A 57,671-nucleotide genomic window follows, 5' to 3' on the forward strand; every position below is an offset into this window, starting at 1 on the left:
CCTCTTGTGCCCACTGCTCCAGCCAGCACCGTTCTGGCTGTTCCTCCGCATTGACACGCGAGACATGACAGAGCAACCACAACAGGGTAAACTCGGCATAGTTCTCGCTCTCCATCATCGCTTCAAAGTCAAACTCGATATAGGCCTGACGAGTTAAGCTCACATTTTTGCGTAAGAGGCGCAGGCGCAGCCCATTGGAGACAAAGCCCCACAGCCCCTCTGGCGAGCGCCCCAGGTATTCCTGAACCAGACTGAAGGCGCTCTGTCGTGCTCCACCGGAGCTTCTCACCACCTGATCCAGACCGATATGACACCCGATCAGATGGATCGGTACCCCAAACCAGAAATGTGAGATTGGATAGCTTTTCCCCTCGATCTCAATGGGTTTCGCCCCCTTCAGATGGCCATAGCCAAGTCTCTCAAAAAGAGGTAACAGCCAAAAACGTCGTGTAATCGATCCCTCGGAACCAGAGACAGTTATTCGCTGTCTCGCAGCTCGAAAGGCCTTCCAGGCCCGTAACAGATGCTGCCAGGAATCACTGATCGCCTCATTGAGCCTCATATCAAACAGGTTATAGTCTTCCGCGCTCAATCCGCCCAGACCAGAATCAAGATAAGCGATCCGCTGCAACATCTCCACAGGAAGCAGCGCTCCTTCACTGGTCACACAGGTAAACACGGGAGCTTTTGCGTACACTCCGATCTTCCTCACAGAATCCCTCCCCCAAAGCAGAGAAGCGAGCACTACAGCTCAATGTTGATTATGGAAAGAAAAGGTAGGCTGGCAACATTCCCGAAATCCGCCACTACTACCATTAGAAATCACCGAAATACTATCATTCCTCTTCCCAACAAATTAGCATCGTAACTTATCCCTTACCAGAATTACCCCTCGTATAATACACAATATTGCCCTTACCATCTTACACTTATACATTCCAACATGTGAATAACAACAATAGGAGCTTTTTTTATTATATTATTACCTGTCATGAATATATTCTTAATATTGCAATTTAGCATGAAAAAGAGATATTGTGACCGAATAGCCTGAATGTTTACTTATGCCCCTTTATATCTTTCGATTAACGTCACAATCAGGACAGATGAAAAAATTCATATTTTTCCGCATCCAAATGAATAAAGTGTAATTAAATGAATAAAATGTAATTATAGGAAGAGGGAACGAAGGTATAGTTCTTCACCAATGACACATAGACTCCGCACAATAAAAAACGGGCAAAGGGGCTATAAATCCTATGCCCCTTCCCCGCTTCCGCTTAACGAACGATGCGCAGGTTCACTGCCACCAGTGAATTCTGCTGTTTCTTACGATCAAAACTCACTTCTCTGGTAAACTCAAGCTTCATTCCGACTTCCAATGAAGGCACCTGCCTGGGAATGCGGAAATAGATTGATTCATCCTCCACGGCAAGAAAACCAAATCCCTTTTCTTGATTCAGTGTGCGTATCACCCCGATCTCACGGGGTGCAGCAGACTCCCAAAGCCTTCTCAGCTTCCCACGTAGCCGCCCAAAACTCTCAAGCGGATAGTCTTCAGGTGTGATCTGCTCAGCATAAAGCTCACAGAGTTGCACTATTCGTTCCCTGAGTTGCTCAGCAGATTTCGACTGGCTCCAATTCTCTTTCTCTGCGATCAGGCGTGCAAATTGCATATGCTCATATGCTTCCTGAAAGCGCTCAAGGCGCTGCAAGAGAGACGCCATTTCCTGCCCGATGAGCCTGTAACAGAGCTTAATTTCATTTGCCTGCAAGGCAGCGCGGCAATACCAGAGCCAGGCATCATCATCCCGGCCCAGTTGTTCATAGATACGTGCAATATCCGCCCGGATATACCATTCTTTATACCGACCATCAAGGGTCAGGAGATCCTGCAACGCCTCTTCCTGAATGCCGCTTCTGGCTTTTGCCAATGCATGCCACCAGGGGAAGAAGCGATTATGGGTATAGAGCTTCATGCCTTCTCCCGCCAGTCGCTGACATTCCTCATACTGCTCCATCAAAAACGCGGCTTTGATGGCATAGAAATACCAGCGTTCACACTCCGACATTCTCCCTGCTTGCCTCGCATCCTTTTCCAATGTGGATGGATCGATCATCCCGGCAAACTTATAGATAATATCCCATTTTCCTCGTTGTTTGGCCTCACGACAAATCCCGAGCACAAGCAACTTTCGAATCAGCGCATCCTCCGTTCGTTCCAGCACATACATAGCCGCACTGCGCATTTTTCTAAAACGCTCATCGGTCATCGAGGTCTCTTCTTCCCATCCCTCTAACTCCTCTTCTCTCTCTTCTGTCTTTTTGAAATAGACATCATAGATACACCATGCCCACATGCTAAACACGTACTTGTCCTCTCTCACCTCTGGCCGCAACATCCACCCCCATTCAATACCTTCCTTTGACCTTTTTAAAGACCGCAGACATTTCAAATAACGAGAATGAGAAAAAGCATCATCAGGTCTGGCTGCCAATGCCTTTCGATAAAGTTCAGCAGCCGTCTCAAACTGTCCCTGTTTTTCAAGCTCCCATGCTTGCTGCTTTACATCATTCCCGGAATTTTGCATATCTTCATACATGTGGTGAGATACTCCTTTACCTCAACAAACTCCACTTTGGGATCTACATCCAACAATTCTTGTAAAGCAACGCGGTCGGATTCTTCTATAGTGGAGAAAAGAAGCACTTGCTTGATTGCCCTTCTGGTATATTCAAAAAGAAGGGAGAAATCGATATACTCGTCTGCAAACGGCTCCAGAAGTCGCATATAATGGCAGACTTCACGGAAATACGGTTCCAGATAGATCGGGCTTTGCTCAGTTACAGGTGGCTTTTTCGCCTCAAGCAAACTCTGGACCTTCGGAAAAATTTCGGCTTTTACCCATTCATTGGAACTCTGTATATTCCAGCTTCTCTTCTTTGAGTTATAGAAGAGCGAAAGCGTTACGCTCTTTCCCCGATGCGTCAGCCTGATATTGACTCCATATTGGATCAGTGTCGCGGTACACTGATACCCGGTCTCGCTCAAATATCTCCTCACCTCCTCTGCCTTCGCCTTCAGTAATTGCTGCACTTCCTCTGGCATCTTCTCACCTATCGATGTTACGAATGATCGTGAGCAAATCTTGAATAAATGGGTGATTATAATCGGTATAATAGAGCTTCACTTCCTTGATTGCCCGGGTCAGTGCAATGAAGAGTTTCTTTCGATCTTTGCTCACACGCTGCCATATCGCATCCATATCCTCAAACGGGGACTGCGACTGAGCCAGGCGTTCTGTATCGACAATAAACACATACTCTCGCTCTAATCCCTTCGCCTCCATATAATCAGCAAGAATGACATAATCGCCCAGCCCCCTGGCATCCTCAGTTGCCCAACGCACCGGGATTCCCTGCTGTCGTAGCAAATCATACACCTTCGGTAGGAGCCCCTCCCGAAGCCCAATACAGAGCATTCTCCGAGACAAGTACAGGGTGTGATACTGCTGGATATCCTCAATGAGCCGATCAAGCAATGCTTCCTCATTCGCGAAAGGCGTCAACTCTGGTTCATTCTGAAATGGGCTCTTTGGCTTGATTGCCATGTCATATTGTTCCTGCTGAAGCTCTTGTACGATTAGCGGATCTTTTGTCAAAAAACGCCAGGCAGTTTTGGCAACTAGCTTCGGACTACGATACATCATGAAGCGCTTATGCAATGCGGCCCTGGTCTTCTCAACCTCCACATAGCCCCACTCGATGTTTCTTGCAAACAGCTTCTGCCCCACATCCCCCACCAGAAAGAGGTTCTTTTCGTTTCTGAGGAACTTCTTGGCAACCAGAAGCATCTGCGTGTTAAAATCCTGAATCTCATCAACCATCAGGAAATCAAACCGCCTGTACGCTTCCGCTTGCCCTTTCAAAATCTGAAGACATTCGGCAGGCAACACCCGTTCGATATATTCCGCTTCTGTCCGCCCTTTCAAAGCATCAGCACGCCAGGCCTGAAAATCTTCCCTCATTACATCCCGAACGACGTGCTCCATCAGCTCAACAATATCATAGATAAACAGCGATCTGTTTTCTCCACGATAGCACTGCATCGCAAGGTTATCATATATAATTTTCTCGTTCAGGATTCGCTCCAACTCTACCTTCAGCGCCCGGTTATAGGTCGTGATCAAAATTCTGTAGCCAGTTTCCCCAAAATGTGATTTTGCCAGATGGAGCGCACGCGAGAGCAAAACGTTTGTCTTTCCACTCCCAGCCACATCCGCCATGTAGACCTTGTCCGCGAACAGTACACTCAGTGCCCATTCTTGCTGCTTTATATCCAGGTGCGCAAAGTGTTTTTCTGCTTCACTTTCTTCTCGTGCACCTACCTTCATTTCTCCCGGCATGATCCGCTCCACGGCAGTCACAACCTGTTGCGCAGTATAGACAGATCGTTCCGCTCCAGCATTCCGTAACCCGGCAATTCGCTTGAGACTTGCCAGAGTCATCTGTGCACCAACCATATCATCCTGAAAAAGCGTTCGTTCCAGATCAATCACCATCCGGCTCTGGGGATTATCTGCCTGCGGATTCACAAACGCATTCTGGAACTCAGCCCGTACCATACGAGGATAAAAAACTGCATAGCTGACCCACACTTTCGGAGAGAGACCTTTAACAATCTCCATAAAATCAAGGTAGTATCTACGTGCCTGATCCCAGGGATTACGGATGATGGTTTCACAATTCCTCTTGTCGACTTTGCGCACATTCCACTGATCGAGAAACTGGAAGTTATTCCTTTTTATATCCCAATCCTTCACCTCAATCACCACCACTCCGAGTTCTGGCCCCACCACAACAAAATCAGGCTGATGCTCATAGCCGCTTAATCCATTTCTGGGATCCCAGGCCACACAGCGAGGCTCACACAAAACAAAGTACTCGTCAGAGAGCGTCTGCAAGCACCTCAGTGCCTCTTGCTCCGCTTTCTTGCCAGCTCGGTTCTCTTCCCGCATATTTTTCCATACATTCTCCCCGGGCAGCACCCTTGCCATCTCTACACCTCCTCCACTTTCCAGATCGGCCATAGCGCCTTCTCAAGCTCAAAATATGTGAAAGCACGCTTTCCAGTGTTCACCTTATTTTCACCTTTCAATTGTTTTACAATATAGCTGATCTTTGTACGAATCTGCGCCGATGTTGCTCCCTCGGCTCTCTTCTCTGCAAGAAGAGCGGTCAGGCCCGCATAAAATGCCGTGTTCTGGTCGCTGGTCTTCTCGACAAAGCGAGAAGAAGAGGTATTATCACGCTTATCATATATCTCAAACTGCCAGCCCCCATTCTGCATGTTGGCAGTAATGACGAGCTCCACCGGTTGAAGTGCGTCCTGCAAAGGAGGTAGATAGGGCTTCAACCGTTCCTGACCCAGATAGGCTTTCAGGAATTCAATAGCGACCTCAGGAGAAACCTGCGTGTTCAACAATGTCGATCGGGGGCTGAGCAGACAGAGATAACACCCCTTTTGCTGGCACTTGCAATCGTGGAGTACCTGAAGATGACGGGATAAAAAGGCCTCCCAGTTCTCGAAGATCCTTTCAAAAGGAACAAGCCCGCTCTTATCGTTGCCATACAGGAAAGCACTCTCATACATTTCTTCCTCGTCGGCAGGATCGACAGATTGGACAAGCCGCAAATCTGCATCATCGAGGTTAAAATAATCGGGGATTCCTCGCAGCAGTACCGCAAGAAAATTCTCTTTCATTGCAGGGGAGAGCAGCGAAGCTGCAAAGCGGATCAACAAGCCCTCCCGCTCTATCGTTGTGCCAAAGCGAAACTGCTGATTATTCTCATCTGTATGCAGGACAAACTCGTCTCTCTTTCGCTGCATCTCATTGATAAAATAGAGCGTCCCTTTGGGTACATAATAGACTTTGCAGTATTTTGGTCCCCGCTGCGGCAAATGCTCCAGGGGCAGCCCGAGGCGTATCAAACGCGACACCTTATACATCTGCTCAGGATCGCGCCTTCTCTCAAGCTCCACAGGCAGACTGCTATCCGCACTTAAAGCGAAATACTTCCGAAACGGTTCCCCCTTTACGTCTTGCTCAGTCGTATATTTTTGCTGCTTATCAATCCGTACTACGATGCCCTTGCAAAATAGAATGCTTCCGGGTACCAATTGCGTTACTGCCTGCTCAGGTTCACGAGAAGTGAGCTTTCTTTCTTCCTCACTTTGCGTTTCTTTTCGATCATAGAGCACAATATCATCATTTCGGAAACCATAATCTGGAAATATGCCTTCCCGGTAGAGCTTCTCTAAGGTAATGGTGCCTCTCCCATTTCCTACTTTTCGCACTATGTTTCTGCAATCTCGCTCCAGGTCCTCTATAAACTCCTGGTACGCGTCTTTATCCAGAACCTCTTGCAATTTAAGCTCATCGTTTACGGCAAACACCTGAACATAGTCAGAAAGCTGATAAAGCTTCTCATACAACTCTTTTGTTTCGGTTCCGGCCAGAATATGCGCATAGCTATGAGCCCGTAAGAGCGCGACATTCCTCAGGGAGAAGCTCGGCGGTGTAATCTCTCCTTCAATCATTTGAGCAGGAGCCAGATAATAATAGCGGTCATGCGTATCATTCAACGATGCCAGCACGATCACAAGCGCCTGACGCTTTTGTCCTCGTCCGGCACGACCGGCCCGTTGCGCATAATTGGCGGGACTTGGCGGAAAACCAAGCATCATCACACAGAACAAATCATTGATGTCGACTCCCATTTCCATCGTCGGCGTACAGATCAGTGCCTGTTTCCTCTGCCCTTGCTTGAACGTGCGCTCGATTCGTTCTCGCTCTTGCGTACTCAACTCACCGGTATGGCATTGTACCTGCACAAACCACTCTTCCCAGTTCCTGACATGTCTCCCCCCATCACTACCTGAATGCGGTTCAATGCACACAGCCTCAGGAGAGAGTTGATAATAGGTCGTTCCCTTTGGCGTTTGCTTCAACACCAGCAACCCTCTCGCCACCAGCTCAGAGAGCATCGCCTGAAGCTTTTTCTCTCCATAGCGGGCAATCAATTCCTGATACCTTTGTCCACGCTCTCCCAGTGAGATAATGTCATAGCCCCGCTCATCCGAGCCAGACATTCCCACGCCATATCGCATCTCACATCTATACCTTTCAACATAGAAATACTTAATATTGCCTGCCTCGAAGGTATGGAAACTATCTCGATCAATGGCCCGCTCCGATAGAAAGACCTGTTCCAACAAAACCTGCTCATCATCATCAAGCTCATACTCTTCATTGAGCACGAGACGCCACCCCGCCGCTCCGTTCTCCCCATAGGTGAGCATCCTGCAAAACCAGAACGGCATCTCCTGAACAAATGCCAGTTCGTCTGGCTCTTCACCCTCTTGCCAGGAGTTGATTTCATTCTGTAGCTCTTCAAACGCCTCCGGCAAGGGCTTACACTCTGTCCAGACAGAGCGTGCGAGCAATGATAGCACATAACTGGCAAGCTCATCATGCAGCCGAACCCTGTACTTCGAGGCTTTTTCCCGAGCATCAACAAACCCCAATATCCTATTCGTGACGCTGGTCTCCTGATCTGAGACTACTGCCTCGATCACCTTCAGCGCTGCATACCAGTACATCGAGGTGTCACCGATTCGCAACGGTAAGGCTAGCTCCTGACGCTCAGGTTCCGGCAAGATAAAAAGAGTATGTGTCTTCTCTGTTTTCGCGCACAATCGATAGATCAACTTTCCCTCGGAGTCCTGCGTTATCTCAACAGCACACTCTCGCTCTCCATCCACTTCCATGCCCTCGAATGGCCTCACAAACACGCGGACTGCAACCGCATTGCCGGCCGGATCCTGAGCATAGAGTGCTCCATTTGCGAGATAGGCTATGCAATAGTCTGGCTGGTTTTTCCTCACTGGAAAGAGCATCCCATGACAATGCAGACAATAGATACAGCGGGAATCATGATAGTGTCCACAGAGCACACAGCGACTCACGTTACCATCCATATCACTCAATATGAGATGGACACGATAGTCCAGTAGAAGGGGAACAGATGGCTTAACGTCACGTAGATCTTCATTGATGTAATCGATCAGATTCCAATACGCCTCAACCACACTGCGAGGATCAGCAGGTTTACGCTCATACAGCCTCTCAAATACCTGCACCCACTCTCTGAAAACACAGGCTCTCTCTTCAAGCACATTCCGTATCTCTCGCACAAACGGGCTTTTCTTCAGCAGATGATAGATCGGGTTCTCTAATGCAGTGTTCCCCGAATAGGACCGCTCATATGCCTTTAGTTGCTCCTCACCAAAGAGCAGCCGCGCCAGCTCATGCCCTTGTGTAGATGATTTGTCCGCAGAGAACAGGGTATTTGGTACATGCTCCACTGATGGTAGAGCATCACAGGGCTGCTCATCCTGACCCGGTTGGAATGATGGCTCGATGAGCTTGACGCCCTTCTTCACAGCTTCAGGGCCAAAAAGCAGACTTACAAATTCCTCGATTTGCTCCATTGCCTGTTCAGCATAGAAGCCACCGCTCTGCCGCAAGGTACCACTCGCCCCAATATGGATAGGAGGCCTTTTGCAGAGGGTATGCAACCGCCGAAGTAAGAGGCTGAGATTTGCCCCACGAATACCCGAAAAATAATGGACTTCGTCAACGACAACGTAGCGTAGACTGTCTCGGGACTGCAACAAGAGCGGGCGATACTTTGGCATAGTGATCAACCGATCCAGCATGATATAATTTGTAATCAGGATATCCGGAGGATTCTCCAACATCCCCTCACGACCTAACCCATACCTTTTCTCTTCTTCTTCTCCTTCTATTCTTTCAGGAGTCGACCCGACAAAGCACCCGACACGTATTCCAGTCCCATACACCATCCGTATGACGCGTTCAAGCTGATCATTTGCCAGCGCGTTCATTGGATAGAGAATAAGAGCCTTCACCCCTTGCACCCTTTGATCTCGCTGCATCAGACAATGATGTACGAGAGGAATGAGAAAGGCTTCTGTTTTACCGCTCCCGGTACCGGTTGCGATAATCGTCGTATGCTCGTTTAAAATACAGCGAATGGCTTCTGCCTGATGGCGATACAATCGCAACGAAGCAAAACGTTGTGCTATTTCGCTATGCAAGCGATGTTTTCGGCAGAATTCGCTGAATTTCTCCTCGATCCACTCATATTCTTTATTCAGGGAAAAATAAATATCATCCTTTGAGAAGAGGTCTGTGCTCATCCTCCTGACCAGATCTTCCTTGATCCCGGAGGAGAGCAGTCGCGCTTCTATATCCTTATGATAGCGCTCCATAATTCCAAGCGCAGCAGCGACTGGGGAAGTCAGACGAGTGCCCATGCGCATTCCTTCCAGGCCTTCATACAAATGGCAGAGTTAAACATAGCCATATTATAGAGCAGAAAATGCGTTTTGACCAGTATTTTATAGTACTAAAGAGAAAGGATGGAATGTTACTTCATCTGTTATTCAAGAAATGTTTTAATTCTCAATCAAAGTTAGAAAAAAATAGATGACAGATACTTTACTTTGCTCTAAGTTCCGGAGAAATTTTTACTACAAAACAATCCCTTTTTGCGTTTTAGAACAAAAGCCATAGAAGATAGGGGAGGGCTGGAAAACCTGCTCCTGAAACAACTGTTATCGATACCTCCTATTCATGTCTATCTGTATCAGGACAAATAGAAAGGGCTCTTCATGCGAAGAGCCCTACGAATTCAATGGTAGCATGTAACAAATGCACAGAAGAAGCAATACACATTCATCATATTCCTACAAAAACAATGGATGTGGTCAATAATACTCTTCAAGGAACATAGCATATCCTGGTTATGAGATCACTGCTTGCTCTCTCACACCATATGTTTTTCATCCTGAGATCAGCTCTTTTGTTTTCTATCTAGAAGCACGCAATACTCTCCTCAGCAGCCTTCCTCATCGGTTCAGAAGAACTTCTTTGTCTCTCTCTTGCATAGATGCATCTCTCCAATAGGGGAGCTTCAACCTTTCAACGGGCGTTGAGAGCGTAGAAAATTGGACATGCTCCGTGAACAGGAACGTGACTACCCAACCAGCAAGAAAACCAATACAGAGGCCACAACTCCGAAGCAGTGTATTTCTTGTCACCGTCATACTCGCTTTCATGAAACAGCTCCATTATGGCTTCCTGAGGCCACTTCTACCGAAGCAGAAACAGGGTCCTCGTCACCTGAAGCAGAACGGCGGTTCAACAACAGGTTCAAGAGAGGAGAAGCCATCATCGTCGTCACTAATGCAACTACAACCAGAATTGAAAAGAGAGTTGGCGAGAGAATCCCCAGATCAAGCCCGATATTGAGCACAACAAGTTCTACCAATCCTCTCGTATTCATCAACACGCCCAGGGTCAACGATTCCCGCCAGGAATTTCGGCCCACGACCTTCGCTCCCAACACGCCACCAACAATCTTCCCCAGGCAAGCGATAAATAACAGAAGCAAAAGCAGGAGAAGCGAGACCGGTGTAAATACTAATCCGAGCTGTGTTTGTAAGCCACTAAAGATGAAAAAGAGCGGAAGGAACAGGATCGTATTGATCTGATCAATATGTTCTTCCTGCTCACGAAGCCACGGCCGACGAGGTAACACAAGTCCCGCAATGAAAGCGCCAAAGAGCGGATGCAACCCGATAGCATTGGTTATCGTCGCTGCTATGACCATGAGCAGCACGCTACCTATCTTCATTGCTGATACTGAGAGCCGGTGGGATAGAAACGTAAACAATGGACGGACCAGGAATAGCATAACCAGAAAGAAGATGATGGCTAACGCGGCAAGGGAGAGCGAGGAGACAACACCGTGTGCCCGGGCAACCGAAACCACCAGCGCCAGCAAGCACCAGGCAATAACATCATCAACCGCCGCACAGGTTAGAGCCAGTGTCCCGATTCGCGTTGCTACCAGTTTCTTATCAGTCAACAGGCGGGCCAGCACTGGAAAAGCAGTAATCGCCAGGGCAGTACCAATGAGCAAGAGAAAAGATGGCAAGGTTGCTTTAGAGCCAGCATAGGCAGGATAGAGAAAGAAGCCTGCCAGAATTCCCGTTCCAAATGGAAGCACGATCCCAAAAAATGACGCCGCCAATGCAGCTCGCCTCTGATTCAGCATCACATGAACTTCCAGCCGCGTTCCCAGGGTAAACATATACAACATCAGCCCCAGCTCACCCAGTGTCTGAAGCGTTGGAAGAGCTTCACGGGGAAAGAGGCTCATTTTCATCTCGGGAAACAATACTCCCAAAAGAGAGGGACCAAGCGCCAGCCCGGCCAGGATCTCGCCGACCACAGCCTGCTGACCAAGACGAAGACATACTACCCGAAAAAGCTGTACGACGATCAGAATAACAATAAGTTGCAGGAGGATCTGGCCCGTCAGCATAAAAGCAATCCTTTCCGTGCTCTGAAACCCAATGATAGAGCGAGGCGTAAAGCCCCGCTACCAGACCAAACATATCGCGCTACAGGCTATTTCCCCTGACTCACATGAACACTACTTGTAATCACATCGGCGACGGAATAGGTGTGGTAATCAATCTTTTCCGCGATCTGTTCAGCGATCTTGAAGTGCTCTGTTGCCTTGCTGTTCCGAAGAAACGCTTCAAAAGCGGCCTTATCCTTCCATTGTGCATAGTTGATGACGCGCACCCCATCAAAACTCTTATGGATATTTGCAGAAATGAAGCCTGGCAGCTTGCAAATAACCTCCTCCGTTGCCTGTATTAACAGATCAATCAACTCCTGTTGTCGCTCCGGGGTCACGGTAAAGACATTAATTAAGGTGAATACAGACGAACCTTTTGTAATTGTACTCATCTTTCTCCTCATCTATTCGCGTACAATGAGATCATATCCACTCGCCTCGGCCTCTCCTGCAAAGAAAACACCGGTACGTTCCCAAAGGTGACAGCGGCCCAACCACTGCAATGAGACAGTGACAACGGAAACATGCTTCCATCCTGAGCTCTATAAAGGAAAGGGCGGCCATTCTGCATCTTCCATATTGCGAGTCGTCCACCGTGCTCACGAGAGAAGAGCCGGGTAACAGCACTACAGACAGCCTGCCGTACGAGCAAACGTTCAGCATCTCGTTTTCTCCGCCGTGTGGCACAAAGGGAAGCAGGAGCACGTCGAAGCTCAAGCACAATACGAGTTGTTTGCACTCCCTCGCCGTCAATTGGTTCTCTCCAGAGACAAACCAGGGCCCCGGAAAGCCCCTCTTCTCCAAACAGGAATATCTGCCCCTGGTAAAGTGCCTGCTCCTCAGTCATAGCGTGCAAGGGGCACCGCACCAGCACTCCAGACGCATTAAACGTCACCTCGATATCTCGATAAGCCAAGCCGGCAAAGCCAGTGCCAAGCGCCTTTGTAAATGCTTCCTTGATTGTCCAGAGCCGGGCCAGAGATTGAGCCTCCTGCCCGGCCCACGCGATCTCGCTTGTGGTAAAGACACGCGCTATCACCTCAGGAGTTCGCCGCTGCATGCGTTCCCAGCGGTCGAGAGCACAGACGTCAAGCCCAAGACTCACCAGGCGTTGCATGCTCGTTCGATGCAGAAGCACACTCCGCGTTCCCTGTCCTCTGAACAACACATCGTTATCAGCGTGCAGGACAATCTCTGCGTACCGCATAAGTTAATCCTGTTCAACAACTGCGACAACTCTGGTCCAGGCCGCACCAACACCCGCTATCGAGACAGGGAAACAGAGCACCTGGAACCCGAAAGATGCAGGCAGAAGATGCAGGTTTGCCAGCTTCTCCAATTGACAGTACTCTTGTTCTCTCCCATAGAGATGGGCGGGCCAGAGATAAGAATGATCTCCCGTTGCCCGATAATCGCGCAGCATCGCCTCCACAGGTCGATCAAGCCCCCAGGTATCAACCCCGATAATCCGAACCCCCTGCTCGACAAGGTAAGCGACGGCATCTCGCCCCAACCCGGGATAATCAGTTAGATACCGCTCGCTTCCCCAGAGACGATCACAGCCGGTCCAGATTAACACGATATCCAGCGGAGCGAGCTCTGTCCCGGCACTCGCAACCGCTTCTTTGAGATCGGCAGCACTGATTTCCTCGCCGGGCCCACGATGGCGCACATCAAGGCGAACGCCACGGTTATAGCACCAGGAGAGGGGAATATCAGTAATCTTTCGCGCCGGTCGTCCCTCCGAGAATGGCCCATAGTGAAGCGGCGCATCCATGTGTGTTCCCGTATGGGTGGTCAGGGAGATCTGTTCATTGGAGATCCCCATACCATCGGGGAAATCATGAGGCGAGAGGCCAAAAACCCCTGGCGCCTCATGATGTTCCAGTGTCGCCACTGTTACCGGTGTCGCTTCACTGGGAGTTGACTGAATCGGGAGACTCAGGTCAATCAGTGTTCTCATGCCTAATCACCCGAAACCGCCGTCACCCGCTGAAAACGTCGCTCTGCCTCCTGCTTCACCGCCGCCAGATCCGCGACACTGTTGTGCTCGACAGCGCCCCGCACCATCGCTTCTGCCTGCTCGGGTGTATACTTTCCGAGCACCAGACCATCAACAGCCGCACGAGGCGCAAAATCATGGGTCAGAACAAGCTGTGTCTGTTTCTCTCTCAAAGGGAAGCAGCGCCATTCGCCGCCCATCTGTTCCATCAGAGGCGCGGTCTGAATCTGTTGATAGCGAATGATGCGATTGCTGGCATCAAGGTCTCGCCGAGTTGTCCAGGATTGGATCTGACCACTGACATCAACCACCAGCTTTGCGATCTGATAATCGGCTCCCTCCTCAAGCATAATCACCTCCTGCGTTGGAGGGAAAAGCTTCGCGTAGCCCTCAACATCTGCCAGCACGTTATAAACAACCTCTACAGGCGCATCGATAGTCACACAATGTTCCGTATGAAACATGGATTCTCTCCTTCCGCTTGCTAGCCAACCTTCGAGCTCTCAACAAACGAGACAAGTTCAGCAACGGTATGTACATTCTTCAACTGCTTTTCATCAAGCTGAATGTCCATCTGCTTCTCGAGAATAGTGATCAGCTCGATCAACTCGGTTGAATCAACTGACAGATCATCAAGCAGGGTCGCCTCTGGTGTAATCTCCTGTCTCTCGACGCCAAGCTGTACCAGTGCATCTTGTACAAAGGTGGAAGTATCAGCCATACAAGGATGTTCCTTTCATTTCGGTAGCAATCTATTCCGCCATTCTCCGCAAAACCATAGCAGACTGTACGCCATCCGCTCCACGCGCATGAATCAGGGCATTACGCACCTGAGCAGGTCGCGCCTCTTCACTGACAAGCCGCATATGCGCCGCAGAAACAGGATGTGCTGATATGGGAGGAATCAAGTCATGTTGCATACTCAAGAGCGCTGTGGCAATTTCCGCCGCCGCTCCTGCTCCCAGGAGATGGGTGAGCGTTGGCTTACACGAGGTCGCCAATGGCTGTTCTCCGGGAAACACACGCTCCACAGCCTGAGCCTCGGCGAGATCAGCCGCCTGCACCCCCTGCGCATCAAGACCGAGATAGCCTATCTCATCTGGCTCAAGCTCAGCCTGCCTGAGTGCCTGCGTCATCAGCGAGGCAAGCTTCTTTCCCTCATCGGACCAGAGGTTCTCTGCCCGGGGAAGATAGCCTGTAGCCCATCCTGCGATTTCAGCGTAGACATGCGCCTGCCGTCGTCGTGCCGCTTCCAGCTCTTCCAGGACCAGGAGCACGGCCCCCTCACCGACCAGAAAGCCTCTTCCTTCCGGATCAAAGACACGGTATCCGGCAGGGTTCAGCCGCCCGCTATTGGAACAGAACGTATAGGTGTAGGGCGTAATCGGAGCCTCCGCGCCGCCCGCGAGCATAACATCAGCGCGCCCTTCCTCAATAGCGCGAGCTGCATACCCGATAGCCAGCGCACTACTGGCAGTATCCGCGATGATCGTTTTACTCTGTCCCTTTAACCCCCAATGAATAGAGATCTGCCCTTGTGGGGCGGTCGGGAACCAGGCTGAGGCCACATAAGGGCTGACCTCCCGATATCCCTGAGTGAGCAAATTTCGCAGGCTTGGATCCGTCACCCCCCAGCCGCCATACATATTCCCGATATAGACACCCGCCGCCTCGCGATGCTGAAACTCAATCCCACTATCCTCAATAGCGCGATGCGCAGCCGCCATCGCCAGACAACAGAACCGATCCATGCGCTTGAGCAGCCGCCTGGAAAATGGCTGGAATGGCTCGCTCTCCTCTATAATCCCCGCCTGCGAGGTCGAATAAGGTGTCGCATCAAACGAGGTGATCGACTGTGCGACCGATTGGCCGTGTAGCAGCGTCTGCCAAACGTCCTCCGGCGAGGAACCGCCAGGAGTAATCAAGCCAATGCCAGTGATGACAACCCGGCGTTTCATACAGCATTCTCCTCCTCACCGACTCGCTGTAGTACAATGGTTGAATGAATGCCACCAAAGCCGCTAGAAAGGCTGGCAATCGTATTGCCGTGCCATTCTCGTGCAACATGCGGAATGTAGTCCAGATCACAGGCAGGGTCCGGCTCATCCAGATTAATAGTAGGGGGCAACATGTGATGCTCAAAGGCCAGGGCACAAGCGACCGCCTCAATCGCATTCGCCGCAGCCAGAGCGTGCCCGATCATCGATTTGATAGAGCTAACAGGTGTTTGATACGCTTTTTGACCCAGAGCTTTCTTAATGGCATAGGTTTCACAGATTGAATTTTGCCGGGTAGAGCTGCCGTGCGCATTCACATAATCCACTTGCTCTGGCGTACAAGCAGCATCAGCCAGCGCAAGCGTTAACGAACGGCTTAACGCATCACCTTCGGCAGGCAAATCAGTCATATGATAGGCATTACAGGTACTACCAAATCCGCTCAATTCACAATAGATGTGCGCTCCTCGCCTTCTGGCATGTTCCAGTTCTTCTAAGATCACAAGCCCGGCTCCTTCAGCCAGCACAAAGCCAGTCCGATCTTTATCAAAGGGACGAGAGGCACGCTGTGGCTCGTCATTGTGCTGCGAGAGTGCTCCAATCACATCGAAGCAGGCGACCACCAGCGGCGTGATGGGCGCTTCCGCCGCACCAGCAATCATCACATCAGCCTCTCCGCGACGAATCACATCTAGCGCAAAGCCCAGGGCATCGTTTCCGCCGGTGCATCCTGTCGCCAATGTAGAACACACACTTTCCGCTCCAAATTCGGTCGCTACGACTGCTGACGTTGTATTAAAGGTTGCCGCTCTATAAAGGAACGGGTGAGCCGCAGCAGGAGGCACCGGAACCGTCCCGCCCTCGGTTAAGACCGCGAAGTGCTCCGCCATCCGCTTTGTTCCTGCAACAGCCGTCGCGATGCTTACTCCCAGGCGAGAGGGATCAAGCGTCGTAAAGTTAGCATCCTGCATCGCCTCACGCGCCGCTACAAGTGCCAGATGGACAACGCGGTCATCCTGATCGAGCATCTGCGGCGTAATGCCGAAGCGTTCAGGAACAAAATCCCGGCACTCGGCGGCAATCTGGGAGGCATGCCCGGAAGGATCAAAGCAAGAAATGCGACTGACAGCGGAACGCCCCTGCCAGAGAGCCTCTGCGAATTCCTTTTTCCCGATACCGCTTGGTGCGACAACACCGAGACCGGTAATAACGACTCTTCTCTGCATAGGAAAGGCTCCTTCTTTCCGCATGGTGTAATGCGGGATACCCTACACCAAAGCGATGCCGCCATCAACAAACAGCGTACTCCCGGTAATATAGGAGGCAGCTTCACTGGCAAGGAACACAGCTGCACGTGCGACTTCGTCCGCTTGCCCCAATCGCCGAAGCGGTATCCTTCCTTCCTCAGCACGCGCCTGCTCCTCATGCCCCTGTACCAGGCGACGCGACATCGGTGTATCAATAAAGCCGGGAACCAGCGTATTGGCACGAATTCCCCGCGGTCCATAGGTTGCCGCGAGATCACGAGTAAAGGCGACAATCCCTGCCTTTGCGATGTTATAAGGCGCACGATTGGTGCAGGCACGCGTCACGCCACAGACACTCGCCATGTTGATAATTGCGCTTCCGGCTCTCATCAACGGGAGAGCGTGACGGCAGGTGTAGACAACACCTTTCAAGTTAATCGAGAAAACCTCATTCCACAATTCCTCTGGAATCTCGTGCGGAGCCCCCCAGTTGGCCAGGATCGCCGCACTATTGATCACAACATCAATCCGTTCCCCGGCCTCCTGTACAGCCGCACGCACCGCTTGCTCATCCGCGACATCAACGGTCAGAAGGAGCGTTTCCGCGGGCAATGTTTTCCCCGTTGCATGCAATCCTGCTTCATCTCGATCAAGCAGAATGAGGTGTGCACCTTCTTCAGCAAAGAGCCGCGCACTGGCTTGTCCGATACCGGAAGCCGCACCTGTAATCAATACTCGTTTCCCCTCAAAAGACATGCCCATGCTCCTTCTTCCTTGCTTTGTGATAGACCTTCTTTGAAATTGGCAATTGCGAGCTTCTCTACAAACGGACGAACAAATGTGGCCACCCATTGCTTCATGGCGGGATGGATAGAAAACGCTTCCAGCGCCTGCTGATCGGTAAAGCCCCAGAGGGCCGCATAATCATATATGAACTGCTGAACCGGCTCATCAGCAGGCAGGGCCAGATGACGCCCACCGGTGAACCAGGCCACCAGCCCGGTTCGCTCCGTACTGGCTTCCAGTTCCCGAATACAGGCCGTTCGCTGCTCCTCTGACACTTCAGGAAAAAAGCGATACAAAGCGAGATGTATAATCACCGGGAGACCCCTTCTTCCAGCCGACTCAGGGAAAGCAGGGACAGGGCATTCCCTCCCAGAATGGCCGCCTTCACCTCCTCACTTACGGGGAGCGCCTGAATCATCTCCAGCGCCTCATGACGCCCCAGGTGAGCAGGTGTCACCGGAAAATCCGAACCATAGAGCAGACGATCCGCTCCAAGAGCTTCCAACGCGCAGAGGAGCGCTGCCCGATCCATTGAATGCGTATCCACGTAGATGTTTCCGGCATAGTCGCGCAACCGACGGCAGATGGTCGCAACATCCTGCCGGTTGAGCTTCCCTTCCGCTCCGCTTTGCGCCGCAGCAACCAGTACCAGTTCATAGATGAGATCAAAGCGTCCAAGCACGAACGGGAACAGCCCACCAAGCTGACCAAACACCAGCCGGAGCTCTGGCAAGCGATCGAGCACATCACTCAGCGTCAACCGGAGCAAACAGAGCGTACTTTCAACCAGCATCGAAAGGCCGCCTGTCAGATACATTGCAGCTTGCCCCTGAAGCGCTGGTTCACCCATATCCGCCAGTACATTGAAGCGCCCGCTGGTATGGACAAACACCGGGATGTTGAGCTTGGCGGCATGTTCCAACACCGGGAAAAACAGCGGGTGATCCAGAAAGCGTAAAGGCTGTCCCGGTCCCCGGTAGGCAGTCAACATCGAGAATGCTTGAACGCCCTGCTCATTGAGCACCCGATCCATCTCGACGACCGCTTCGGCTCCAAAGCGAGGCTCAACCCAGGCTGTTGCGATCAAGCGACCATTACTGCCCTTTGCCCAGGCAATAATCTGATCATTGACCATCCGCACCATTTCAGGTCCTGTGAGCTTCTCTGCCACCGCGGTCGTATGCATGGCCCCGGGTGCGTTGCTGCTAAAAGTGATCAACCCCGCATTGATCCCCGCCGCATCAAGTGCTTTGATCTGCTCCTCGGGATGCTCGAATGCCGGCGAAGCCCACATCCCGGGTAGCCCTTCATAGGGGGGCCGCTCTTCAGCGACCCAGGTGCGATACCGCTTCATCACCAGCGGAGGTAGCATATGAAGGTGGCTATCTATAACAGGTGGAATGCTCATAAATTCACCTTCTCGGTTGTATCAAGCCGCATCACATCAACAATACCTGCCTGTCCTGAAATCAGGCGAATAAAATCCTGACGTGAAGTCATCTGCTCAATAGGATCTATCAGTTCCTGTGCCCGATGCCAATAGGCCTCTTTTTCCTTGCTGGCATCATAAAAGTAGTGCACAAAAGAGATAACCACATCAAAGAAATCGCGGTAGCTCTCCTCGTAGCGTTTCAGCACCTCAGCTTCTCTCTCCGGTGTCTTGAGCAATCGATCAATTGCGGCGCTGGCAAGACTGCCGCCCCGTAAGGCCAGAAACACGCCAGTCGAGAATAGCGGATCTACAAAACCAGCGGCATCACCGGTCAGCAGGAAGCCAGGACCATAAAAGCGCTGACTTTTGTACGACCAGTCACGCGCGGTGCGATAGTTGCTTACGCGTTGAGCCGCTACAAGCAGCTTTTTCGTTTCAACCGAATTCTCCAGGGTCTCCTCAAACTGCTGCTCAAGCGCCTGTTTCCCTCCGGCATTCTCAGCAGGCATTACCAGACCAACGCTATGCGTCCCATCATGCAGAGGAATCACCCAGAGCCAACTATCATACATATTCTCAACCAGGATGTTGCCCGCGTTCCTGCCCGGCAACGTCTTTCCCCCCTGATAGTAGGCCCAGATGGCGACATTCTTTAAGCCCTCATCCCACTCTAGCAGGTTATATCGACGCGCAAGCAATGTATTCTGTCCGCTGGCATCCACAACAAAGCGAGCCCGCACCGTCGACGCCTTCCCGCTCCGGGTGTATTTCAAGCCACAGCAACGCTCATCTTCAAACAGAAAGTCAACCACGGTCGTATCTTCCAGCACCGTCACTCCACAATGGCGTGCGTTTGCCAGCAGAATACTATCAAATTCAGAACGGACTACCTGATAAGCATGATCATAGGGCCCAGTCAGCGGACCGGCATCCGCAAAATCAACATCCCAGGGTTCACGCCCTTGCCCCCAGACCAGGGTGATTCCCCTTTTTTTGACAAACGCGTGCTTTTTCATCTCGTCCGCTATGCCCAGTTCTTCAAAGACGGGAAGCACACCCGGTACCGTTGACTCACCGATATGGTAGCGGGGAAACTTTTCTTTTTCGACGAGCAAGACATGGTGCCCCTTCTTCGCCAGAAGCGTCGCACAGGTTGCACCTGCGGGACCTCCGCCTACCACAGCAACATCAAAAAATTGCTCCGCCATAATTGTTTGACCACTCTTTCTGCAAGTCCAAACGACGACAATAGTACGTCCTGACATACGTAGTAGATTTCGTCTATATCTGAGAAATCACCAGTTCTATCAGATCTCATTGGAGATGTTTTAAGTATAAAATACGGAATAGGAGAAGGACAGATCAACAAATTATCAACAAGCAATCAAATGCTCATCGCTTCCTGTGCATCGCACGTTCGGTGCAACTGAGCAAAAAAAATATGATGACAATCCGCGAGAGATTGCCACCATAGAAGATGATCCAGCCTATCTGCACCCCGTTGTGTCAGGCTCAGAGCCAGCCTGTGCTTTCTGGAAGGATATCATACGCTCTACAACATCTGTACTACTATCCATGTCAGCATCTTCCGCTGATATAAATCCTAATTCATAGGGATTCTTTTTAAAAAGTGCACAGAGCGCTCTTCTGAAGTTGGGACCAGGGAGCACAAGTCCTCGCTCCCAACGGCTCACGCTGAGCGCTGTTGTACCTATAAATTCTGCTACCTCTTGCTGGGATAAAGAATGCCACTCACGCACCCGCCGTAGAAGGAAATTAGGTTTTCTCCTGACTCTTTTCGTCATAAGTTGACTATCTCCCTTCCGATCAAGCTCAATACAAATGTCAAAACCGCTGCGGATCTTTCTAGTAGCAGAAAGAAAATGAGGGCATAGGCCATCAGCCATCACTATCTCATGCTGCTTTTGGCTCATCCCCCTCCCAGAATACCGCAATACTCCTCAGGAGTAAAAAATCTTGACCCGCTGCATCCTTGCCCAGAGGTGGACGGCTCCTATTCCTCCCCTTGATCGAGTAAGCACAAAAACCATCCAGCTCAAGCAACTCCCGAAAATCGATACAAACCGTTCCCACATACTTTCTGCCGCCACAGTAACACAGACGCAGCCAAAACAGGGCAAAAACATATCAAGATGCAGGTACGAAATGTTTCATCATGCGCACCATCGCGCTACTTCCCATGCACTCAATACACTCGATAAGCAGTGCGACCCGGAAGCATGAGCATACAATGCTCGTTTGCAGTCGTTGCAGGAAGCAGCACCTGCCAGAGAGATCGACCTGTAGCTGTGGGCATCTCTCTCTGACTCTGTTGCCAGAAATGAGGCAATAGCGGAGCGATGACGGGCTGCCCCCACGCCCGAATCAAACGCACCACAGAGCGGAGCTGATCCATCAGCTAACGAGAACCTCCTTGCAAACAACCGGGGAAATGTGAGAATACGCCCCACTTTCACCCGCCGCGCTCGCAACGGGTTCCCCGAATCGGTTCGTAACCACGAGTAGGCTCTAAGATGCCGCGCTTCGGTATCCACGCTCTCACAATGAAGCACATATGGCAGCAGTTGCCCATGAAGTCGACCCGTCCGCCTGCCAATTCGCCTCACCTGAAATATCCCTGGAAGCAGCTGCACCATCAGGCCTCCCATAATCACCCCTTTCCCTCGTTTGCGCATTTACCTGATACCATCGTTGTATTTCCATATACCGTCTGAGCAGTATTTGCTTCAGTGATCATCTCTATTCATTCCTTTCGTTATAAAAATCGGAGAGCACTCATCGCCTGGTAGCGATAGAGAGAAGAAAAACACTATTCTGTCAATTCAGACTAAACACCGAATAATAATAGATGAACTACACAATACAGGTAATAAACATAGTACTCTATATCATGTATTTCTCTCCTCTAGTATAAGAATATAAACCAAAGAGAACAATGACCTATTTCACATTTTTATTATTTCTTTTCTGGAAAAGGATAATATATAAATAGACATGTTTATATATATTCTATAGGCAACAGAGAGCTATCCAGGAGAAGAGGGAACACAGACACATGTAACTTTTGGATTGATATATTGCTGTACTGGCACATCGCGCATACATTGCACATTTTTGGTTACACTGCCAGAATGCAAGATCCTTGCATGAGATCACTTCTTTTCCCCGGGAAACCAGCATATGGGAGCTATGACAGGCTAATCCCGAGAACAAGGCGCTGAAGATCATCAGAGGCGAAAAGGGTTGCTCCATCTCCTGATTTTTTCAATCCCTGCAGATACTCATTTTTGCATGGTATAATATCAGCATACAGATAACATATCAGTATACTGACATTATACCAGCCCAAAAACCAAAATACAAGGGAGAGAATGGATATGGTAGCAGAAAGGATTGGTTACCATCTGAAACGGACCTGTTACGCACTACGCTCGCAAATGGATCATACCTTACGCACATTACAGCTCACAACACCGAAATATGCAGCGCTTTGCGCTATCGAAGAATATCCCGGCAGTTCAGGCAACAGGATCGCCCGCCGTTGCTTTGTGACCGCTCAGACAATGAACCTGATCCTGGTCAGTTTGGAGAAGGCGGGCTTAATTGAACGGCACCCTCACCCCGAATATCGACGTGTGCTACAGACCTATCTCACCCCTGAAGGGAAGCGAATCTTACAGGAAAGCCATCATAAGATTCTCTCTATTGAGGAGGCGATGCTCGCCGGGCTCGCAGAAGATGAACAACACCAGCTTTTACAGCTACTGCATTCCTGTGCGATCGCGCTCGGGAAAAGCTAGGAGCTTCATCATGTCGGCACACGCCACAACATTTCTCGCGATCAGGCGGGCAGGATGCCAGAAGGCCGCCCGGGCAACGACCCATCAAGTGCCGGAACTGGTCCTCCCGAGCAGCCACAGACCGAAAAGGAGGCAGCCCACCATCTGCCTCCACCACTTTATTGCCCTTGAGAAGAGCGCCCGAGAAACTGGCTATTGTAAAGGTTTGCATACGCCCCCTGTTTCTCAAGCAACTGCTGATGCGTCCCCTGCTCCACAATGGTTCCGTGCTCCATCACTAGAATCAGATCAGCGTTGCGGATTGTCGAGAGGCGGTGAGCAACCACGAAGCTGGTGCGTCCTCTCATAAATGCACTCAGCGCATTCTGGATCAGCGTTTCCGTCCGGCTATCTACATCACTGGTCGCTTCATCAAGGAGGAGAATCGAGGGCTTTGATAGAATGGCTCTGGCAATTGTCAGAAGCTGCTTTTGGCCCTGGGATATATTGGAGGCCTCCTGACCGAGCACTGTATGATATCCCTCTGGCAGGGTCTTGATAAAATGGTCGGCATGCGCTGCGCGAGCGGCTTCCATGATCTCCTCTTGTGTCGCATCAGCGCGCCCATAAGCTATATTCTCCTGAATTGTCCCATGAAACAACCATGTATCCTGCAACACCATGCCAAAGAGACGCCGCAAATTCCCTCTCTTGAGCCGGGTAATATCGATTCCATCCACGCATATCTGACCCCCATTCAGCTCATAGAAGCGCAGAAGGAGATTGACCAGGGTTGTTTTTCCCGCGCCGGTCGGCCCAACAATCGCGATCGTTTGTCCTGGTGAGACATCGATATTGATATCATGCATCAGAATCTTTTCTTTGCTATAGCCGAAGCGAACATGCTCAAACTGTACCTGTCCCTTCGGGGCGTGGATCTCCACAGCGTCAGGAGCGTCGGGGAGCTCCTCAGGCTCATCAAGCAATTCAAAGACCCGTTCCGCCGAAGCGATCGCCGCCTGAATGATATTGGCAATATTCGCGAACTGTGTAATTGGCGTGGTAAACTGGTTTGCGTACTGAATCATTGCCTGTACATCTCCCACGGCAATCGCCCGCTGCGCTATCATCACTCCACCAAGCACAGCTACAAGCGTAAAACCCAGATTGCCGACCAGCATCAGAGAAGGCATAATAATCCCTGAAACGAATTGTGCTTTCCAGCTCTGCTCGTACAGTTTCTCATTCAGGCGGGCAAAACGCTGGACTGCCTCCTGCTCATACCCGAAGGCTTTCACCACCTTATACCCGGTATACATCTCTTCCACCTGACTGTTCAGTCCTCCAAGTGTCAATTGCTGCCCCATAAAGTACCGCTGCGAGCGTCGAGCAATCGCGGTCATCACAAAGAAACTCAGCGGCAGCGTCAGCAGGATCGCCAGCGCAAGAATCCAGCTAATGGTAAACATCAGGATAATGACCCCGGCAATCGTAACGGTAGAGGTAATCAACTGGATCAGGCTTTGCTGTAATGTGTTACTGATCATATCCAGGTCATTGACGGCACGGCTAAGTATATCTCCGTGAGGACGTGAGTCAAAGAACCTGAGAGGCAAACGCGTCAGCTTTTCATCGACCGCACGACGCAGGCTATACACCGTCTTTTGCGCCACATATGCCATCAGAAACTGCTGTAGATACGTGAAGAGAGCGCTAAAAACATAGAGGACTGCCAGTGATACCAGAATCCGCGCAATTGCCGCAAAGTCGATATGTCCCCTCAGCACACCCTCAAAAATGGCAGTCGTAGCCAGACCCAGGATTTTGGGGCCGAGAATAGCGAATGTCGCTCCAAGCACGGCGGCAAGCAGTACCAGCAACAGGTGAAGCCGGTAGGGAGCAAGATATCCCATAAGCCGACGCAGCGTGGCTTTCACGTTTTTAGGCTTCCCTCCGCCAAAACCACCTTTAGCGAAACCACCGGCAAAGCCACCACCCGGCCTCTGTGGCGGGATCATCCCTTGTCTTACTTTCATGCAAGCTCCTCCAGTGATAACTGTGTTGCGACAATCTCGCGATAGGCCTCGCAGCTCCTCATCAATTCCTGATGCGTTCCCTTCCCCACCATGCGCCCTTCATCCAGAACAATAATGCGATCCGCTTCCATAGCGGTGCTCACCCGCTGGGTCACAAGCAAAACCGTTGCCTCGCGCGTTTCCTCCTTCAACGCCATGCGCAAACGCGCCTCGGTCTGAAAATCCAGCGCGGAGAAGCTATCATCAAAAAGGTAGATCTCTGGCTGCCTGACTAACGCCCGGGCAATCGCCAGCCGCTGCTTCTGGCCTCCTGAAAGATTCGTGCCCCCCTGCGTAACAACGCTGTCTAATCCAGCCTCCAGAGCGCTGACGAATTCCTGTGCCTGTGCTACCTGGAGCGCATGCCAGATCTCTGCTTCGGTTGCATCCTTTTTCCCATAGCGCACATTTTCACTGATAGAGCCAGAAAAGAGCTGCGGCTTCTGGGGCACAAAGCCAATTTTTGCGCGTAGATCCTGCTGACGTATCGCGCGTATATCAACCCCATTGACCAGGATCTGACCCTGACTCACATCGTAAAAGCGGAGCAACAAATGAGCGAGTGTCGATTTTCCTGAGCCTGTCCCTCCGATGATCGCGGTCAGTTCACCGGGCCGCGTGGTAAAAGAGAGATCATAGACAGCAGGTTCCTCCGCACCCGGATATTTGAAGGTAACATGCTGAAAAGAGACCAGTCCGCGTCCCTGGTTGGCCGTCTGGGTCTCCGGGGCATCGACAATTCCCGGCTTAAGCGCCAGCACCTCATTAATGCGCGAGGCAGAGGCGGAAGCACGTGGCAACATCACAAACATCATTGAGACCATTAACAATGAAAACAGGATACTCATCGAATATTGCAGCAGAGCCATCATGTTGCCAATCTGCATGGTTCCCTCATTGACCCGCATGCCCCCAAACCAGACAATAGCGATACTCGCCAGATTCATTACCAGCGTCATAGCGGGCAATAGCGCAGCTACCACCCGGTTGACATGAATGGTGGTGCGCATCAAATCTTCGTTCGCGCTGTCAAAACGCTGCTGCTCATACTCGCTACGATCAAAGGCACGGATCACGCGTACCCCCTTCAACTTTTCATCCAGAATCAGATTCAGCCGATCCAGTTTCACCTGAATACTGAGGAAGAGGCGAAGTGCATAACGCATCACGCCGATCAGCGCCACAGCCAGAATCGGGATCGTAGCCACCAGAATCCAGGCCAGATCGCCCCCCTGTGTCACTGCAAGAATAATGCCGCCAATACCCATCAAAGGAGCGTTTATCATCATATTGAGCAGTATAATCAAGAGCTGCTGTACCTGGGTGGTATCGTTGGTGGTCCGCGTGATCAGTGAGGCCGTCCCAATCCTGTTGACTTCATTAAGCGAAAAATGCTCGATACGCGTAAATAGCTCCAGGCGAAGCAAGCGGGCAAAACCGGTCGCGGTTCGAGAGGTGAAGAAGCTGGCAGTGATCGCAGCAGCCGCTGCAACCAGACCTACCAGCAGCATCAGCCCACCTGTTCGGATGATATAGACAAGATCACTCTTCACAACCCCTTCATCGATGACATCTGCCATCAAGGTTGGTAGCAAAAGATTGGCAATCGCCTGCGCAAAAACAAGCAGGACGATCAACACAACAGAAAAGCGGTAGGGCTTCAAAAAGCGCAATAATCGTATCATGTATCTTCCTCTCTATAGACATGGGTTGAGTAGGTTTCAGCAGTAAGCTGTGAGGAGGGCAAAGCGCAGGCGGAGCCAGCAGTGCTTTCGCAGAACAGGAAACATCCTGCATATGGTCGTCTTCTCTTCTCATTTCTTTCTTTGCCTGCATAAAGCATCATATCTCTATAGTATACCCGAATATGCTTTTCTATCCAGACACAGAAAATTTTACTTTCTCTTACTGCATGAGCAAAAGAACATTCACACTCGTTTCCTTCTGTGCTCCGCAGCAGAAGCCAAATGAGCGTGAAGTTCTCCCACCGATTTCTGAAATCGCTGTTGCTCTTATTTTGTACCCACACCCAGCACTGTCTTACCGGGAAGAATCAGTCCCTCAGGGCCCTCGAATTTCTTGAGCGCCTGCTTCATTACCTCCACCTGCTGTTCATCCTGCTCTCCCTGCGACGTTTGCAGAAATGCATCCAGAGAGGGATAGCGCAACTGGAAAGTGAGAACCCGCGTCTCGACAGCACGAAACCCTGCCGCTTCTAGCTGTCCAGCAAACACAGCGGGATCAGAGAGTGTAAAGGGACCTGGCAAGTGTCCAGAAGCTTCTCTGATCTTTTTTGAGAGCGCAAAGAGATGAAAGAAAGGATTACTTTCCGGTCGGGACCAGACCAGTGCAGCAAGCTTCTTCCCCGGCTTGAGCACCCGCTTGATCTCACTCAGCGCCTTCTGAAGGTCAGGCAGAATCATCAACCCATAGCGGCAGATCACTGCGTCGAAGCTGTTCTCACTCAGCTCCAGCCACTCAGCATTCATGACCCGTGTCTGGACCGTGTTTAGCCCTTCTTGCTCGGCCAGTTGCGCCGCGACAGTCAACATCTCCTCAGAGATATCTGTTGCCAGCACTCGTCCTGTTGGCCCTACCCGACGCGCGGCCAGCCGGCTCTGTTCGCCGGTCCCCGCCGCAATATCAAGCACATGATCACCGGGCTTGAGTTCAGCGACATCAAGCATCTGCTGGGTAGCTTCTGCCATCGCGGCCTGACGCTGCTCCGCCCCCCGCTGCCAGAGCGTTGTAATCTCCGCTGAGGGTCGAAATTTGGCAAATGGAAACGTGGGTTCCATCAATTCCAGTTCCTTTCTTTCCAGCCTCTATTTCACTGCGACACCAAGCAAAGCTTCTCCGGGAATTTCCAGCCCGTTCGGTCCTTCATAGGACTCGAATATGCTCCTCATCTCCTCCAGGCGCTGTTGCAACTCCTCGGCGCTCTTTTTGGGACCGGGGCGCATCTCTCCCTGGGAGGATTGTAGAAAAGCCTCAAGGGAGGGGTAACGGAAACAGAGCGGGAGCACCTCTGTAAACGCTTCTTGAAAACCCGCCTCGCGAAACTCTCGCTCTAAAACAGAGCGCTCAGAGAAAGCAAACGGCGTCGGCACGCTTGAAGAGCGTTTTTGTGCAAACTGGACCGAGCTTTTTGCAAAGAAGTGAATCAGGGGGTTTCTCTCTGGCAACGACCACGTCATGACAACGAATCGTTTGCCCGGCTTGAGAACCCTTCTGATCTCACCCAACGCCTGCTGAAGCCGTGGAACCGCTTCCAGCCCATGCCGACAGATCACAGCATCAAAGCTGTTCTCTTCCAGCTCCAGTTGCTCGGCGTTCATGACACGCGTTTGAACAGCGCTCAAACCTTCTTGCTCGGCCAAACGCGCCGCTATCGCCAGCATTTGAGCGGAGATATCAGTAATGAGCACGAGGCCTGTTGGCCCTACCCGCTTTGCCGCAAGACGCCCCTGATCACCGGTCCCCGCCGCAATATCAAGCACATGATCGCCAGGCTGAAGCGCGGCAAGATCAATCAGACGCTCGGTTGCTGCCGCCATGACCTGCTTGCGCTGCTCGGCACCTCGTTGCCAGTGTTCCGCCATTTTCGTAGAGGTCCAGATTTCCGCTATATGTTGCTCCATAGGAACTTTTTGTGTATCAGACATCGCTTCTTCCTTTTCTATGACCATGAACATGCCCGCCGGGTCGCTCTCCCCGGCTGATTGACTCCCCACCATCGACAAGCAATTCAGTGCCATCCAGATAGCTCGCTTCGTCTGAGGCGAGAAAGAGAGCGACCCGTGCATAATCTTCTGGCTTTCCGATTCGCTTTAGCAGCCGCCGCCCCCCTTCTGGCTGCTTCTGCGCAACATTCTTGAGAAACCATTGCGCAGTTTTCGCATTCACGATCCCCCCGGGAACCAGGGCATTCACCCGGATGTTGTAAGGTGCAAGCTCAACAGCAAGCTGTCGTGTCAAGCCTAAAACTCCTGCTTTCGCGGCTGCATGAGCGGTAAACCCCAGGATATCGGTTCCCTTGAGTGCTGACACCGATGACGTATTGATAATGGTGCCACCTCCCGAGCGAATCAAAAGCGGGATCGCGGCCCTTGTCATCAGGAACACGCTGTCTAGCTCATTGGCAAGCGTAAAACGCCAATCTTCCAGTGACATTTCAAGAATCGGCACATTGCGCAGGCGGGCAGCATTGTTGTAAAGCACATCCAGCCGACCATACACGCTTTCAACGCGATCAATCACCTGTTGTACCTGATCAGGCTCGGTAAGATCCACAGGATCAACCGAGAGCATCTCACCACCTGCCTCTCGCACCAGACGAACCGTCTCCTGTCCTCCCTCGCTGGAACTCGCACAGCCAACGACTCTCGCTCCCTCCTGTGCGAAAAGCAGGGCGGCGGCACGCCCCGTACCCTGCCCTCCGGTCCCTGTGATTAACACCACCTTGTCAGCTAGCCTGCCGCTCATACCTGCCCCTTTCTCTTGCGCACAATTACCTCAATTTTTCGATCGGGACGCAGCGCAAGGTTATGCTCCAGATCGAAACCCACCTCTGGATGGTTTGCCACGAGCTCAAATCGCAACCGTTGCGCCAGCGTCGCCAGCAACAGATGACCCTCCATCAGGGCAAAATGGTTCCCCAGGCAGACACGCGGACCTCCCCCAAAGGGCATATAGGCGTACCGGGGAAGCTGTTTCTCTCGTTCCGGGGTAAAGCGCTCCGGGTCAAAGCGCTCTGGCTCAGGGAAAGTATCAGCTCGCCGATGCATGGTATAGGGCGAGATCAAAATGATCGCTCCGGCGGGAATCTGGTAGCCATCAATGTCGAGATCATGCAACGCCTCACGACGGATCATAGGCGCGGGAGGGCACATCCTGAGCGTCTCCTTAAACACCTGCAAGCAATAGGGCAGATTCGCCAGATCCTCATAGGTCGGCGTCCTTCCTCCTAGCACACTATCTACTTCCTCTTGCACCTTCTGGTAAACCTCGGGATGCTGCATCAGCAGATACCATGCCCAGAGCAGCGCCAGTGGGCTGGTGCTGTATCCTGCAAAAAAGACCGGCCAGCATTCGCGAGCGATCTCCGCAACGTCTATCGCTTCACCCTGTTCGGCCCTGGCCTTGATAAGGAGATACAGAAAGTCTTTACGCTCTTGCGCTGGATTGTCACCATCAAACTGCGCGGTGATCGTGCGCACACGCTCGGCCAGCCGCTCCCCCGCCTCACGCAGTCGCTTTCTTCTGGGAGTCTGCCAGCTTTTGGGCGGTGAGAAGGCGGTAAAGAGTTGCGCGACACTGGCTTTAAACATCCCATCCACTGCCGCAGCGAGCGTCCCATCTTTGCTAATCGCCTCCGCATTGAAGAGCACATTCCCGAGAATATCCATTGTCAGACTTACCATCTGTGGGAAAAGATCAATAACCTCACCATCTTTCCATTGTTGTTGGCGCTGTTCTCCGTAACGAGCTACAACATCAGCATAATGAAGAACATGGCGAGGTTGAAACATCGAGGCCAGCGATTTCCGTTGCTGCCGATGGACCTCATTCGCGCTGGTCACAATACCGTTGTGCAAACGGCTGCTTCGGAGCCGTCGTCCCCGATCAAAGCTCTTACTGTGCTGAACCAGAACCTTCTCAGCCAGCTCTGGCTCATTCACCAGAAAGTACGTCGAAAATCCCAGATGAAAGCTGGATACATCACCCGCCTGGGCCAGCCGTTGTAGAAAGTTCAGGCGATCATGTTTCAAGTCAAACTGACTTCCGAGCAGGGGCAAACCGCGAACGTACGCAACCTTTTTTGAGGTCACTGGTGAGCTGGACATACTGTTTTTACTCCTTTCCGCTCTCACAAACGTGCCAGACCGAAGCCTCCCGTTACAGGAGCATAGACTCCTGTCATAAAAGCGCTATCATCGCTCGCAAAAAAGGCAATGACTCGCGCAACATCTTCCGGCTGCGCGATCCGTCCCAGTGGCGTGGCAGAAGCGACGCGCTCAAGAAAGGCTGCCGGCTGCATCCATCTGGTTGCCTGCACCTGTACCATTGCTGGAGAGACCACATTCGCAGTAATACCGAGCGGTCCCAGTTCATGTGCCAGATACACTACAAACGTGTTCAGTGCGGCCTTCGCGGCTCCATTCGCGATCATACCGGGAGCCGCTGGTCCTCGTGAATGCTCGCTGGAAAGATAGATCAGCCGGCCAGCATGTTGGCGCTCCATAACAGGGACCACCGCTTTCGTGATCGTAAAGGCAGCCTGTAGCTCACCGTTGACCCTGGCAGCGAAAGCTTCCCAGGATAGCTCAGTAAAAGGACGCGTGCCAACCCGTGCGGCGATCGCGGCGAAGTGTCCCTCCCCCTTGCCCGCAAAGCGAGGCCCGGCGATAGGCGGCACATGCCCTCCCTTCGTGCTCACCATGATATCGAGTCGCCCATAGCGCTCAACGATCTCCTCCACCATGCGGAGCACCTGCCCCTCATCAATCACATCAGCCTGAATAGCATGCGCATTCCCACCAGCAGCCTGAATGCTCTCGACCACTTCTTGCGCCCTTTGCTGATTACTCCGATAGTTCACAACCACTTGTGCACCTCGTGCAGCCAGGTCCCGCGCGGCAGCAGCTCCAATTCCCTGACCGCCTGCGCCGGTGACGAGAGCAACTTTCCCTTCAAGCGTCATCCCTGCTTCTCCTCTTCTGTTCTCTTGTGTACAATTACCTCAATTTTTCGATCGGGACGCAGCGCAAGGTTATGCTCCAGATCGAAACCCACCTCTGGATGGTTTGCCACGAGCTCAAATCGCAACCGTTGCGCCAGCGTCGCCAGCAACAGATGACCCTCCATCAGGGCAAAATGGTTCCCCAGGCAGACACGCGGACCTCCCCCAAAGGGCAGATACGCATACCGGGGAAGCTGTTTCTCTCGCTCCGGGGTAAAGCGCTCCGGATCAAAGCGCTCTGGCTCAGGAAAGTAATCGGCTCGCCGATGCAGCGTATACGCGCTTATCAGAACAGTACTTCCTCTGGCGAGATGATACCCCCCGACTTCGACATCATCTCGCGCCTCACGACGGATCATAGGCGCGGGAGGATAGAGCCTGAGCGTCTCCTTAAACACCTGCAAGCAATAGGGCAGGTTCGCCAGATCCTCATAAGTCGGCGTTCTTCCTCCTAGCACACTATCTACTTCCTTCTGCACCTTCTGGTAAACCTCGGGATGCTGCGCCAGCAGATACCATGTCCAGATGAGCGCCATAGCAATGGTTTCAAAACCTGCAATGAAGAGAGTGCGGCATTCATCCAAGACCTGCTGATCACTCATGCGACTTCCCTCATCATCGCTGGCCTGCAACAGCAACGAGAGCAGATCGTTTTGTTCTGAAAGATGCTCCGAGTTCTCCTTTCGCTGCTGGAAAGCACCCCGTATCCTTTTTTGCAAGACCTGCCTTGCCTGCTGAAGACGCTTATTGTAGGGGGTAGGCCAATGAATCGGGATCGCAACAAGCGAGAAAAGCACCTTCGCGCTATGCGCAAGGGCGATATCCATCGCCTCCATCATCTCGTCACCGGGGCGAATCTCCAGATCGAAAAGCACCTTGCTAAAAATGCTCATGGCCAGATCTATCATCTTTTGATGGAGGTCTATCACTTCCCCATGCCGCATTTCTTGCTGGAACTGCTCGCCATATCGGGTAATAGTTTCAGCATATGTTGCAAGGTGACGCGGCTGAAAAAGCGTCGCCATCAATTTCCGCTGCTTTCGATGAAACTCCCCATCGCTGATAATCAGCCCATTGCCGATAAATGCCCGACGTAAGTAGCGCCCTCGATGATAGAAAGTTGCAGCATGCTCAACCAGCACCTCCTGAATAAGCTGCGGCGAGTTTACCAGAAAGTGGGGAGCAGTGCCGAAGGAAAAGCCGGCAATATCTCCTAACCGGGACAAACGCTGTAGAAAGTGCAAACGCTCATACTTAAGAGCAAGCTGACTTCCAACCAGAGGCCAGCCCCGAAGGTATGGAATCTCTTTCGCCGTAATACTGGTAGCTATAGACATAAGACAGACATCCTTGAACAGCACAAATCACTTTTTCGCACTACATTGAGACTCTTTGTATAGGTTCATAAAAGCGATGATATGAACATTTCATCCTGTCAACAGTAAGTCTGTTCCATGTTTTCCAGGATCGCACGTGCATAACGCAGACCTTCAAACGTGCCGATATCGAATAGTGTTCCATCCTCGAACTGCGTGCCATATACCCTGAGGTTTTGTTTGATTGCTTCCAGAAAGACATTACTGAGCAATAATTCCTGCCCATGCACTCGTGAAGCATGGCTCACATAATGGTGTAATAGCTCTGTAAAGCTCGGCTCCCAGACCGCAACTCCCCAGGTATTGTAGTAAGTCGTCGTTTGCGGCTTATCGAAGATCTCAAGCACCCTTCCTGTTCCCGGCTCCAGATGCACGGGAGCAAGCGATTGAGGAGTTTCAGTCGGGAAGATACCCAGTGTGAGATCTGCAGCCTTCTTGCGATGCTCTTCCAACAGTTGCGCAAAGCAGTGCGTGGGCTGCATAATAGTATCTGGCATCCCCATGCACACCACGCTATCACGCACCCAGGGATACGCGCTATCCAACGCTCCCGGCATCCCCTCGGGCTCATCCTGAAAAAGGTAGCAGCAGTTCATCCCAAAACGCGACCCGTTAGTGAAGAAACGGGCAATCTCCCATTTCTGGGGCGAGATCACAAAGTAGAGATCTTGCACCCGAGCAGCTCGCAGCGCGTTCATGACATACTGGCTTACCACCATCGGCACAGGTCCCTTCTCCGAGGGATAATATCCAACCGGGAGCAATTCTTTCAGACCATTGTACGGCTTGAGCCGCTTCCCCAGACCAGCGGCAGGCAGGACACCGACTGTTCTTCTCACCGTTTCCCTCCTATGTTCCTGTTTCCCAGGAATTGAGATAGTGTTCCTGCTCGACGGTCAACGTATCGTATGCGACCCCCATCGCCTGTAGTTTCAGCCGTGCGATCTTCTTATCCAGCGATGCAGGCAGGGTATGGACTCCCGGCGCCAGCGGCTCCGAAGCATGCAGAAGATATTCGGCAGCCAGGGCCTGATTGGCGAAACTCATATCCATCACGCTTGCTGGATGTCCTTCTGCCGCACAGAGATTAACCAGGCGCCCTTCAGCCAGTAAGTAGACCTTCCGGCCATCAGCGTACGTATACTCGGTCACGAAGTCACGCACAGAGCGCTTCTGAAGCGTTAGCTGCTCCAAAGCCACTATATTGATCTCATCGTTAAAGTGCCCGGCATTCGAGAGAATCGCGCCATCCTTCAGACGTTCCAGATGCCGCTGATCCAGAACGTTCACATTTCCGGTCACCGTCACAAAGAAATCCCCTCGGGCCGCCGCCTCCATCGCAGGGAGCACCCGGTACCCATCCATAACCGCCTCAAGCGCTCGGGTCGGATCGACTTCACACACAATGACGTTCGCCCCCATGCCCTGCGCCCGGCTGGCAACCCCACGCCCACACCAGCCATACCCCAGTACAACGACGGTGCGCCCGGCCAGCAGACTGTTTGTAGCGCGAAGAATCGCATCAAGTGTGCTCTGTCCGGTGCCGTACCGGTTGTCAAACATATGCTTCGTCTCCGCATCGTTGACCGCGATCACGGGGAAGCGCAGAACCTCCTGTTGTTGCATGCTCTTCAGACGAATGACTCCGGTTGTTGTCTCTTCCGTTGCGCCCAGGACCCGCCCGAGGAGCTCGGTGCGCTCGGTATGCAGCAAAGAGACCAGATCACCGCCATCATCCATGACGAGAGCCGGCTTGTGGTCAAGCGCCAGATGGAGATGTCGATAATAGGTGTGTGCATCTTCACCACGCATACCAAACACTGGAATCTCATACTCTTTCACCAGAGCAGCGGCAACATCATCCTGTGTAGATAGCGGGTTTGAGGCACACAGAAACAGATCCGCGCCTCCCGCCTTCAGCGTAAGTGCCAGGTTAGCAGTCTCCGTTGTCAGATGCAGACAAACTGAGATACGCACCCCGGTAAACGGTTTCGTCTGTTTGAATTCGTCCTGAATCAAGCGCAAAACCGGCATATCTCGGGCTGCCCATTCAATGCGATCTCTTCCCCGTGGAGCCAATGAAGGCTCTTTTATATCAGCATAGTACGCTTCTTTCATCCACTATCCTTTCTCACGACATACAGGTTATTCAGACGCGTTCTCCCGCAGTATCGGTAATCAGGTGATATTGCGCTAACTCTTGCAGAGCCACGTCTACCTTATCTTCGATATAGGCCCCATCCAGTGCATGGATGGTATCCAGGATCCCTTCGTGAACCGGGATCTGAGCCTTAAAACCGAGCAGCGTTTCAGCCCGCTTTGTATCCAGGAAAGAATGTCTGATATCTCCGATCCGTGCTTTTTGGATGATCGTCGGCTGGATATCAACTTGCATCTTCTCCTGAAGCAGGGCAATGATTTCCAGCAGGCTTGTGGCTTTCCCGGTCCCGATATTCATGACATGAGCACCCATAAGAGAGGACTCAATGCTCAGGAGATTCGCGCGGGCAACATCCTTCACATGAATAAAATCCCGACTCTGCTTGCCATCCTCAAAGACCAGAGGCGGTTTTCCGCTCTTGAAGCGCGAGCAGAAAATGGCAAGAGGTCCCGTGTAGGGGTTGCTCAGAGATTGCCGGGGGCCATAGATGTTGGTGTACCGCAAACAAATCACCCCTATCTCTTGCTTATGTCCCGATAACAGGGCGACCTGTTCAGTGAAGTACTTAGTCAGCGCATACACAGAGGTCGGCTTTAAAGGATAATCCTCCGTAATCGGCCGAGGCTCTACAATCGTCCCATCCTCCGGGTCTCTGGGTTCCCACTGTCCTTGCTGCATATCGACAGCCCAGCGCACAGGAGACACTTTCACTTTTCGTACTGGATTCCAGCCGCACCCTTCTCCATAAATACTGGCAGAAGAGGCGACGACCAGCTTGCGAACCTGTGTCTTCTCTTTCAACAACACGTCCATCAAGGTCGCTGTCCCCAGTGCATTAGCCAAACAATACATATGAGGCTCATGCGCTGATTGAGCCGTTCCAAGCGCGGCAGCAAGATGGATAACGGCCTCGCAATGCTCCAAAAGGCGCTTCAGCAGCTCACGATTCTCTACATTGCCCTGGACAAATTGAATGTCGCCATGCGCAATATAATGAGCCAGATGAGGAGGGACTGCCGAAACAGTCCCATGTACCTGAGGTTCAAAGCTATCAAGAACCGTAACTTCATGACCATGTTGCAGCAAGATATCAACGGTATGGGAACCAACAAAGCCGGCCCCGCCAGTAACAAGGACTTTCATACACCATCCTTACGCTTCTTCTATTCTTGTAACTTCTTCTACACTTCTGCCTTCTTGTCTGCATTTCAAGTATACCCTGAAGGAGCGTTGAAAAACAGATCATCGCATCATCACGTACTAGTCAATTTCTGCTCTTCATCTGAAGCGCTTAGCTCCCTGTTGCTTCTCAACGTCGTGCATAGTGCATAATGGCATCAGCGGCCCTCCTGTATCCACCGGCTTCCTGTAGTTGTTGCTGTAGCTCTCCTGCGCGGACCGCAAAAGAGGGATCATTCGCCACGAGATCAACCGCCTCACGCAGACACTCCGCCGTTAACGATGCTTTCTCCAGCTTGATGCCCGCACCCAGTTCAGCGACGCGCGTCCCGATTGCCTCATGCTCGCTTGTCTCCGGGACAATCACCAGAGGCACCCCGGAATAGAGGCTCTCCATCACGCTGTTCAGGCCACCGTGGCTGACAAAGATCGTTGTCCGGGCCAGTATCTCCAATTGGGGAAACCGAGGCGCAATAAGAAAGTTTTGAGGCGCCGGCCCCAGAGCCTCCGGTTCTAGCTGCGTTCCTATTGAAAGCCTGACATGCCACGCAGTATCACCAAAGGCAGCAAAACAAAGCCGATAGAACTCGGCCTGGTTGGTATATATACTCCCCAGCGCAATATAGAGCTGCTTTTCAGTTTCGGCATCCTGTAGTGCGTGTCGTGCCTGCCATCTTGTTCGCAAAGAAGGACCAACAAACAGAAAGCGGCCGTCAAACTGCGCGGGATCGGGCAGAAAAGAGCGTGGGATAAAGGCGATACTCAGTGAGGGATTATCTTCGGTAAAGGAGTTCACTTCGTAGCGAGAGAGCCCATACCGCTCACACAAGCCAGCAAGCTCATGATTCAACGTCTGAATCATTTCAGAGGATGACGAGAAAACGCGCAGCAAATTGGCATAGGGATTGTCAGTAAGATCATAGCTTGCGCGAAGCACGATCCTCGGAATCTGTAGAATTTCCGCGATCAATCTGGCCCATAGAAACATTCCATCATAGAGAAGACAATCCGGCCGCTCAGCACGCACGCTCTCGACAAGAGATGGAACAATCGACATACATTGCTTGATCATATATGCCTGCAATACAGCCAGGCGTACTTGAATGTCATGAATGTGATACTCGGTACTGAAAGGTGACGTCTGTTCCTGAGAAAAGAGCTCGAACGGATAGGCGCGAAACACTGCGCCCGTCGTCTCAATCTGCGCACGAAATTCCTCAGGAAGATAGTAGATGACCTCTTCACCACGTGTTATCAATTCTTCCACAACAGCCAGCGTTGGCTGAATATGTGAGAAAGCAGGGAGGTTGAAAAACACATATTTTGCCATGCATCCACTCCTGAGCAGGTACACAAAAGGAAGCTAGCGCCATGCATACACATGCGAGAGGGTAATGGGACGCCCATTCTCTGCATTTCCCAGTCCTCGCTTATTGTCGCCGACAACCGTTTGATATCCCTGCTGTTGAAGCAATGGAAGCACCTTCTCTAAGAGGTAATCGCCATGCACCTCCATCACAATCTGGCGGATTTTTGGCCAATCCTGTGCATCGATCCCTTGCAGAATATCATATTCGCTTTTTTCCGCGTCAATCTTCAAGAGATCAACATGTTCAAGGGCCTGCTCGCGAAGGACACGGGACAGTGTTTCGACCTTACAGAGCTGAGTGGTATGCCGTGTAAAGAAGAAATGAACGACCTTCTGTATCTCTTCTTCCGTCATCTGGCTTTTTTTCGCGTCCGGCACGTTCGCGAGAAACTTGTTGCGCATAATAGAGCGCGTCTCTTCAATATCCGGCACGCGTGTTGAGTTCGAGTTATAGAGCGCGAACACCGTAAACTCTTCTTCTCCAGCGCGGTCAGCAAGCCCCATCTGAAACAACCGTGCATCGATGTTATTCAAGGCAACATTTGTACGCAAAGTCTGAAACGTCTCTGCAATTGGCTCAAAGGCATAGATCTTTGCACTCGGACAGACGGAGTGACAGAACAGCGTAAAAAGGCCGATGTTTGCCCCGACATCCAGCACAATAGCATTTTCCTCTAAAGTAATGCCATACGCGAGATACTGTCTTTCCTCGAATATTTCCGCATACAATTGCTTGAGCTGATCTTCATTGGTTTTCGCAACGGTCATGCCGTTTGGCAAAACATATTTCTCTTGCATGCATTCCTCGCTTCTTCTTTATTATGATGGTGTTCTTCTAGAGTATATAACGAGAGAAAGCTGCAAAACCAGATCATTCTATCATCATTTTGCAATCATCCTTGCCAGAAGCCATACAGGAGAGCACCAAAGGTACGTTCTCCGTTTGATTGGAAAGTGATGATCGCTTGATCTGGTTTCCTCCTCTTCTCCACGGTATACTTCACTCAATACACCTTGATATCACACAGGAGAAGCCTTTCATGCGTGCATTAGTCTATCAGGACTCCACCCTTCGTCTGGAGCAACAGTATCCCTGCCCGGAGCCCATTGAAGGGGAAGCCCTGATTCGCGTTCTACTCACCGGGATCTGCAATACTGATCTGGAAATTCTGCGCGGTTATATGGACTTCCAGGGGATACCGGGACACGAGTTTGTTGGCCTTGTTGAAGACATCTACGGAGATGCTGTACGCGAACGCTATGCGCATCTGCTCGGTCAACGCGTGGTGGGAGAAATTAATGCTCCCTGCCGTCAGGTGACATGCGAGTTCTGTCGGCAAGGGATCTTCACACACTGCCCGCGCCGTACCACCCTCGGCATCGTACAGCGCAACGGGGCCTTCGCCGAGTACCTGACCTTGCCAGTAGAGAACCTCTATCCTGTTCCTGAAACGGTCAGCGACGAGGAGGCAATCTTTGTCGAACCGCTGGCGGCGAATTTCGAGCTGCTGGAACAGATGCACCTCAAACCAACAGAAACTGCATTAATCCTGGGAGATGGCAAGATGGGGCAACTGGCAGCTCAGGTCCTCTCGCTAATCGGCTGCGAGGTGGTGATGGTGGGTAAACATCAGGAGAAGCTGCAACTGGCGGAAGAACATGGCGTCACTGGATACTTGCTGACCGATCCAGCCAGCTTTCAGCTAGAGAACAACCGCCGGGCTGATCTGGTTGTTGAATGTACAGGATCAGCATCAGGGCTGGCGCTGGCGCAAAGGCTCGTCAAAGCCCGAGGAGTCATCGCTCTCAAGAGCACAGTTGCTGAACAGAGTCAGCTTCATCTTGCCCAGATCGTGATTGATGAAATACGCGTCCAGGGGTCGCGTTGTGGCCCCTTCGCTCCGGCGCTTCGAGCACTCAAGCAGCACCGCCTCAATGTTCGACCACTGATCAGCGCCAGCTATTCACTTCACGAGGGAGTCCATGCTTTTGCCCATGCAAGCCAGAGGGGAGCGCTCAAGATACTGCTTAAGCCCTGACCCTCTCAGAATTGATCGTAAGATGATGAGACAATGATCTGTTCTTACCCGTTTCCTCATCATATACTGGTTCATAATGACTCCTTACCGGAAATGCTGGAACAGAGCATATCGTCCTATCGCCTGAACGACAGGCTCAGTTGGAGGATTTGGAATGAAAGTACTCGTTACCGGGGGGTGTGGCTTCCTCGGCTCTCATGTGTGCGAATTCTACAGGAAACGCGGCGATGAGGTGATCGCCTACGACAACATGACCAAGCATGAACTCGCACGAACGGGATATGCCACTGAACAGGCCCGCCGCTATAATGCCGATTTTCTGCGTTCCATCGGCGCTACCATCATTGAAGAAGATATTCGCGACTACGAACGCCTGCTTCGTGCTACTCAAGGGTGTGATTTTCTCGTCCACACGGCTGCGCAACCAGCAATGACCATTAGTTTAGAGGACGTCGATTTAGACTTTTCTACGAATGTTACCGGCACCCTTCATGTGTTAAAAGCGGCCCGTCATTATCGCATCCCGCTTGTTTCCTGCTCAAGCGTTCATGTCTACGGCAATCAGATCAATAACACCTTACAGGAGCAAGCGACCCGCTTCACCGCAGAGCCACAGGACATTGATGAAGCATATCCAACAATGCGGGGCCTGCTCACACCACTGCATGCCTCAAAGCATAGCGCTGAATCCTACGTACAGGCATTTATCGACAGCTATGAGGTTGAGGCGGCAAATTTTCGCCTGACCGGCTTCTATGGGCCCCGACAATTTGGCGGTGAGGATCACGGTTGGGTTGCTAACTTCTGTATTCGTGCCGCCCTCGGCTGGCCCATAACCATCTTCGGTACTGACAAACAGGTACGTGATATCCTCTATGTACAGGATGTTGTCAACGCCATTCATGCCTTCTATGAGCAGCGAAAGCCCGGAACCTATAATATTGGCGGTGGATATGCCCACGCGATCTCGTTAAAGGAGTGCCTCGATATTATCTCACACACTCTGAAGAAATCTCTGGATATTCAGATGCAGCCCGCTCGAAAAGGCGATCTCTGGTACTTTGTCTGCAATTCAGCAAAAGCAGAGCACGCATTAGGCTGGACGCCGCATGTCTCTCCAGCTACAGGTATCGAGAAGCTGCTGACCTGGATTCAAGAGAATCGTACTTGTTTTCAAGAAAACAACAAGGCGAATGCATCGTCCACTGAGCACGCGAAGGGAGGAGTACAAGTATGAGTCGCTATCTCTTCTTCCCTTTTCCCCTTTACAGCCATATGCTTCCAACACTGGCAGTCATGGAAGAACTGCTTGCGCACGGGGAGGAGGTGACCTGTTTTCTCCCGGAGCATTTTCGTCAAATAATCGAGGCCACTGGTGCTCGCTTTCGCGCTTACCACTTCGACCTTGTTGAACAGGAGGAATTACAGGCCATCGGGCCAGCCGACGGTGACAAAAGCATCGCGCTATTCCTCTCGCGAATGTTCCGCAAAAGTCCAGAGGTGATACCTCCTTTATTGGAGAGTATTCGCGAGGAACAGGGAGATTGCATTGTTGCCGAGTGCATGTTCCTGTGGCCTCGAATCGCTGCTCGTATCCTGCATCTACCCACTATTGGACTATGTCCAACATATGCCATCCCGGGAGCAGAGAGCGGGGACCGCACCCATGAACAGTTCAAAGCGAAACTCTATCAGCAGTTCAAGAAGCAGGCAACCGAACATAGCCCGCTTGAGGATGGGCTTGCGTTGTTGAGCCGCACCTATGGCCTCTCGATTCCAGAGCTTCGTTCGTTGCAGGGAACGGCAGAACCACTGACAATCGTGTTCCAGCCTCGCGCCTTCAGGCCTGATGGAGATACGTTTGACGAACGCTTCCTGTTTGTCGGGCCATCATTCCAACGCAAGCGCTATAGTAGCACCTCCTTCCCGCTTGAGCAACTGAATCAGCATCCACTTGTGTACATTTCACTTGGTACCAACTTTAACAATCAGCTTGACTTCTATCGTCAATGCTTCCTCGCTTTTAGCGGGACAGAATGGCAGGCGGTCCTTTCCTATGGTACCAGGCTTGATCCGGCACTCCTTCCGCCTACGCCGTCCAATTTCTTGCTCGCGCCTCAGGTACCACAATTGGAAGTGTTGCCCCGTGCGGATGTCTTTATCAGCCACGGGGGCATGAACAGTGTTATGGAAAGCCTCTACTACGGGGTACCGCTGGTTGTCATCCCTCAGACACGCCAGGAAGAGGCCGCTCACCGGGTGCGCGAACTTGAGCTAGGCATTGTGCTCGATAAAGAAACACTGACAGCCGACCGTTTGCGAGAGGCAGCAACACGCGCAGCTCATGACCCGGATATCCACGCACGCGCATCTACCATGCGACAGGCCATACAGGAAGCAGGGGGCCCAAAACGGGCGGCTGAAGCGATCATCCAGTTCACGAATGGCTCTCACTGAGATGAGAGGCACATTCCGCTATAGCGCCTTTTGATATGGGTGACGTTCTACCAGGATAGATCGTGCCATATCAATTGGCTATGCCTGGCACGATCCGCCGCACCTATTTCACACCCCCGGATATCAGCGGAAGAGAGCAGAAGAGTTGTTCCTTCCCCTGCCTACAGCCCTTTCTCCCTGATGAAACAGAGCCCCTCATACGAAGAGCCCTTATTACGCTTGTTCCGAGACTGGAATGGAGCGGATGGAATACGGTCTCCTCCTTGAAGCTTCAGGGGCCGTTCTTATCAACTAAAGGAGCCATCCGCACGCGCTCCGCTTCATCGAACACCTGTCCTCTATAGAAGATGAGCAACAGACAACAGAGTGTTACCAGCGCCAGCAGGATATAACCCGGAATGTAGGTGTCCCAGATCTCTTTACAGAACCCCATAATCAATGGCGGAAAAAATCCGCCCAGGCCACCAGCAGCGCCAACCAGTCCCGAGACGACGCCCGCATCCTTTGCATAATACAGCGGCACCAGCTTAAAGACGGCACCACTCCCCACCCCCAGACAGATCGCAATGCAGATCAAGCATGCATTCAGGTACATCAGCGGAAGGTGGAAGATCAGCACACAGGCCAACAACAGAAGCCCGCCAAAGGTCGTCAGCAGGATACTCCAGGCTCCCACACGATCAGAGAGCCAGCCCCCAAACGGGCGCACCAGCGTTCCCACACAGACAAAGATTGCAGCATAGTTTCCGGCCTCCACCTTATCGAGCATATGCAAATCAACCAGCAGCTTCGGCAGATACAAGCTGAAAGCTACCAGTCCCCCAAAGGTGACAAAGTATAGCAAACTCAAGACCCAGGCCGGTTTCTCTCTCCAAAGCAAGGCCAGGCGCTCCTTCATACTCGCCGTTACAGAGGGCAACAGCTCATCATGGGCAGTCTGATAATAGACCAACGCGGTCAGCAGGGAGAGGGCCGCAAAGAGCAGAAACACGCTCTCCCAGCTCCCCAGGAGATGCGCCAGACGAGGTGCAAGGTTGACCGTAATAGCCGTCCCGATATTTCCGACACCAAAGATGCCAAGTACCAGGCCCTGCCGCTCTGATGGGAACCAGCGACTGACATAGGGGGCTCCCACCGCAAAGCTGGTTCCAACAACCCCTAACAAAAGCCCCCAACACACAAAGGCTAGATACGTACGTGCGCTCATCATGCCGAGCACAGGAACGCATGAAAAGATGAGCAGCCCTGTCATAACCTTGCGCCCACCAAACCGATCGGTCAATGCACCCGCGGGCACTCGTAACACCGATCCGAGGAGGCTCGGCAGAGCGATCAAGATACTAATCTCAAAATCATTCAGGTTGTACAGCTTCTGTAATTGTGGAGCAAAAGGTGATATCAGTGAGAAGACGGCAAACGATACGGTAAAGGCAATCGTTGCCATGATCAGGGTAACAATAGCACGTCGGCTCTGCATGCATTTCCCCTTTCGATTGACTGAAACGGTGAAGGAGTCTTCGTGCCCACATCGGAACAATGTGTTCCTGTGCACGCGGCATCATACACAGATTGTCCTCGATACGAAGCAGCAGAAGCTCATTTGTGAGCGTGTACAACAGCGATCAACCCCAGAAAGCAGAATCCCTTTCCCCGGGAACGTGGTGGTATGACCTTCTTCCATCCATGCAGTACATCTCTATATTCTACTTGTTAAATATTATACGGTATCATCCCTCTAAATGAAAGAGACATTGTCTCACTTAGCACGCACAACATCATTATCAGAGCAGGCAACCAGCCGCCTCCTCTGACCTTATATTATAGTAAAGATCGAAATACACTCTGCAAAAGAGGTAGCAACGAGTTTTCACACAACAGATGCAGACGCTAAATTCATCTATCCTCATCTGTATCAGTCACGACAGGGACTTGTTCCTCTTCTATCGCATTCTTTTTTTCTCTATAAGAGAGAGGAGAAGCTGTCTCCTCTCTCATTAACAAGTACTCAAGCCAGGTGATCACCATCTAGCCGCTGTAACAATGCTCGGGCCGCCTGTATTACAGCATCATCCCGCTCATCATCCGGGACAGGAGTCACGCGGACGTGCGGTGAAATACCATTTCCCTCTACTCGACGTCCATGTACTAAAAGATGCGCATCGGACCCGGAAAATGAAGCCCGCCTCCAGGGAGATTTACAAAAGCATTTGACCCAACCCCACCTGCTGTTTCTTCCCCGACCAGCAGTGCTCCACACCCCTGCAAAAGCCGATACGTCCAGTCTTCGCCCATACTGACTGTTCCACCACCGATTAACACCGCAAGGGGACGCGGATCAGGTTCCTCCACAGGCAAGAATACATCTTCATCCATCACCCGATTTTCCAACCAGCCAAAAACACCCCGCTCGGGAGCACTCACCATCGGTCGTAACATGGGAAGAAAAGGTACCGGCTCTCGCTGAAAACGCGTAAGCGCCGCAACAGTCAACGTCGGATAGCGACGGACATCGATAATCAGCGCTTTTGCCATCTTCAGGTCAACAAATGCCCGCTCTATCTGCTCTATCTGCACTCGCGAGGCATCCAGATAGCCGATCTCTGCCCATTCGTCCGAGAGCATTCCCCAGGGAGGCAACGTCGTCACAGCAACAGGCTCTGTCACAAACGAGGTGGGGTAATCAGCGACAACCTCCACTTCCCTTGTATGGCCCTGCTGATCCCGTACCCTTAAACGCACTACCGCACCTTTCGGAGAATCAAGCAACGCGCACAACAGATAATGATCCCTTGCCTGCACCGGATACTGCATCACCAGAGCAATAAGCCGCGTCTCCCGCTGCTGTACCGGCTCATCGTCGACCGCTTCCAGCACCTCACCGGGATAAAGTGGTATCTCTGCTGGTAGGGGCCCCATCACGGTTATCCGTCCTTTGACCCGCGCCAGCCGAATGCCCGGGACAGCCCCATAGGGGAAGATCGCTCGCTGTATCTGCCCATCGCGCCAGAACAACACAAAGTTATGTCCACCCCTACAGCGCGACGCTAAACGTTGCAGCGTCATAAAGTACGTTTCCCGCGTGCGTACAGCAGCGACTTCTTCAAGTGCTGGTACAAGCGCCTCATCCCAGTGTTCCAGATGATCGGGGTACGCATAGAAGCTACGCATTGCCGTCCAGAGCTTGATGACAGCCAACATCCGCGAGGCCCGAGCTGGTAAACGCTCCTCTTCGATGTCCTGCGTCTCCTGCCGTGCGCTAGTCTCCTGCATCGAGCGCTCTTGCTTTTTCCCTGCCAGAAGTAGCAGCACCTCTTGTAGCGGCTCATTCGTCACGATATCGGGGTATAGCGGATCGGGTGATCATGATAGAAGAGGATATGCTGACGCAAGCGCACTTTCCACTCATTTGTCAACGATAGTAGATATTCCTCCGCTCGATAGGGCTGGCTCTGCTCACCCAGACAATACGCGCGACCTGTTTGCTGCAACAGAATCAGTACAGGTTCCAGTTGAGCGCTGGTTTCGCATCCAGTCAACACAAACAGGGGGCCGGTAAAGACCAGTTCCCCCGGCATTACCGGTGTGCTGCTGGCCTGGATCACCCACTCGGTTGTATAGCCGCCAACCGTACGCCCGAGCTCTTCAGGGTCATGATAGCCAACCCGTTGCACCCGAGCAAGCTGCGGCAGGCTGATCGGGCGCTCAAACAAACGAGAGATCAGTTCCGTACGCAGTCTTCCGTAGATGAAACGATCCTCTGAATGTCTTTCTGCTCTTGTGCCAGTCGTCTCACGAAAATCCAGAACGAGCGCCGAAGCTTGCTCATGGACAGCGGCTTCAACCGCGCCAGTGACCAGTTGGACCACCTCATCCCATTGCGCAAAAGAGCCTGGCGATATCGCGAAATCAAACCAGTGCTTGACCCGTACATACGCCACGTTACCTGGCAGCGTCTCATACACCACCTCAGTTCGTCGCTTTGGTGACAAATTCTCCTCTATAGTAGAAACAAGCCCGGTTGATGGATCCTGCAACGTATCCAGAAGGCGAGTAAGCACCTCCCTTTGCCCGGCAGACAGAATCGGTTCAACTGCAACTTTCTCTGCTTCAGGCAGGAGCGCTGTCAAAATCTTTTCCCATTCCCGCCCGCGCTCCTGAATCAAGGGATGAAAAAAGGCCGCCGCAGACCATGTGCGTGCCAATAGATGCCAGAACATGTCCATACAAGAAAACAACTCTCCTCTTCATTCCTCTATTGTGGTTGTACCCTATACACACCAGAAGTGTAGCAGTGCCACAAAGAGGGCAGGCTTTGTCAATGTGACAGGCCCAACTCCTTTTCAGAAATATGGGTGAGACCCCCACCAGCACAAAGGCCTCACCATCTCTTCTACAGTCATGCGTTCCATCATGCGGAATCGCTGTATTGCACCGATCACAGGCTGTTCCAGCATCCGCCAGAGCCAGCTCTCCAATAGACAGGCATTACCTGAAAAAAAAAGATCCTCTTAGCTCATAAGCATAACACAAAAGCATCCGGACAGTAAAAACAGGAGCCGCATGATAACCACACGGCTCCTCTTCTATAAAAGAATCATTCCTCCATTATAACCAGCTTCCAGATTCTATAGAGAAGAGCAGGCTTCCTTCCGTGGAGGTGTCACAAGCATGTGCGTCTTTTCTCTCCCAAGTGAGAGCAACAACGTCGGGATACGGGGGCCGGTCTCGCGACCACACACCAGTTGATAGATCGCAACAAAGAATGAGCGCTGAACCTGCTTCAATGCAGTATCCGGCTTCACATCAAGCGGAACCCCTCTGACCATCTCTGGCACGTTATACATCAAATCTGTCAGACCGACATAATTCCAGTGTTCATTAAGCAACGAGCTAAACAGCGATATCATTCGACGCTGCTCCTCAGACATCTGTTCATAGGCTGCGGTCTGAAATGTGCTCTGGATCGGGGTTCGTTCGTCATCGGGGAGATAATCATTGATCCAGTTGCGAGCACAGGTTAGCCTCGGCTCCAGCATCTCTGGGGAAAGCATCGCATCCCCGGTACTCTGTGAGACAATACGCATCACCTGCTCGATATTCTCATGAGTTACATCGAGCAACGAGGTGAGCAGAGAGAACGAAACTGGCTTTGGCGTACGCTCAACTTCGCTCGATACTGTCTGACAGGCCCGGCGATAGATATTCCTGTTGAGTTCCGTGCCGTGCCCGCCTGCACCTGCCTCTGCAACCCATCCCATTCCTCATACAGCCTCAGGAGTCCCTGCCCAAAATCAATAGAGAATCCCTGATTGGGAGCGCGACGCGCGTACGTCCAGCGCAACAAGGCAGACTCCGCAATCAGGAGTAGCATGTAAAATGCAAGCAAGCAGTAAGCGAGGATGCCAGACCTTCTACTACATATTCTGTTCCCATTCATCCTGTACCTGCATCTTGACCTGAGAGACACCCTCAAGCGTGCGCAAGAGATCCAGCGCTTCCGCCAGCAGACGAATATCGCGAGCGCGGCAGATCACGACAATCATTCGCTCTGCTTGCTCCTCCTTTATCTCAAGCGACCCGATTGCAAGCCGTTTCTTTGCACACATAGCGTATATGGTCCCTAGCAGGTTGTCAGTGTTGCCACCTGCAATGTGCACCTGCAAGCGATACTGTTTCTCCTCACAGGGAGGCAGAAAGTGCTTTTCAAACTTATGAAGGGGATAGAGAACGATCACAGCAAACAGAGTAGCAATCGTCGCCTCCCAGAGCATTCCGGCTCCACACGCCATCCCGATCGCCGCCACGACCCAGATTGCAGCAGCAGTTGTGAGCCCTTTGACGCGCTCACGGTCACGCAGGACATAGATTGCGCCCCCACCAAGAAAGCCGATTCCCGCCACAATGTAGGAAGCTATACGCGTCGGATCAAGTTGAATATGATTGAGGTGTAGCAATTCGGTAAACGAGTAGCCGGAAATAATAGTGAAGAGCGCGCACCCCAACGAGACCAGCGCATTCGTCCTCATACCGGCGGAATGCTGCCTCAGAGAGCGCTCCACCCCGACAAGAATTCCCAGTACAACGGCCAGCCCCAATCGAAGTAAGACAACCTGAAGTGAAATCATAGAGCGTTCCATCTCCTCTGCATCGCGTCCCGATCATACCTATAAATACGGAGCAGCACACAAAAGAGATGGACGTCAATCCAATTCTCAAGAAAGATTGTTGCCAAAACAGAGATCCTCTTCTCTCATTCCGCACTGCTTTTCTCCCATACAATCCATACCTCCCCCACGGCATCCGCTCCAGACGAGTAGCTTACCCGAAAAATCAGCCACCACGCATCTGGTGGAACGGTTTCGCACAAGCTCAGCAATAGAGGCGCTTCCATCAGAAACGCGCAAAGATGGTAAGAGCGTCGGGGATTGTGATATGCTAACTGAAAAAGTCAGGCAAAATATCTGGCGCAAGGAATTTGGGGATAGATTTGTTTAGAAGGGAGACGTACCATGTCTGTGGAAGGAGATAGTAACACGATATCGTCCCTTGAACGCATTGCCAGGGAACAGGCAATTGACCAGTTGCGGCGCCGCAACGGCCTTATGAAAACGCTCGGCAGCGAAAACGGTGAACCAAAACTTGACTGGGTTGAAGGCGTTGCCCGGCTCTTACAAGAGGAGCACCTGCTTGAAGAGGTAGAGACAGACGCCCAAGCCATTCACCGGCGCGGTGTTCGTCATCTGATCTGGACCGGTATGGGTGGCTCGGTTATCACAGTTCATGTACTTTGTGCGATGGGCTTTGCCGCTGCCGGGGACCTGACGCTCTATCCACTTGATAGCACTGACCCTGCCGCCCTGAACCACATTCTTGAAACAATTGCCCGACAGAAGAACCTGACACCCCCGTTTCATGATGCAGCTACGCTGCATACCTTGCTCGAAGATGTGATGATGGTTGGTGTCTCGATGGGTATGACCTCCGAAGAGCCAATCACTCACCTGACCTGGTTCGTAGAGCTACTTCAGCAGGCTCAGCTCACTCCATCTGAGCATATTCAGGTGATGACGCTGCCCGGCTCTTTTCTCGATCAGTTCGCGCAACAGCAAGAGGCCCCAAGACGTCCGTTACAACCAGATGGAGGAACAGGGACCGGAGGCCGTATGAGTGCCCCGACAACGCGTGTCTTTCTTCTCCCGGTCGCGCTCTACCTGACCTATACACACAGTTCAAGTTCCCTCAGGTCTATTCTTGCGGACGCCTGGCGCCATCACAAGCTGGATCTTGCCCAGGAGAGCCCTGATAAGCATCCATTCGTCCAGCTCGCTGCCACCCTCTCAGATGCCAGCCAGAACGGAGCCTGTCGCCTGCTTCTGGAAGTGACTGAGGAATGGAAACCGCTACTCATCTGGATTGAGCAATTGATGGAAGAAAGCCTCGGCAAAGGGGGCAAAGGGATTATTGTCTTCGATGAACAGCCACTAAATCCACAGGGGCCCTGCTTTGCAACAGAGGGAATTGTGCATGTACGCATGACAGCGGACGAAAAAGCAGAGACAAGCCCAACCTTTCAGCTTTGTCTCCCCTATCTGGCAACCAGGACGCCAGAACAGCGGCTCTCTGCGCTGGCAGCCTGTTTTCTGGGCTGGCAACTGACGATGTCGCTCTATGGCTATCTTCAGCAAATCACCTTTGCCGGTCAGCCTGCGGTCGAGAACTATAAGGCGCGAGCACGTCAATTGCGCTCCCTCTCTGACCCGCTTGAGGAGATCCAGAACTGGAAACCGACGCTCCGTTACGAGCAACTTCGCCTGCTTACACCCGCGTTCATCGAACCGCAGGAGACACCCGCAGCCACCTTTGTGCATGCGCTCCGGCAAAAGGCGTACGCCTCCCCCCAGGAGCTGGACTATCTAGATGTGACCATTAACGGCTTTTTGCCCGAGAATACCTGGCTCAGTATTTCTGCCGCGGCCCATAAAGCAGGCAATATGCTTCTCGGGATACCGGCGAAGGTGCGCCAGGCGCCCGCCGCCTATCACTCAACTGAACAGAGCGAGATGGACGGCCCGGATACCTTCGTGAGCCTCCGGATCCTGATTCGCGATCATGAATCCGTCATAGCAGGCGCCTACACCGACGCGTTTCTACGCGCCCAGGCTATTGGCACCTGGCAAGCCATGCTCGAACAGAAGCGCCTCTGTTTTCTCTTGATTATCGATGGCTCTCTTCAGGATGCGAGCGCCCCCCTTGAGCACTTCTTCGAGCAGACGATCCAGCTCCTGCAACCAGGAGAATAAGCAAGGAATAGTAAGGAGAGCTGAAAAGGTATGGATACACTACGCTTTGGCATTATTGGATGTGGCGTGATTGGCCCGGTGCATGCCGATGCACTGGCAACGATCCCGGGGACAAAGCTTGTAGCCGTCTGCGACCTTAATACGGAACGAGCGCAGAAGCTGGCGGACAAGCATCAGGCCACTCCCTATCAAGATATGCAGACAATGCTCTCGACCGAGAAGCCAGACGTTGTCTGTATTTGTACGCCAAGCGGGCTGCACGCCGAACATGCCGCCGCCGCGTTGCGCTCAGGCAGTCATGTCATTGTCGAAAAGCCACTTGATATTACTGTGCCACACATCGAAATGCTGTTGCAGGTTCAGCAGGAGACCGGACGCACACTCTCGGTCATCAGCCAACACCGCTTCAATATAGCAACTCGACAGGTGCGTGAGCTAATTCAACGCGGCGCGTTAGGTCGGCTCGTGCTCGGGAATGCCACGGTGCCCTGGTGGCGCACACAACAATACTATGATAGCGACGACTGGCGCGGCACCATCGCTCTGGATGGCGGCGTCCTGATGAATCAGTCCATCCACTCCATCGATCTCTTACAGTGGCTGATGGGGCCGGTCAAGCGTATTTCCGCCTACACTGACACGCTGGTACGCAGGATCGAGGCAGAAGATGTTGCAGTTGCCATTCTGCGTTTTGCCAATGGGGCACTTGGCACGATTTCCGCTACCACCGGGGCCTATCCCGGTGTCACCACACGGATTGAAGTCTTTGGCGATCAGGGCTCAGCAATCATTGAGGAGCAGCAACTGACCTATCTCAGGCTTTCCGACGAAGGGAAACAAAAGGCCGGCGAATACGCAACCATTCTTTCCGATGAGGAACAGGAAGGCTCCGGCGGTGCCGGTCAGGCCACAGATATTATGGTTGCCCGTCACGCACGCCAGATTGCCGATGTCGTTGAGGCGATTCGGGAAGGACGACGCCCGTTTATCGATGGACAGGAGGGACGTCATCCCGTCGAAATCATCCAGGGTATTTACGAGTCAGCTCGCACAGGAAAAGAGGTGATCTTCGCATGATCCGTCTCTCCGCGTTCGCGGATGAAATTTCAGCCGATCTGGAAGAGCAGATAGCCGTCCTGAAACAGGAAGGCATTCACTACATTGAGTTGCGCTCTGTCTGGAATACCAACGTGCTACACCTCAGCGATGAGCAACTTGCCACCATCAAGCAGCGACTGGAGGCCAACAACCTGCATGTTGCTGCTATTGGTTCACCCATTGGCAAGGTCCCGGTCACCGCACCTTTTGAGGAGCACATGTACCAGTTCGAGCGCGCCCTGATCGTTGCTCGCCGGATGGAGACACCATACATCCGAATTTTCTCCTTCTATCCGCCCGAAAACGAGCACGAGCGCTATAGAAGCGAGATTCTACAGCGTTTGCGTTCGCTAGCTGATCGGGCTCAGGAGCAGGGAATCACGCTCTTGCATGAGAACGAAAAGCTGATTTACGGGGATACAATCGCCCGCAACGTTGATCTACTGAGCACGCTTGAGCATCCTCATTTCCGTGCGGTACTCGATCCTGCAAATTATCTGGAATGCAAGCAGGTTCCTTTCCCTGACGCCTACACAGCTATCAAGCCATGGCTGGCCTACGTTCATGTCAAGGATGTCACCCATGATGGCACGCTGGTAGTAGCCGGTGAAGGAGAAGCTAACTGGCCCGCGCTGCTTGAGCAGTTACGGACTGATGGCTATGATGGCTTCTTCGCATTGGAGCCGCATCTTGCCGCAGCCGGTCAATATCAGGGGTTCAGCGGAGCAGCGCTGTTCCGCAAGGCCTCACAGAGTTTTCAGCACCTCCTGAAAACAATGCACTGGGAATACAGGTAGTTCACGACAAAGGAGTCACAAAATACCTATGACCACTATTGAGAATCCTAACGTTCAGGCCATTCGACAGCAGTTACGAGTAGCCTATAATGACCTCAATGCCCTGCTGGATAATCCAATCAGCGGGCTTGAGCCGGAGCAGCTCTACAGGCCCGCAGCTCCTGGCGAGTGGTCGATCATGGAGAATCTGGCTCACATCAACGAGTTCCTTCCCTATTGGGCCGATGAGGTCAGCAAGCTGGTTGCCCATCCGGGACAGAACTTCGGACGGACCATGAAGCATGAAGGCCGTCTACGAGCCATTGAAGAGCACGGTCACGACACGCTCGAACAGGCCCGGGCCGCCTTGCCAAAAAATTACGCTTATGTCGATGGGGTGTTAAGCAAGCTCACAGATAGCGACCTTGAGCTGACCGGGCATCACGTCACCTATGGCGAGCGTACCCTTGCCTGGTTTATTGATGAGTTCCTGGTGCGCCATGTCGCCGCGCACGTTGAGCAGATCAAAGGCTGCCTCTAGCGATCTGGCCCCTTCGGGCTGATGCTTGAAGGGGCTCAATCAACCAGCGGGAAGTGAACACTGAAGTGAGTGCCAATCCCCGGCGTACTTTGCACCGTAATTTTTCCCTGCATCTGCTCTGTGAGCGTTCGGGCAATCGCTAGCCCCAACCCCGTTCCCTGCCGGGTTCGCGCTCGATCCGCCCGATAGAAGCGCTCAAAGATATGCGGAAGATCCTCGCTCTCAATCCCGATGCCGGTGTCCTTGACATGCAGAATACCTTCCTGCTCTTTGCGTTCCAGCGAAACTGTTATCTTCCCGGGCAGCCCACTGACCGCATCTTTCTCTGGCGTATACTTGATCGCATTATCCAGCAAGATCACCATAATACGCCGCACACTCTCCTCATCTCCGTTCACGCGTACCGGCTCGATATGGCCCACCTCAAGCTGTAACGACGAACCCTCCGAATGCAGACCACCACGCACCTGACGCACCAATTGCAGCAGCACACGCTCCACCTCAACCGGATGCTTCCCCTTCTCTCTTTTCCCGCTTTCTTTGTCTGGTGGGAGCGCTCCGGCCGTATCTGCTCGGGCCAGTAACAGCAGTTCGTCGACAATACGTGCAAGGCGCAGCGTTTCGCTATGGGCATCTTGAAGCATTGTCTGCTGCTCCTCAACCGGCAATTCGTGCACATGTTGCTGTAAGAAGGCCAGATTCCCCTGAATAATGGTCAACGGAGCTCGGAGCTCATGCGAGGCATCAGCAACGAACCGGCGCTGCGCCCGCGTTGCCTGTTCCAGCGCGTCAAGCATATCGTTAAATGTATCCACGACCTCCGCCATCTCATCGTTACTGGCAGGGCGGCGCACACGCTGGCTGAGATTGCCTGTGTGGGCACTACGAGCGATACTACGGGCCGTTTGCACGATTGCGCTCAGCGGCCAGAGCACGCGCTTCGTGGTAAAGTGCATGCCAATCGCGGCGATGGCAAGGGCCACCAGCGCCGATACACCGAGCCAGATCGCCAGCGTACTTTTTGTGCGCTCCTCCGCCTGAAGCGTCTTGGCCGTCAGCAGCACCCCGATCACCTTCCCGTTGCCGGTCGTCTCGCCCTTCGCGTTCACCTGTGGCTGTCGGATCGGTTCGACATGAATACGAATCTTCTCTTTCGCGGGCCCGATGTCAATCACATCCGCTGGAAACTCACCCTTCATGGCAGCCGTAAAGCTCTCCTCCGGCGGCAGGACATAGGACGAGAGCGGCTGTGGGCTCTTGGTTTCATAGAGCGTCTGCCGCTGAAGATCAAATACCTTGACAGCTATACCCAGGGTGTTCTCTGACTCACTATGTGTATCAATCACTTTCAGTGTCAGCGGTTTGGGCCAGCTCCCATTTTGTGTCGGATGAGCAAGCAGAACCGAGCGCACATTTGTCTGAGCCGCTCCGGCCTCCGCCTTTAAGGCTCCTGCCGCTGCCTGATCGATCGATTGAGAGGAAAAAAAGAAGGCCAGAATTCCCGAGATCAGCAATACCACCAGAATCAAGATGGCATACGAAAAGGAGAGGTGCCAGCGCAACGAGTGAGGCGTTTTCGGTTGCAGGACGCGGTCCTCGTCTCTCACCAGGTGGGATGTATTATTCCTTAAAGACATACCCGATTCCGCGAACAGTGTGAATCAGCCGTGATTCTCCGTTCGCCTCCAACTTCGTGCGTAGATATCCAACATAGACCTCAAGCACATTGGATGAGCCTTCAAAGTCCATCCCCCAGACACGATCCATAATAATATCACGTGTGAGCACCTGACGAGGCCGCCGCAAAAAGAGTGCAAGCAGCTCGTATTCGGTCGGGGACAGCTCAATCTCTCGCGGTCCACGGTGCGCGATGCGGGTACCTGTATCAAGCTCCACATCCGCATAGCGTAAGATCTCATGCCGTTCTGCCTGATTCCTTCTCAGAAGCGCTTTCACCCGGGCCACCAACTCCTCAGGCGCAAAAGGCTTAATCAGGTAATCGTCGGCCCCAACATCAAAACCTTTCACCCGATCAGCAACGGCGTCGCGCGCGGTCAACAGCAAAATTGGCACATTATCGCCTGCGGAACGCAAGCGCTGCACTACCTCCAGGCCATCAATGCCGGGCAACATAATATCCAGAACGATCAGGTCCGGGGCATACTCAAGTGTGCGGCTTAACGCTTCGTCCCCGCTGGATGCGACAGTCACATTATACCCCTCATAGGCCAGAATACGCCTCAGCAACCCTGTGATATGGAGATCATCGTCAACAACCAGCAAATTTGCTTTCACAGCATCCTTCTCCGTTTCCGTCTGTTTTTCTTCTCCCAAAAATGAACAGGCATTATCATTCTCGCTACTAGTATAGCATTATCAAGCCGTCTCAAGCAGAGGGTTTCTTTGCGCAATCGTGTATCTTTTTCGCATCCTGGTCGCAGATTCGCCCACTTTTCTGTTTCCAAAGGGAAGTGAGATGTTGTAGACTTATAACATATAAAAAGCACCCACTATTTCTTAGAGAGCGAGGCATCTTTTCGGTGGCAAAGACTCACGTCAACGTAGGAGTCATTGGATGTGGGAATATCAGCTCTATCTACCTCCAAGCTCCGCAGAAATTCAACATTCTGAATATTGTTGCCTGTGCCGACATTGATATGGACAGAGCCCGGGCACAAGCTGAAAAATACAACGTTCCCAGAGTCTGCACGGTCGAAGAACTGTTAGCCGATCCTGAGATCGATGTTGTTTTGAACCTGACAATTCCTAAAGTGCATGCAGAGATCAGCCGAGCCGCCATCAAGGCCGGGAAGTCCGTCTATAGCGAAAAGCCTCTTGGCATCGAACGCGATGAGGCTCGACTGCTGCTCGAAGAGGCCGAGGCAAGCCAGTTGCGCGTTGGATGCGCACCGGATACCTTCCTCGGAGGCGGCTTACAGACTTGCATCCGCCTGATCGACGAGGGAGCCATTGGTACCCCGGTCGCCGCCACTGCCTTTATGGTCGGTCACGGTCCAGAAAGCTGGCACCCTAACCCAGACTTCTTCTATCAGATAGGCGCAGGCCCGATGTTCGATATGGGTCCCTATTATCTGACCGCCCTTATCTCTATGCTTGGTCCAGTACGCCGCGTCACCGGTTCGACCCGTATTTCGTTCCCCGAGCGCATCATTACCAGCCAGCCATTACACGGCACTCGGATCACCGTCACCACACCGACCCACGTCGCCGGTCTGCTGGATTTTGAGTCCGGTCCGGTTGTGACCATCATCACCAGCTTTGACGTCTGGTCACACAAGCTCCCATGCATCGAAATTTATGGAAGTGAAGGCACCCTCAGCGTCCCTGATCCCAATACCTTCAATGGACCGGTGTACCTGCGTCGCGCGGGCGAAACCGAATGGAGCGAGGTGCCCCTGACCCACGGCTACACCGAGAACTCGCGTGGTATCGGTCTGGCCGATATGGCCCACGCCATGCGCTCAGGTCGCCAGCACCGTGCCAATGGGAAACTGGCCTATCATGTCCTCGACATCATGCAGGCCATTCATGACTCATCTACGGAGGGCAAACACATCGACCTGAATAGCATGTGTGATCGCCCCGCACCACTTACTCCTGGACTGCATACCTGGGAAGACGATCAGGTACAGTAGAAATAGATCATCAAACATGTTTCTTTGAAGAACTTTTTCGAGGAGGAAACAGAGGTGTCACAGATCAAAGGACCAGCGATATTTCTCGCACAGTTCGCGCAAGACGCAGCGCCGTTTAACACCCTGCCCAACATCACCAACTGGGCGAAGGAGCTCGGCTATCTTGGCATCCAGATTCCAGGCAACGAAAGCCGTTTTATCGATCTGGACAAAGCCGCAACATCAAAGCAGTACTGCGATGATCTAAAAGGTCAATGTAACGGGCTGGAAATCACCGAGATCGCCACCCATCTGATCGGTCAGCTTGTTGCCGTCCACCCGGCCTATGACGTTATGTTCGACGCGTTCGCGCCCAAAGAGTACCGCAACAACCCACAGGCGCGCGCCGAATGGGCTACCCAGACCATGATTAAGGCGATCAAGGCATCTCGTAACCTTGATCTCAACGTTGTTCCGACCTTCTCCGGCGCGTTACTCTGGCACACTATGTACCCCTGGCCGCAGCGTCCGGCGGGTCTGGTTGAACTTGGCTTCAAAGAGCTTGCACGCCGCTGGCAGCCTATCCTGAACGCGGCGGAAGAGTACGGTGTTGATCTTGCCTACGAGATTCACCCGGGAGAAGACCTACACGATGGTGTCTCATTCGAGCGCTTCCTGGAAGCGACCGGCAACCATCCACGAGTACATATTCTCTATGATCCCTCGCACTTCGTCCTGCAACACCTTGATTATATCGGGTACATTGAGGTGTACAAAGAGCACATCAAAGCGTTCCATGTCAAAGACGCCGAATTCAACCCCTCACCTCGCTCCGGCGTCTATGGCGGCTATCAGGATTGGGTTGACCGTCCCGGACGCTTCCGCAGCCTGGGAGATGGGCAGGTAGACTTCAAGAAGGTCTTCAGCAAGCTGACACAGATCGGCTTCTCCGGGTGGGCTGTTCTTGAGTGGGAATGCTGCTTGAAAGATGCCGATCAGGGCGCTCGTGAGGGTGCACCCTTTATCAAGAGCATGCTGATCGATACGCCGAAACATGCCTTCGATGATTTCGCGGGCGGCGAGGTCAGCGAGGAAACCAATCGGCGCATTCTGGGGCTGGCATAAGTCCCCACGCTGAG

At 52.3% G+C, this 57,671-nt stretch carries 48 protein-coding genes and 1 pseudogene; 10 read left to right on the forward strand and 39 right to left on the reverse strand.

Annotated features, from left to right (window positions below):
• The 19 genes and pseudogenes from EI42_RS09430 to EI42_RS09525 form a co-directional block, all read right to left on the reverse strand.
• Window positions 1–697 (reverse strand): annotated as a pseudogene (locus EI42_RS09430) (Eco57I restriction-modification methylase domain-containing protein); the annotation flags it as partial.
• 583 nt (window positions 698–1,280) lie between these two features.
• Window positions 1,281–2,603: a hypothetical protein gene (locus tag EI42_RS09435; RefSeq protein WP_111321212.1), complete on the reverse strand. Its 1,323-nt coding sequence runs from the start codon at window positions 2,601–2,603 to the stop codon at window positions 1,281–1,283.
• A complete protein-coding gene (locus EI42_RS09440; RefSeq protein ID WP_111321214.1) occupies window positions 2,567–3,109 on the reverse strand; it encodes a hypothetical protein in 543 nt (180 codons plus the stop codon). Before EI42_RS09440 ends, EI42_RS09435 begins: the two co-directional genes overlap by 37 nt.
• Before the next feature lie 4 nt (window positions 3,110–3,113).
• Complete coding sequence (locus EI42_RS09445) at window positions 3,114–5,057, reverse strand: nuclease-related domain-containing DEAD/DEAH box helicase (protein ID WP_170142499.1); 1,944 nt, start codon at window positions 5,055–5,057, stop codon at window positions 3,114–3,116.
• Window positions 5,058–5,059: 2 nt separating this feature from the next.
• On the reverse strand, window positions 5,060–9,403 hold the full coding sequence (locus tag EI42_RS09450; protein WP_170142500.1) for a DEAD/DEAH box helicase: 4,344 nt from the start codon (window positions 9,401–9,403) through the stop codon (window positions 5,060–5,062).
• 800 nt (window positions 9,404–10,203) lie between these two features.
• On the reverse strand, window positions 10,204–11,478 hold the full coding sequence (locus EI42_RS09460) for a cation:proton antiporter domain-containing protein (RefSeq protein ID WP_111321222.1): 1,275 nt from the start codon (window positions 11,476–11,478) through the stop codon (window positions 10,204–10,206).
• An 86-nt stretch (window positions 11,479–11,564) separates the two neighbouring features.
• Window positions 11,565–11,912, reverse strand: a complete 348-nt coding sequence (locus EI42_RS09465) for an antibiotic biosynthesis monooxygenase family protein (protein WP_111321224.1) — start codon at window positions 11,910–11,912, stop codon at window positions 11,565–11,567.
• An 8-nt stretch (window positions 11,913–11,920) separates the two neighbouring features.
• Window positions 11,921–12,727: a holo-ACP synthase gene (locus EI42_RS09470; RefSeq protein WP_111321226.1), complete on the reverse strand. Its 807-nt coding sequence runs from the start codon at window positions 12,725–12,727 to the stop codon at window positions 11,921–11,923.
• Window positions 12,728–12,730: 3 nt separating this feature from the next.
• Window positions 12,731–13,483, reverse strand: a complete 753-nt coding sequence (locus EI42_RS09475) for a cyclase family protein (RefSeq protein WP_111321228.1) — start codon at window positions 13,481–13,483, stop codon at window positions 12,731–12,733.
• Between the two features lie 2 nt (window positions 13,484–13,485).
• The gene (locus EI42_RS09480; protein ID WP_111321230.1) at window positions 13,486–13,986 is read right to left on the reverse strand and encodes an aromatase/cyclase; all 501 of its coding nucleotides are present in this window, start codon (window positions 13,984–13,986) and stop codon (window positions 13,486–13,488) included.
• Window positions 13,987–14,006: 20 nt separating this feature from the next.
• Entirely contained in the window at window positions 14,007–14,243 is a 237-nt protein-coding gene (locus EI42_RS09485) for a phosphopantetheine-binding protein (RefSeq protein ID WP_111321232.1), read from the reverse strand.
• 31 nt (window positions 14,244–14,274) lie between these two features.
• Entirely contained in the window at window positions 14,275–15,480 is a 1,206-nt protein-coding gene (locus EI42_RS09490; protein WP_111321234.1) for a beta-ketoacyl-[acyl-carrier-protein] synthase family protein, read from the reverse strand.
• Entirely contained in the window at window positions 15,477–16,745 is a 1,269-nt protein-coding gene (locus EI42_RS09495; protein WP_111321236.1) for a beta-ketoacyl-[acyl-carrier-protein] synthase family protein, read from the reverse strand. Before EI42_RS09495 ends, EI42_RS09490 begins: the two co-directional genes overlap by 4 nt.
• A gap of 42 nt (window positions 16,746–16,787) precedes the next feature.
• The gene (locus EI42_RS09500) at window positions 16,788–17,522 is read right to left on the reverse strand and encodes an SDR family NAD(P)-dependent oxidoreductase (RefSeq protein WP_170142501.1); all 735 of its coding nucleotides are present in this window, start codon (window positions 17,520–17,522) and stop codon (window positions 16,788–16,790) included.
• Window positions 17,495–17,866, reverse strand: a complete 372-nt coding sequence (locus tag EI42_RS09505; RefSeq protein WP_111321240.1) for a Dabb family protein — start codon at window positions 17,864–17,866, stop codon at window positions 17,495–17,497. Before EI42_RS09505 ends, EI42_RS09500 begins: the two co-directional genes overlap by 28 nt.
• Window positions 17,863–18,960, reverse strand: a complete 1,098-nt coding sequence (locus EI42_RS09510) for an amidohydrolase family protein (RefSeq protein ID WP_111321242.1) — start codon at window positions 18,958–18,960, stop codon at window positions 17,863–17,865. The genes EI42_RS09505 and EI42_RS09510 overlap by 4 nt, the downstream gene beginning before the upstream one ends.
• Complete coding sequence (locus EI42_RS09515) at window positions 18,957–20,192, reverse strand: NAD(P)/FAD-dependent oxidoreductase (protein ID WP_170142502.1); 1,236 nt, start codon at window positions 20,190–20,192, stop codon at window positions 18,957–18,959. Before EI42_RS09515 ends, EI42_RS09510 begins: the two co-directional genes overlap by 4 nt.
• Window positions 20,193–20,471: 279 nt before the next feature.
• Window positions 20,472–20,918: a helix-turn-helix transcriptional regulator gene (locus EI42_RS34860; protein ID WP_111321246.1), complete on the reverse strand. Its 447-nt coding sequence runs from the start codon at window positions 20,916–20,918 to the stop codon at window positions 20,472–20,474.
• Between the two features lie 272 nt (window positions 20,919–21,190).
• The gene (locus tag EI42_RS09525; protein WP_111321248.1) at window positions 21,191–21,400 is read right to left on the reverse strand and encodes a hypothetical protein; all 210 of its coding nucleotides are present in this window, start codon (window positions 21,398–21,400) and stop codon (window positions 21,191–21,193) included.
• A gap of 982 nt (window positions 21,401–22,382) precedes the next feature.
• Here EI42_RS09525 and EI42_RS09530 point away from each other — a divergent pair.
• On the forward strand, window positions 22,383–22,805 hold the full coding sequence (locus EI42_RS09530) for a MarR family winged helix-turn-helix transcriptional regulator (RefSeq protein ID WP_170142503.1): 423 nt from the start codon (window positions 22,383–22,385) through the stop codon (window positions 22,803–22,805).
• Between the two features lie 158 nt (window positions 22,806–22,963).
• Here the strand turns inward: EI42_RS09530 and EI42_RS09535 are convergent, their stop codons facing one another.
• From EI42_RS09535 to EI42_RS09595, 13 genes are all read right to left on the reverse strand, one after another.
• Window positions 22,964–24,820, reverse strand: a complete 1,857-nt coding sequence (locus EI42_RS09535) for an ABC transporter ATP-binding protein (protein WP_246046378.1) — start codon at window positions 24,818–24,820, stop codon at window positions 22,964–22,966.
• Complete coding sequence (locus EI42_RS09540) at window positions 24,817–26,544, reverse strand: ABC transporter ATP-binding protein (RefSeq protein ID WP_111321252.1); 1,728 nt, start codon at window positions 26,542–26,544, stop codon at window positions 24,817–24,819. The genes EI42_RS09535 and EI42_RS09540 overlap by 4 nt, the downstream gene beginning before the upstream one ends.
• A 327-nt stretch (window positions 26,545–26,871) precedes the next feature.
• Entirely contained in the window at window positions 26,872–27,657 is a 786-nt protein-coding gene (locus EI42_RS09545) for a class I SAM-dependent methyltransferase (protein ID WP_111321254.1), read from the reverse strand.
• A gap of 27 nt (window positions 27,658–27,684) precedes the next feature.
• Window positions 27,685–28,524 carry a class I SAM-dependent methyltransferase gene (locus tag EI42_RS09550; RefSeq protein WP_170142504.1) on the reverse strand — a complete coding sequence of 280 codons (840 nt, stop codon included), beginning with the start codon at window positions 28,522–28,524 and terminating at the stop codon, window positions 27,685–27,687.
• Window positions 28,517–29,344, reverse strand: coding sequence for an SDR family NAD(P)-dependent oxidoreductase (locus tag EI42_RS09555; protein ID WP_111321258.1), 828 nt, complete (start codon window positions 29,342–29,344; stop codon window positions 28,517–28,519). Before EI42_RS09555 ends, EI42_RS09550 begins: the two co-directional genes overlap by 8 nt.
• A complete protein-coding gene (locus tag EI42_RS09560) occupies window positions 29,341–30,705 on the reverse strand; it encodes a cytochrome P450 (protein WP_111321260.1) in 1,365 nt (454 codons plus the stop codon). Before EI42_RS09560 ends, EI42_RS09555 begins: the two co-directional genes overlap by 4 nt.
• Before the next feature lie 23 nt (window positions 30,706–30,728).
• Window positions 30,729–31,562 carry an SDR family NAD(P)-dependent oxidoreductase gene (locus EI42_RS09565; protein ID WP_111321262.1) on the reverse strand — a complete coding sequence of 278 codons (834 nt, stop codon included), beginning with the start codon at window positions 31,560–31,562 and terminating at the stop codon, window positions 30,729–30,731.
• Window positions 31,559–32,938 (reverse strand): cytochrome P450, encoded by a 1,380-nt coding sequence (locus EI42_RS09570; RefSeq protein WP_111321264.1) that lies wholly within the window; start codon window positions 32,936–32,938, stop codon window positions 31,559–31,561. The genes EI42_RS09565 and EI42_RS09570 overlap by 4 nt, the downstream gene beginning before the upstream one ends.
• A 98-nt stretch (window positions 32,939–33,036) precedes the next feature.
• On the reverse strand, window positions 33,037–33,816 hold the full coding sequence (locus EI42_RS09575; protein WP_170142505.1) for a nucleotidyltransferase family protein: 780 nt from the start codon (window positions 33,814–33,816) through the stop codon (window positions 33,037–33,039).
• Window positions 33,817–33,826: 10 nt separating this feature from the next.
• Window positions 33,827–35,095 carry an adenosylhomocysteinase gene (locus EI42_RS09580; protein ID WP_111321268.1) on the reverse strand — a complete coding sequence of 423 codons (1,269 nt, stop codon included), beginning with the start codon at window positions 35,093–35,095 and terminating at the stop codon, window positions 33,827–33,829.
• 31 nt (window positions 35,096–35,126) lie between these two features.
• A complete protein-coding gene (locus EI42_RS09585; protein WP_111321270.1) occupies window positions 35,127–36,281 on the reverse strand; it encodes an NAD-dependent epimerase/dehydratase family protein in 1,155 nt (384 codons plus the stop codon).
• A 166-nt stretch (window positions 36,282–36,447) separates the two neighbouring features.
• Entirely contained in the window at window positions 36,448–37,647 is a 1,200-nt protein-coding gene (locus tag EI42_RS09590; RefSeq protein WP_111321272.1) for a macrolide family glycosyltransferase, read from the reverse strand.
• A 33-nt stretch (window positions 37,648–37,680) separates the two neighbouring features.
• On the reverse strand, window positions 37,681–38,484 hold the full coding sequence (locus EI42_RS09595; protein WP_111321274.1) for an FkbM family methyltransferase: 804 nt from the start codon (window positions 38,482–38,484) through the stop codon (window positions 37,681–37,683).
• 242 nt (window positions 38,485–38,726) lie between these two features.
• Here EI42_RS09595 and EI42_RS09600 point away from each other — a divergent pair, with 242 nt between their 5' ends.
• From EI42_RS09600 to EI42_RS09610, 3 genes are all read left to right on the forward strand, one after another.
• Window positions 38,727–39,725 (forward strand): MDR/zinc-dependent alcohol dehydrogenase-like family protein, encoded by a 999-nt coding sequence (locus EI42_RS09600; RefSeq protein WP_111321678.1) that lies wholly within the window; start codon window positions 38,727–38,729, stop codon window positions 39,723–39,725.
• Between the two features lie 154 nt (window positions 39,726–39,879).
• A complete protein-coding gene (locus tag EI42_RS09605) occupies window positions 39,880–40,962 on the forward strand; it encodes an NAD-dependent epimerase/dehydratase family protein (RefSeq protein ID WP_111321276.1) in 1,083 nt (360 codons plus the stop codon).
• Window positions 40,959–42,182 (forward strand): macrolide family glycosyltransferase, encoded by a 1,224-nt coding sequence (locus tag EI42_RS09610; RefSeq protein ID WP_111321278.1) that lies wholly within the window; start codon window positions 40,959–40,961, stop codon window positions 42,180–42,182. Before EI42_RS09605 ends, EI42_RS09610 begins: the two co-directional genes overlap by 4 nt.
• Window positions 42,183–42,453: 271 nt before the next feature.
• Here EI42_RS09610 and EI42_RS09615 read toward each other — a convergent pair whose 3' ends face one another.
• The 5 genes from EI42_RS09615 to EI42_RS09640 all read right to left on the reverse strand — a co-directional run bounded on the left by EI42_RS09615 (window position 42,454) and on the right by EI42_RS09640 (window position 48,307).
• Entirely contained in the window at window positions 42,454–43,659 is a 1,206-nt protein-coding gene (locus EI42_RS09615) for an MFS transporter (RefSeq protein WP_111321280.1), read from the reverse strand.
• A 668-nt stretch (window positions 43,660–44,327) separates the two neighbouring features.
• Window positions 44,328–45,452: a S41 family peptidase gene (locus EI42_RS09620; RefSeq protein WP_137686244.1), complete on the reverse strand. Its 1,125-nt coding sequence runs from the start codon at window positions 45,450–45,452 to the stop codon at window positions 44,328–44,330.
• Window positions 45,453–45,511: 59 nt separating this feature from the next.
• Window positions 45,512–46,405 carry a S41 family peptidase gene (locus EI42_RS09625; RefSeq protein ID WP_111321283.1) on the reverse strand — a complete coding sequence of 298 codons (894 nt, stop codon included), beginning with the start codon at window positions 46,403–46,405 and terminating at the stop codon, window positions 45,512–45,514.
• Window positions 46,406–46,807: 402 nt separating this feature from the next.
• Window positions 46,808–47,440 (reverse strand): hypothetical protein, encoded by a 633-nt coding sequence (locus EI42_RS09630; protein WP_246046377.1) that lies wholly within the window; start codon window positions 47,438–47,440, stop codon window positions 46,808–46,810.
• A 156-nt stretch (window positions 47,441–47,596) separates the two neighbouring features.
• Complete coding sequence (locus tag EI42_RS09640; RefSeq protein ID WP_170142507.1) at window positions 47,597–48,307, reverse strand: MgtC/SapB family protein; 711 nt, start codon at window positions 48,305–48,307, stop codon at window positions 47,597–47,599.
• Window positions 48,308–48,691: 384 nt separating this feature from the next.
• On the opposite strand from EI42_RS09640, the gene EI42_RS09645 reads away from it, so the two are divergent.
• The 4 genes from EI42_RS09645 to EI42_RS09660 are packed head-to-tail and all read left to right on the forward strand — an operon-like array spanning window position 48,692 to window position 52,897.
• A complete protein-coding gene (locus EI42_RS09645; RefSeq protein WP_111321291.1) occupies window positions 48,692–50,482 on the forward strand; it encodes a hypothetical protein in 1,791 nt (596 codons plus the stop codon).
• A 30-nt stretch (window positions 50,483–50,512) separates the two neighbouring features.
• Window positions 50,513–51,559: a Gfo/Idh/MocA family protein gene (locus EI42_RS09650; protein WP_111321293.1), complete on the forward strand. Its 1,047-nt coding sequence runs from the start codon at window positions 50,513–50,515 to the stop codon at window positions 51,557–51,559.
• Entirely contained in the window at window positions 51,556–52,377 is an 822-nt protein-coding gene (locus EI42_RS09655) for a sugar phosphate isomerase/epimerase family protein (protein WP_111321295.1), read from the forward strand. Before EI42_RS09650 ends, EI42_RS09655 begins: the two co-directional genes overlap by 4 nt.
• A 28-nt stretch (window positions 52,378–52,405) precedes the next feature.
• A complete protein-coding gene (locus EI42_RS09660; protein WP_111321297.1) occupies window positions 52,406–52,897 on the forward strand; it encodes a DinB family protein in 492 nt (163 codons plus the stop codon).
• A 35-nt stretch (window positions 52,898–52,932) separates the two neighbouring features.
• Here EI42_RS09660 and EI42_RS09665 read toward each other — a convergent pair whose 3' ends face one another.
• Complete coding sequence (locus EI42_RS09665; RefSeq protein ID WP_111321299.1) at window positions 52,933–54,534, reverse strand: sensor histidine kinase; 1,602 nt, start codon at window positions 54,532–54,534, stop codon at window positions 52,933–52,935.
• Window positions 54,518–55,192 carry a response regulator transcription factor gene (locus tag EI42_RS09670; RefSeq protein WP_111321680.1) on the reverse strand — a complete coding sequence of 225 codons (675 nt, stop codon included), beginning with the start codon at window positions 55,190–55,192 and terminating at the stop codon, window positions 54,518–54,520. Before EI42_RS09670 ends, EI42_RS09665 begins: the two co-directional genes overlap by 17 nt.
• Before the next feature lie 236 nt (window positions 55,193–55,428).
• On the opposite strand from EI42_RS09670, the gene EI42_RS09675 reads away from it, so the two are divergent.
• Together EI42_RS09675 and EI42_RS09680 are read left to right on the forward strand one after the other, a co-directional pair.
• A complete protein-coding gene (locus EI42_RS09675) occupies window positions 55,429–56,553 on the forward strand; it encodes a Gfo/Idh/MocA family protein (protein WP_371860005.1) in 1,125 nt (374 codons plus the stop codon).
• Between the two features lie 54 nt (window positions 56,554–56,607).
• Window positions 56,608–57,657, forward strand: a complete 1,050-nt coding sequence (locus EI42_RS09680) for a sugar phosphate isomerase/epimerase family protein (RefSeq protein ID WP_111321303.1) — start codon at window positions 56,608–56,610, stop codon at window positions 57,655–57,657.
• The last annotated feature ends 14 nt before the right edge of the window (window positions 57,658–57,671 follow it).

It is taken from the genome of Thermosporothrix hazakensis, from assembly GCF_003253565.1.
GTDB lineage: Bacteria > Chloroflexota > Ktedonobacteria > Ktedonobacterales > Ktedonobacteraceae > Thermosporothrix > Thermosporothrix hazakensis.

Coding starts and splice junctions, on each gene's coding strand:
- EI42_RS09435 (WP_111321212.1), bottom strand. CDS start 2,603: ATGTATGAAGATATGCAAAATTCCGGGAATGATGTAAAGCAGCAAGCA.
- EI42_RS09440 (WP_111321214.1), bottom strand. CDS start 3,109: ATGCCAGAGGAAGTGCAGCAATTACTGAAGGCGAAGGCAGAGGAGGTG.
- EI42_RS09445 (WP_170142499.1), bottom strand. CDS start 5,057: ATGGCAAGGGTGCTGCCCGGGGAGAATGTATGGAAAAATATGCGGGAA.
- EI42_RS09450 (WP_170142500.1), bottom strand. CDS start 9,403: ATGGGCACTCGTCTGACTTCCCCAGTCGCTGCTGCGCTTGGAATTATG.
- EI42_RS09460 (WP_111321222.1), bottom strand. CDS start 11,478: ATGCTGACGGGCCAGATCCTCCTGCAACTTATTGTTATTCTGATCGTC.
- EI42_RS09465 (WP_111321224.1), bottom strand. CDS start 11,912: ATGAGTACAATTACAAAAGGTTCGTCTGTATTCACCTTAATTAATGTC.
- EI42_RS09470 (WP_111321226.1), bottom strand. CDS start 12,727: ATGCGGTACGCAGAGATTGTCCTGCACGCTGATAACGATGTGTTGTTC.
- EI42_RS09475 (WP_111321228.1), bottom strand. CDS start 13,483: ATGAGAACACTGATTGACCTGAGTCTCCCGATTCAGTCAACTCCCAGT.
- EI42_RS09480 (WP_111321230.1), bottom strand. CDS start 13,986: ATGTTTCATACGGAACATTGTGTGACTATCGATGCGCCTGTAGAGGTT.
- EI42_RS09485 (WP_111321232.1), bottom strand. CDS start 14,243: ATGGCTGATACTTCCACCTTTGTACAAGATGCACTGGTACAGCTTGGC.
- EI42_RS09490 (WP_111321234.1), bottom strand. CDS start 15,480: ATGAAACGCCGGGTTGTCATCACTGGCATTGGCTTGATTACTCCTGGC.
- EI42_RS09495 (WP_111321236.1), bottom strand. CDS start 16,745: ATGCAGAGAAGAGTCGTTATTACCGGTCTCGGTGTTGTCGCACCAAGC.
- EI42_RS09500 (WP_170142501.1), bottom strand. CDS start 17,522: ATGTCTTTTGAGGGGAAACGAGTATTGATTACAGGTGCGGCTTCCGGT.
- EI42_RS09510 (WP_111321242.1), bottom strand. CDS start 18,960: ATGAGCATTCCACCTGTTATAGATAGCCACCTTCATATGCTACCTCCG.
- EI42_RS09515 (WP_170142502.1), bottom strand. CDS start 20,192: ATGGCGGAGCAATTTTTTGATGTTGCTGTGGTAGGCGGAGGTCCCGCA.
- EI42_RS34860 (WP_111321246.1), bottom strand. CDS start 20,918: ATGAGCCAAAAGCAGCATGAGATAGTGATGGCTGATGGCCTATGCCCT.
- EI42_RS09525 (WP_111321248.1), bottom strand. CDS start 21,400: ATGGATCAGCTCCGCTCTGTGGTGCGTTTGATTCGGGCGTGGGGGCAG.
- EI42_RS09530 (WP_170142503.1), top strand. CDS start 22,383: ATGGTAGCAGAAAGGATTGGTTACCATCTGAAACGGACCTGTTACGCA.
- EI42_RS09535 (WP_246046378.1), bottom strand. CDS start 24,820: ATGAAAGTAAGACAAGGGATGATCCCGCCACAGAGGCCGGGTGGTGGC.
- EI42_RS09540 (WP_111321252.1), bottom strand. CDS start 26,544: ATGATACGATTATTGCGCTTTTTGAAGCCCTACCGCTTTTCTGTTGTG.
- EI42_RS09545 (WP_111321254.1), bottom strand. CDS start 27,657: ATGGAACCCACGTTTCCATTTGCCAAATTTCGACCCTCAGCGGAGATT.
- EI42_RS09550 (WP_170142504.1), bottom strand. CDS start 28,524: ATGTCTGATACACAAAAAGTTCCTATGGAGCAACATATAGCGGAAATC.
- EI42_RS09555 (WP_111321258.1), bottom strand. CDS start 29,344: ATGAGCGGCAGGCTAGCTGACAAGGTGGTGTTAATCACAGGGACCGGA.
- EI42_RS09560 (WP_111321260.1), bottom strand. CDS start 30,705: ATGTCCAGCTCACCAGTGACCTCAAAAAAGGTTGCGTACGTTCGCGGT.
- EI42_RS09565 (WP_111321262.1), bottom strand. CDS start 31,562: ATGACGCTTGAAGGGAAAGTTGCTCTCGTCACCGGCGCAGGCGGTCAG.
- EI42_RS09570 (WP_111321264.1), bottom strand. CDS start 32,938: ATGTCTATAGCTACCAGTATTACGGCGAAAGAGATTCCATACCTTCGG.
- EI42_RS09580 (WP_111321268.1), bottom strand. CDS start 35,095: ATGAAAGAAGCGTACTATGCTGATATAAAAGAGCCTTCATTGGCTCCA.
- EI42_RS09585 (WP_111321270.1), bottom strand. CDS start 36,281: ATGAAAGTCCTTGTTACTGGCGGGGCCGGCTTTGTTGGTTCCCATACC.
- EI42_RS09590 (WP_111321272.1), bottom strand. CDS start 37,647: ATGGCAAAATATGTGTTTTTCAACCTCCCTGCTTTCTCACATATTCAG.
- EI42_RS09595 (WP_111321274.1), bottom strand. CDS start 38,484: ATGCAAGAGAAATATGTTTTGCCAAACGGCATGACCGTTGCGAAAACC.
- EI42_RS09600 (WP_111321678.1), top strand. CDS start 38,727: ATGCGTGCATTAGTCTATCAGGACTCCACCCTTCGTCTGGAGCAACAG.
- EI42_RS09605 (WP_111321276.1), top strand. CDS start 39,880: ATGAAAGTACTCGTTACCGGGGGGTGTGGCTTCCTCGGCTCTCATGTG.
- EI42_RS09610 (WP_111321278.1), top strand. CDS start 40,959: ATGAGTCGCTATCTCTTCTTCCCTTTTCCCCTTTACAGCCATATGCTT.
- EI42_RS09615 (WP_111321280.1), bottom strand. CDS start 43,659: ATGCAGAGCCGACGTGCTATTGTTACCCTGATCATGGCAACGATTGCC.
- EI42_RS09620 (WP_137686244.1), bottom strand. CDS start 45,452: ATGCAGGAGACTAGCGCACGGCAGGAGACGCAGGACATCGAAGAGGAG.
- EI42_RS09625 (WP_111321283.1), bottom strand. CDS start 46,405: ATGGACATGTTCTGGCATCTATTGGCACGCACATGGTCTGCGGCGGCC.
- EI42_RS09630 (WP_246046377.1), bottom strand. CDS start 47,440: ATGGGATGGGTTGCAGAGGCAGGTGCAGGCGGGCACGGCACGGAACTC.
- EI42_RS09640 (WP_170142507.1), bottom strand. CDS start 48,307: ATGATTTCACTTCAGGTTGTCTTACTTCGATTGGGGCTGGCCGTTGTA.
- EI42_RS09645 (WP_111321291.1), top strand. CDS start 48,692: ATGTCTGTGGAAGGAGATAGTAACACGATATCGTCCCTTGAACGCATT.
- EI42_RS09650 (WP_111321293.1), top strand. CDS start 50,513: ATGGATACACTACGCTTTGGCATTATTGGATGTGGCGTGATTGGCCCG.
- EI42_RS09655 (WP_111321295.1), top strand. CDS start 51,556: ATGATCCGTCTCTCCGCGTTCGCGGATGAAATTTCAGCCGATCTGGAA.
- EI42_RS09660 (WP_111321297.1), top strand. CDS start 52,406: ATGACCACTATTGAGAATCCTAACGTTCAGGCCATTCGACAGCAGTTA.
- EI42_RS09665 (WP_111321299.1), bottom strand. CDS start 54,534: ATGTCTTTAAGGAATAATACATCCCACCTGGTGAGAGACGAGGACCGC.